The 55,358-nt window shown below is 71.2% G+C and carries 57 protein-coding genes and 5 pseudogenes (1 of these 62 running past the window's edge); 38 read left to right on the forward strand and 24 right to left on the reverse strand.

The features are described 5' to 3' along the window. A pseudogene (locus tag ACFOW4_RS04855) lies at positions 1–233 on the reverse strand (hypothetical protein); the annotation flags it as partial. Positions 234–1,144: 911 nt separating this feature from the next. Between ACFOW4_RS04855 and ACFOW4_RS04860 the strand changes: the two are divergent. The 5 genes and pseudogenes from ACFOW4_RS04860 to mshC all read left to right on the forward strand — a co-directional run bounded on the left by ACFOW4_RS04860 (position 1,145) and on the right by mshC (position 4,714). Next, positions 1,145–1,861, forward strand: a complete 717-nt coding sequence (locus tag ACFOW4_RS04860) for a histidine phosphatase family protein (RefSeq protein WP_377524907.1) — start codon at positions 1,145–1,147, stop codon at positions 1,859–1,861. 154 nt (positions 1,862–2,015) lie between these two features. After that, positions 2,016–2,594: a DUF3090 domain-containing protein gene (locus ACFOW4_RS04865; RefSeq protein ID WP_377524908.1), complete on the forward strand. Its 579-nt coding sequence runs from the start codon at positions 2,016–2,018 to the stop codon at positions 2,592–2,594. After that, on the forward strand, positions 2,591–3,409 hold the full coding sequence (locus tag ACFOW4_RS04870) for an SCO1664 family protein (protein ID WP_377524910.1): 819 nt from the start codon (positions 2,591–2,593) through the stop codon (positions 3,407–3,409). Before ACFOW4_RS04865 ends, ACFOW4_RS04870 begins: the two co-directional genes overlap by 4 nt. After that, positions 3,391–3,435: pseudogene (locus ACFOW4_RS04875) on the forward strand (hypothetical protein); the annotation flags it as partial. The gene ACFOW4_RS04870 and the pseudogene ACFOW4_RS04875, both read left to right, overlap by 19 nt. Positions 3,436–3,475: 40 nt before the next feature. Beyond that, positions 3,476–4,714, forward strand: coding sequence for a cysteine--1-D-myo-inosityl 2-amino-2-deoxy-alpha-D-glucopyranoside ligase (gene mshC / locus ACFOW4_RS04880; protein WP_377524911.1), 1,239 nt, complete (start codon positions 3,476–3,478; stop codon positions 4,712–4,714). A 76-nt stretch (positions 4,715–4,790) separates the two neighbouring features. On the opposite strand, the gene ACFOW4_RS04885 is transcribed toward mshC, so the two are convergent. After that, on the reverse strand, positions 4,791–5,582 hold the full coding sequence (locus ACFOW4_RS04885; protein ID WP_377525206.1) for a GntR family transcriptional regulator: 792 nt from the start codon (positions 5,580–5,582) through the stop codon (positions 4,791–4,793). Between the two features lie 154 nt (positions 5,583–5,736). After that, entirely contained in the window at positions 5,737–6,606 is an 870-nt protein-coding gene (locus tag ACFOW4_RS04890) for a PAC2 family protein (protein WP_377524914.1), read from the reverse strand. A 260-nt stretch (positions 6,607–6,866) separates the two neighbouring features. On the opposite strand from ACFOW4_RS04890, the gene metH reads away from it, so the two are divergent. Further along, the gene (gene metH / locus ACFOW4_RS04895; protein WP_377524915.1) at positions 6,867–10,382 is read left to right on the forward strand and encodes a methionine synthase; all 3,516 of its coding nucleotides are present in this window, start codon (positions 6,867–6,869) and stop codon (positions 10,380–10,382) included. A 26-nt stretch (positions 10,383–10,408) separates the two neighbouring features. Here the strand turns inward: metH and ACFOW4_RS04900 are convergent, their stop codons facing one another. Next, positions 10,409–10,825, reverse strand: coding sequence for an HD domain-containing protein (locus ACFOW4_RS04900; RefSeq protein ID WP_377524917.1), 417 nt, complete (start codon positions 10,823–10,825; stop codon positions 10,409–10,411). A gap of 143 nt (positions 10,826–10,968) precedes the next feature. Then, a complete protein-coding gene (locus ACFOW4_RS04905) occupies positions 10,969–12,237 on the reverse strand; it encodes a low temperature requirement protein A (protein WP_377524919.1) in 1,269 nt (422 codons plus the stop codon). 1,181 nt (positions 12,238–13,418) lie between these two features. On the opposite strand from ACFOW4_RS04905, the gene ACFOW4_RS04910 reads away from it, so the two are divergent. After that, complete coding sequence (locus tag ACFOW4_RS04910) at positions 13,419–13,655, forward strand: hypothetical protein (protein ID WP_377524921.1); 237 nt, start codon at positions 13,419–13,421, stop codon at positions 13,653–13,655. Between the two features lie 96 nt (positions 13,656–13,751). Here the strand turns inward: ACFOW4_RS04910 and ACFOW4_RS04915 are convergent. From ACFOW4_RS04915 to ACFOW4_RS04925, 3 genes and pseudogenes are all read right to left on the reverse strand, one after another. Continuing rightward, a pseudogene (locus ACFOW4_RS04915) lies at positions 13,752–14,604 on the reverse strand (IS5 family transposase). Positions 14,605–14,671: 67 nt separating this feature from the next. Then, positions 14,672–14,749 (reverse strand): annotated as a pseudogene (locus ACFOW4_RS04920) (transposase family protein); the annotation flags it as partial. Between the two features lie 132 nt (positions 14,750–14,881). Further along, positions 14,882–15,160, reverse strand: coding sequence for a hypothetical protein (locus ACFOW4_RS04925; protein WP_377524922.1), 279 nt, complete (start codon positions 15,158–15,160; stop codon positions 14,882–14,884). Positions 15,161–15,573: 413 nt separating this feature from the next. Here ACFOW4_RS04925 and ACFOW4_RS04930 point away from each other — a divergent pair, with 413 nt between their 5' ends. After that, on the forward strand, positions 15,574–15,729 hold the full coding sequence (locus ACFOW4_RS04930; RefSeq protein ID WP_377524924.1) for a hypothetical protein: 156 nt from the start codon (positions 15,574–15,576) through the stop codon (positions 15,727–15,729). A gap of 285 nt (positions 15,730–16,014) precedes the next feature. On the opposite strand, the gene ACFOW4_RS04935 is transcribed toward ACFOW4_RS04930, so the two are convergent. Continuing rightward, complete coding sequence (locus ACFOW4_RS04935) at positions 16,015–16,512, reverse strand: hypothetical protein (RefSeq protein WP_377524926.1); 498 nt, start codon at positions 16,510–16,512, stop codon at positions 16,015–16,017. 150 nt (positions 16,513–16,662) lie between these two features. Here ACFOW4_RS04935 and ACFOW4_RS04940 point away from each other — a divergent pair, with 150 nt between their 5' ends. The 3 genes from ACFOW4_RS04940 (at position 16,663) to ACFOW4_RS04950 (ending at position 19,610) form a co-directional block, all read left to right on the forward strand. Continuing rightward, complete coding sequence (locus tag ACFOW4_RS04940; protein ID WP_377524927.1) at positions 16,663–17,007, forward strand: hypothetical protein; 345 nt, start codon at positions 16,663–16,665, stop codon at positions 17,005–17,007. Between the two features lie 1,069 nt (positions 17,008–18,076). Next, positions 18,077–18,418 carry a four-helix bundle copper-binding protein gene (locus ACFOW4_RS04945; protein ID WP_377524929.1) on the forward strand — a complete coding sequence of 114 codons (342 nt, stop codon included), beginning with the start codon at positions 18,077–18,079 and terminating at the stop codon, positions 18,416–18,418. 193 nt (positions 18,419–18,611) lie between these two features. Continuing rightward, positions 18,612–19,610 (forward strand): hypothetical protein, encoded by a 999-nt coding sequence (locus ACFOW4_RS04950; protein ID WP_377524930.1) that lies wholly within the window; start codon positions 18,612–18,614, stop codon positions 19,608–19,610. A gap of 79 nt (positions 19,611–19,689) precedes the next feature. Here ACFOW4_RS04950 and ACFOW4_RS04955 read toward each other — a convergent pair whose 3' ends face one another. Further along, positions 19,690–20,082, reverse strand: a complete 393-nt coding sequence (locus ACFOW4_RS04955) for a hypothetical protein (protein WP_377524932.1) — start codon at positions 20,080–20,082, stop codon at positions 19,690–19,692. 190 nt (positions 20,083–20,272) lie between these two features. On the opposite strand from ACFOW4_RS04955, the gene ACFOW4_RS04960 reads away from it, so the two are divergent. Beyond that, a complete protein-coding gene (locus tag ACFOW4_RS04960) occupies positions 20,273–20,857 on the forward strand; it encodes a hypothetical protein (RefSeq protein ID WP_377524933.1) in 585 nt (194 codons plus the stop codon). A 53-nt stretch (positions 20,858–20,910) separates the two neighbouring features. After that, positions 20,911–21,384, forward strand: a complete 474-nt coding sequence (locus ACFOW4_RS04965; protein ID WP_377524935.1) for a GNAT family N-acetyltransferase — start codon at positions 20,911–20,913, stop codon at positions 21,382–21,384. A 73-nt stretch (positions 21,385–21,457) separates the two neighbouring features. On the opposite strand, the gene ACFOW4_RS04970 is transcribed toward ACFOW4_RS04965, so the two are convergent. After that, on the reverse strand, positions 21,458–22,201 hold the full coding sequence (locus tag ACFOW4_RS04970) for an SAM-dependent methyltransferase (protein ID WP_377524936.1): 744 nt from the start codon (positions 22,199–22,201) through the stop codon (positions 21,458–21,460). 33 nt (positions 22,202–22,234) lie between these two features. Beyond that, the gene (locus ACFOW4_RS04975) at positions 22,235–22,567 is read right to left on the reverse strand and encodes a hypothetical protein (RefSeq protein ID WP_377524938.1); all 333 of its coding nucleotides are present in this window, start codon (positions 22,565–22,567) and stop codon (positions 22,235–22,237) included. A 106-nt stretch (positions 22,568–22,673) separates the two neighbouring features. Here ACFOW4_RS04975 and ACFOW4_RS04980 point away from each other — a divergent pair, with 106 nt between their 5' ends. From ACFOW4_RS04980 to ACFOW4_RS04990, 3 genes are all read left to right on the forward strand, one after another. Further along, positions 22,674–23,114 carry a VOC family protein gene (locus ACFOW4_RS04980; RefSeq protein ID WP_377524939.1) on the forward strand — a complete coding sequence of 147 codons (441 nt, stop codon included), beginning with the start codon at positions 22,674–22,676 and terminating at the stop codon, positions 23,112–23,114. Positions 23,115–23,199: 85 nt separating this feature from the next. Next, the gene (mug, locus tag ACFOW4_RS04985) at positions 23,200–23,778 is read left to right on the forward strand and encodes a G/U mismatch-specific DNA glycosylase (protein WP_377524941.1); all 579 of its coding nucleotides are present in this window, start codon (positions 23,200–23,202) and stop codon (positions 23,776–23,778) included. Between the two features lie 214 nt (positions 23,779–23,992). Further along, complete coding sequence (locus ACFOW4_RS04990; RefSeq protein ID WP_377525208.1) at positions 23,993–24,685, forward strand: DUF1062 domain-containing protein; 693 nt, start codon at positions 23,993–23,995, stop codon at positions 24,683–24,685. Here the strand turns inward: ACFOW4_RS04990 and ACFOW4_RS04995 are convergent. Further along, positions 24,576–25,091: an SRPBCC family protein gene (locus tag ACFOW4_RS04995; protein WP_377524942.1), complete on the reverse strand. Its 516-nt coding sequence runs from the start codon at positions 25,089–25,091 to the stop codon at positions 24,576–24,578. The two genes, ACFOW4_RS04990 and ACFOW4_RS04995, sit on opposite strands and share 110 nt — an antisense overlap. 184 nt (positions 25,092–25,275) lie before the next feature. Then, on the reverse strand, positions 25,276–25,908 hold the full coding sequence (locus ACFOW4_RS05000) for a class I SAM-dependent DNA methyltransferase (RefSeq protein ID WP_377524944.1): 633 nt from the start codon (positions 25,906–25,908) through the stop codon (positions 25,276–25,278). Positions 25,909–26,026: 118 nt separating this feature from the next. Here ACFOW4_RS05000 and ACFOW4_RS05005 point away from each other — a divergent pair, with 118 nt between their 5' ends. After that, positions 26,027–27,127, forward strand: a complete 1,101-nt coding sequence (locus ACFOW4_RS05005) for a calcium:proton antiporter (protein WP_377524945.1) — start codon at positions 26,027–26,029, stop codon at positions 27,125–27,127. A 43-nt stretch (positions 27,128–27,170) separates the two neighbouring features. Here the strand turns inward: ACFOW4_RS05005 and ACFOW4_RS05010 are convergent. After that, a pseudogene (locus ACFOW4_RS05010) lies at positions 27,171–28,438 on the reverse strand (RNA polymerase sigma factor). Between the two features lie 3 nt (positions 28,439–28,441). Next, entirely contained in the window at positions 28,442–28,834 is a 393-nt protein-coding gene (locus tag ACFOW4_RS05015) for a YciI family protein (protein WP_377525210.1), read from the reverse strand. A gap of 150 nt (positions 28,835–28,984) precedes the next feature. Here ACFOW4_RS05015 and ACFOW4_RS05020 point away from each other — a divergent pair, with 150 nt between their 5' ends. The 3 genes from ACFOW4_RS05020 to ACFOW4_RS05030 all read left to right on the forward strand — a co-directional run bounded on the left by ACFOW4_RS05020 (position 28,985) and on the right by ACFOW4_RS05030 (position 30,906). Further along, on the forward strand, positions 28,985–29,197 hold the full coding sequence (locus ACFOW4_RS05020) for a hypothetical protein (RefSeq protein ID WP_377524947.1): 213 nt from the start codon (positions 28,985–28,987) through the stop codon (positions 29,195–29,197). 166 nt (positions 29,198–29,363) lie between these two features. Continuing rightward, the gene (locus ACFOW4_RS05025; protein WP_377524948.1) at positions 29,364–30,122 is read left to right on the forward strand and encodes a neutral zinc metallopeptidase; all 759 of its coding nucleotides are present in this window, start codon (positions 29,364–29,366) and stop codon (positions 30,120–30,122) included. A 115-nt stretch (positions 30,123–30,237) separates the two neighbouring features. Continuing rightward, positions 30,238–30,906: an HAD family hydrolase gene (locus ACFOW4_RS05030; RefSeq protein ID WP_377525212.1), complete on the forward strand. Its 669-nt coding sequence runs from the start codon at positions 30,238–30,240 to the stop codon at positions 30,904–30,906. Positions 30,907–30,986: 80 nt separating this feature from the next. On the opposite strand, the gene ACFOW4_RS05035 is transcribed toward ACFOW4_RS05030, so the two are convergent. The 4 genes from ACFOW4_RS05035 to ACFOW4_RS05050 all read right to left on the reverse strand — a co-directional run bounded on the left by ACFOW4_RS05035 (position 30,987) and on the right by ACFOW4_RS05050 (position 36,455). Next, positions 30,987–33,542 (reverse strand): ABC transporter permease, encoded by a 2,556-nt coding sequence (locus ACFOW4_RS05035; RefSeq protein ID WP_377524950.1) that lies wholly within the window; start codon positions 33,540–33,542, stop codon positions 30,987–30,989. Continuing rightward, positions 33,542–34,309, reverse strand: a complete 768-nt coding sequence (locus ACFOW4_RS05040) for an ABC transporter ATP-binding protein (RefSeq protein ID WP_377524951.1) — start codon at positions 34,307–34,309, stop codon at positions 33,542–33,544. Before ACFOW4_RS05040 ends, ACFOW4_RS05035 begins: the two co-directional genes overlap by 1 nt. A gap of 353 nt (positions 34,310–34,662) precedes the next feature. Then, positions 34,663–35,349, reverse strand: coding sequence for a response regulator (locus ACFOW4_RS05045; protein ID WP_377524953.1), 687 nt, complete (start codon positions 35,347–35,349; stop codon positions 34,663–34,665). A gap of 191 nt (positions 35,350–35,540) precedes the next feature. After that, positions 35,541–36,455, reverse strand: coding sequence for a RecB family exonuclease (locus ACFOW4_RS05050; protein ID WP_377524954.1), 915 nt, complete (start codon positions 36,453–36,455; stop codon positions 35,541–35,543). Positions 36,456–36,622: 167 nt separating this feature from the next. Here ACFOW4_RS05050 and ACFOW4_RS05055 point away from each other — a divergent pair, with 167 nt between their 5' ends. From ACFOW4_RS05055 to ACFOW4_RS05065, 3 genes are all read left to right on the forward strand, one after another. Continuing rightward, entirely contained in the window at positions 36,623–37,714 is a 1,092-nt protein-coding gene (locus tag ACFOW4_RS05055) for a M50 family metallopeptidase (protein ID WP_377525213.1), read from the forward strand. Beyond that, on the forward strand, positions 37,711–38,712 hold the full coding sequence (locus tag ACFOW4_RS05060; RefSeq protein WP_377524956.1) for a tRNA (adenine-N1)-methyltransferase: 1,002 nt from the start codon (positions 37,711–37,713) through the stop codon (positions 38,710–38,712). The genes ACFOW4_RS05055 and ACFOW4_RS05060 overlap by 4 nt, the downstream gene beginning before the upstream one ends. 132 nt (positions 38,713–38,844) lie before the next feature. Beyond that, positions 38,845–39,417 (forward strand): hypothetical protein, encoded by a 573-nt coding sequence (locus ACFOW4_RS05065; protein WP_377524957.1) that lies wholly within the window; start codon positions 38,845–38,847, stop codon positions 39,415–39,417. A gap of 85 nt (positions 39,418–39,502) precedes the next feature. Here the strand turns inward: ACFOW4_RS05065 and ACFOW4_RS05070 are convergent, their stop codons facing one another. After that, positions 39,503–39,793 carry a ferredoxin gene (locus ACFOW4_RS05070; protein ID WP_377525215.1) on the reverse strand — a complete coding sequence of 97 codons (291 nt, stop codon included), beginning with the start codon at positions 39,791–39,793 and terminating at the stop codon, positions 39,503–39,505. A 177-nt stretch (positions 39,794–39,970) separates the two neighbouring features. Between ACFOW4_RS05070 and arc the strand changes: the two genes are divergently transcribed. The 6 genes from arc to prcA all read left to right on the forward strand — a co-directional run bounded on the left by arc (position 39,971) and on the right by prcA (position 46,251). Then, entirely contained in the window at positions 39,971–41,752 is a 1,782-nt protein-coding gene (gene arc, locus ACFOW4_RS05075; RefSeq protein WP_377524959.1) for a proteasome ATPase, read from the forward strand. Positions 41,753–42,051: 299 nt separating this feature from the next. After that, positions 42,052–43,569, forward strand: coding sequence for a depupylase/deamidase Dop (gene dop, locus ACFOW4_RS05080; protein ID WP_377524960.1), 1,518 nt, complete (start codon positions 42,052–42,054; stop codon positions 43,567–43,569). A gap of 104 nt (positions 43,570–43,673) precedes the next feature. Continuing rightward, positions 43,674–43,889 (forward strand): ubiquitin-like protein Pup, encoded by a 216-nt coding sequence (locus ACFOW4_RS05085; RefSeq protein WP_377524962.1) that lies wholly within the window; start codon positions 43,674–43,676, stop codon positions 43,887–43,889. A 22-nt stretch (positions 43,890–43,911) separates the two neighbouring features. Further along, on the forward strand, positions 43,912–44,598 hold the full coding sequence (locus ACFOW4_RS05090) for an endonuclease VII domain-containing protein (protein ID WP_377524964.1): 687 nt from the start codon (positions 43,912–43,914) through the stop codon (positions 44,596–44,598). Beyond that, entirely contained in the window at positions 44,517–45,356 is an 840-nt protein-coding gene (gene prcB, locus ACFOW4_RS05095) for a proteasome subunit beta (protein ID WP_377524966.1), read from the forward strand. The genes ACFOW4_RS05090 and prcB overlap by 82 nt, the downstream gene beginning before the upstream one ends. A 58-nt stretch (positions 45,357–45,414) precedes the next feature. Then, positions 45,415–46,251, forward strand: coding sequence for a proteasome subunit alpha (prcA, locus tag ACFOW4_RS05100; protein WP_377524968.1), 837 nt, complete (start codon positions 45,415–45,417; stop codon positions 46,249–46,251). A 157-nt stretch (positions 46,252–46,408) separates the two neighbouring features. Here the strand turns inward: prcA and rfbB are convergent, their stop codons facing one another. Next, positions 46,409–47,410, reverse strand: coding sequence for a dTDP-glucose 4,6-dehydratase (rfbB, locus tag ACFOW4_RS05105; protein WP_377524970.1), 1,002 nt, complete (start codon positions 47,408–47,410; stop codon positions 46,409–46,411). A 142-nt stretch (positions 47,411–47,552) separates the two neighbouring features. On the opposite strand from rfbB, the gene pafA reads away from it, so the two are divergent. The 4 genes from pafA (at position 47,553) to ACFOW4_RS05125 (ending at position 49,769) form a co-directional block, all read left to right on the forward strand. Further along, positions 47,553–48,911, forward strand: coding sequence for a Pup--protein ligase (gene pafA / locus ACFOW4_RS05110; protein WP_377524971.1), 1,359 nt, complete (start codon positions 47,553–47,555; stop codon positions 48,909–48,911). Between the two features lie 69 nt (positions 48,912–48,980). Beyond that, a complete protein-coding gene (locus tag ACFOW4_RS05115) occupies positions 48,981–49,175 on the forward strand; it encodes a hypothetical protein (protein WP_377524973.1) in 195 nt (64 codons plus the stop codon). A 138-nt stretch (positions 49,176–49,313) separates the two neighbouring features. Beyond that, the gene (locus ACFOW4_RS05120) at positions 49,314–49,610 is read left to right on the forward strand and encodes a VOC family protein (RefSeq protein ID WP_377524974.1); all 297 of its coding nucleotides are present in this window, start codon (positions 49,314–49,316) and stop codon (positions 49,608–49,610) included. Between the two features lie 18 nt (positions 49,611–49,628). Continuing rightward, positions 49,629–49,769 carry a hypothetical protein gene (locus tag ACFOW4_RS05125; RefSeq protein WP_377524977.1) on the forward strand — a complete coding sequence of 47 codons (141 nt, stop codon included), beginning with the start codon at positions 49,629–49,631 and terminating at the stop codon, positions 49,767–49,769. Between the two features lie 28 nt (positions 49,770–49,797). Here ACFOW4_RS05125 and ACFOW4_RS05130 read toward each other — a convergent pair whose 3' ends face one another. Both ACFOW4_RS05130 and ACFOW4_RS05135 read right to left on the reverse strand, forming a co-directional pair. Further along, positions 49,798–50,883 (reverse strand): DUF3866 family protein, encoded by a 1,086-nt coding sequence (locus tag ACFOW4_RS05130; protein ID WP_377524978.1) that lies wholly within the window; start codon positions 50,881–50,883, stop codon positions 49,798–49,800. A gap of 145 nt (positions 50,884–51,028) precedes the next feature. Continuing rightward, entirely contained in the window at positions 51,029–52,030 is a 1,002-nt protein-coding gene (locus tag ACFOW4_RS05135; protein ID WP_377524980.1) for a cation diffusion facilitator family transporter, read from the reverse strand. A 140-nt stretch (positions 52,031–52,170) separates the two neighbouring features. Between ACFOW4_RS05135 and ACFOW4_RS05140 the strand changes: the two genes are divergently transcribed. The 5 genes from ACFOW4_RS05140 to tatC all read left to right on the forward strand — a co-directional run. Further along, positions 52,171–53,169: a helix-turn-helix transcriptional regulator gene (locus ACFOW4_RS05140; RefSeq protein ID WP_377524981.1), complete on the forward strand. Its 999-nt coding sequence runs from the start codon at positions 52,171–52,173 to the stop codon at positions 53,167–53,169. Next, entirely contained in the window at positions 53,166–54,236 is a 1,071-nt protein-coding gene (locus ACFOW4_RS05145; protein WP_377524983.1) for a helix-turn-helix transcriptional regulator, read from the forward strand. The genes ACFOW4_RS05140 and ACFOW4_RS05145 overlap by 4 nt, the downstream gene beginning before the upstream one ends. 10 nt (positions 54,237–54,246) lie before the next feature. Next, a complete protein-coding gene (locus tag ACFOW4_RS05150) occupies positions 54,247–54,495 on the forward strand; it encodes a hypothetical protein (protein ID WP_377524984.1) in 249 nt (82 codons plus the stop codon). Positions 54,496–54,701: 206 nt separating this feature from the next. Continuing rightward, positions 54,702–54,995, forward strand: a complete 294-nt coding sequence (tatA, locus tag ACFOW4_RS05155; protein ID WP_377524986.1) for a Sec-independent protein translocase subunit TatA — start codon at positions 54,702–54,704, stop codon at positions 54,993–54,995. 18 nt (positions 54,996–55,013) lie between these two features. After that, on the forward strand, positions 55,014–55,358 hold the 5' end (the start) of the coding sequence (tatC, locus tag ACFOW4_RS05160) for a twin-arginine translocase subunit TatC (RefSeq protein WP_377524987.1). It continues 609 nt past the right edge of the window; 345 of the gene's 954 nt are visible here — the first part of the coding sequence; its start codon is at positions 55,014–55,016; the stop codon falls past the right edge of the window.

A 55,358-nucleotide genomic window follows, 5' to 3' on the forward strand; every position in this document is an offset into this window, starting at 1 on the left:
ATGATCGCCTTGACATTGGCCGTCTGCTCGTCGTTGAGGTCGATGTGCGACTGCTTGCCCTGGGTGCCGTGCGGGATCAGCTTCGTGTCGCTCTTGTCGGCCTGCACCACCGCGACCGCCTTGGCGTCCACCACCGGGGTGGTGGCGTGGGCGGCGACGGGGCCGGCGAAGATGCCACCGGCGAAGGCGAGACCGGCAACGGACAGCATGCTCTTACGGATGATCGTGTTCATGGGGGTAGCTCCTTCGGGGGTAGGAAACACCCACAGCCATTCGGGGGAACGGCTCGTGGTGTCAGCACCTCGTCGGGCGCCTCGCACAAAGTTCACGGGGGAAAGTCTGTGACCTGCGGGCCACGGGCCGGGGGCCTCTCGTGGCGCCGGGTCTGTATGTAACGACCGCCGGGCCGGAGTCATTCCGGGGGCGGGCCCATCCGCGAACACCCCAGTGAAGCGGGTGCTGGTGCGGTCGTTCAGAGATCTGTAACCACGGTCGGGCCGGGGTCATTCCGGGGGGCGGGCCCATCCGCGAACACCCGGTGAGGCGGGTGCTGGTGCGGTCGTTCAGAGATCTGTAACCACGGTCGGGCCGGGGTCATTCCGGCCGGGGGCCGGGTGCGGCGGGCCGGCTGAGGGGCCGGCGGTGCTGCGATCGTCAGGGTATGTAACGACGGCGGGCCGGCCCCGATTCCGCCACGGGGATGCCGCCGGTCACAGGTCAGACCACCCCAAATCCGACAACGGTCACCACACCGGGGTGCGCCGCGAGGCGTCAGTCGGCCGCGAACCGGATGATCCACTCGACATCGCCGATATCGGGGTATCCGCGCGCCCGGGACACCCCGACATCACCGATACCGAGTGGATCACCCGAACTTCACGGGGCCTGGGACGCCACAGCGACGGCTTTTCCGCGCGTTCCGGGCGGCGCTCAGCCACCGGCAGGGGTGGGGCCCGCCGTGCCCGGCGCAGGGATCAAGCCTGACCGCCCGGAGCCGGGCACGGCGGGCCCCACCCCACCCACGACGCACCGCAACCATCCGGCACCCAGCATCTGCCACCGCAGCGAGCGTCCCCCGACATGACGGAAGCCCGGGTGCCACAGGAGGGCCGGGGCGGGTCAGGGTGCGAAGGGAGGCCCTAGGGTGGTCAGCGTGGCGACCCTTCTACTTCTGCGACACGGCCGGACGACGGCGAACGCCGACGGCGGCCTGGCTGGCCGGCAACCGGTCGAGCTGGACGACACCGGGCGCGCCCAGGCCGCCGCGGTGGGTGAACGGCTGCGTGCCCTGCCGCTGGCCGCGGTCGTGACCAGTCCGCTGGTGCGCTGCCGACAGACCCTGGAGCTGGCGCTGCCGCAGGCCGCCCCGATGGTCGAGGACGGGCTGATCGAGTGCGGTTACGGCAGCTGGGAGGGCCAGCCGCTGAAGAAACTCGCCAAGGAGCCCCTCTGGCCGGTGGTGCAGCAGCATCCGAGTGCCGCGGTCTTTCCCGAGGGGGAGTCTATGGCGGCCATGGCGGCGCGGGCGGTCGCGGCGGTGCGCTCCTGGGACGCCCGGGTGAGCGCGGAACACGGGCCCGAGACGGTCTGGCTGGCCTGTAGCCACGGCGATGTGATCAAGGCCATCGTGGCGGACGCGCTCGGCGTACACCTTGATCTTTTTCAGCGGATCGTGGCCGACCCGGCGTCGGTGACGGCGATCCGGTACACGCCGCTGCGGCCGTTCCTGCTCCGGCTCAACGACACCGGCGGCGACCTGGCCACGCTGGTGCCCCCGCCGCGCAAGCGTCGGCGCCGGGCCACCAGCCGCGTGGCCGACTCCGACGCCGCGGTCGGCGGCGGCGCGGGCGCGTCCCGGTGACCGCCGGCAGGCCCCGGCGAGCCGAGCGGTCCGGGAGCGGTCGGCCGCCCGCCACGCCCGGCTGTGGCGGGCGTTACGCCGGGCGCGCCGCCCCGGCGGCGATTCGGGTCGGTGGGGTGCGCGATGCCATGGCGGGCCGGATAGGGTCGTGGGTATGACCCACCAGGTGCACGCCTTCGAGCCGCCGGAGCGGTTCGTCGCCGGGACCGTCGGACCGCCGGGGGAGCGCACGTTCTTCCTGCAGGCCCGCGGTGGCGGCCGGCTGGTCAGCGTCGCGCTGGAAAAGGTCCAGGTGTCCCTTCTCGCCGAGAAGCTCGAGGAGCTGCTCACCGAGGCGCAGCGGCGCTTCGGTGTGGACCTGCCCGAGGTGCCGGCGCTGCTGGGCGACAACGAGCCGCTGGACACCCCGGTCGACGAGGAGTTCCGGGTCGGGACCCTCGGGCTGGCCTTCGACGTGGACACCGCGACCGTGGTGATCGAGGCGATCGCCGCCGGTGAGGCGGAGGCCGAGGTCGAGCTGGGCGACGAGGACGACGACGAGGACGACGAGGACGAGGAGCCGGACGAGGACCTCGACCGGCTGCGGGTCCGACTCACCCCGCAGGCCACCCGCCAGTTCATCGAGCGGGCCCGGCGGGTGGTGAACGCGGGCCGGCCACCCTGCCCCCTCTGCGGTCAGCCGTTGGACCCGGCCGGGCATCTCTGCCCGCGCCACAACGGTTACCACCGGTGACCTCGTCCGGCCTCCAGCCCCGCCAGGACGGTGATGCCGCGCTGCGGTTGTTGCGCGACGGTCAGCTCGAGCTGGAGGGGCGGCTGGTCGACGCCTCCAACACCACCCTGCGTGGCATCCTCACCCTCGAGGATGTCTCCGCCCGGTGCGTGTACAAGCCGGTTCGCGGCGAACGCCCGCTCTGGGACTTTCCCGACGGCACCCTCGCGGGCCGGGAGGTCTCCGCGTACCTGGTGTCCCGGGCCACCGGCTGGGACCTGGTGCCGCCCACCGTGCTGCGTGACGGGCCGCTCGGCCCCGGGTCCTGCCAGCTCTGGATCGACGAGCCGGAGGACGCCGAGCCACTGGTCGGGTTCGTGCCCGCGGAGTCCCTGCCGCCGCGCTGGTTCCCGATCGCGGCGGCCCGCGACGACGACGGCACCGCGTACGCGCTGGCGCACGCCGACGACCCGCGACTGGCCCGGCTCGCGGTGCTGGACGCGGTGATCAACAACGCCGACCGTAAGGGCGGCCACGTGCTCGTGGGCGCGGACGACCGGATCTACGGCGTGGATCACGGCGTGAGCTTCCACGTCGAGGGCAAGCTGCGCACGGTGCTCTGGGGCTGGGCCGGCCGGCGGCTGCCGCAGGACGCGGTGGTGATGCTCGACGGGCTGGCCGGGCAGGTCGCCGGGCCGCTCGGCGCGGAGTTGGCCGACCACCTGACGATCAGTGAGATCGCGGAGCTGGCCGCCCGGATCGACGAGCTGCGGCGGACCGGCCGGTTCCCGCAGCCGTCGGAGGACTGGCCGGCGGTGCCCTGGCCGCCCATGTGATCAACTGTCATCTTGATCACCCGTAGGGCCGCCCGAGGCCGTCGGCGGGCTGGCTAGGCTGAGTCCATGGAGTCTTGGGCGGGACACGAGGTGCCACGGCTGCCGGGCAGGGGCAAGGCGCTGGCGTTGTACGACTCGGCGCGGCAGGGTGTGCACCCGAGTGAGCCGGCCGACGCGGCGAGCATGTACGTCTGTGGCATCACCCCGTACGACGCCACCCACCTCGGCCACGCCGCCACCATGATCACCTTCGACCTGGTGCAGCGGGTGTGGCGCGACGCCGGCCGCCCGGTGCGCTACGTGCAGAACGTCACCGACATCGACGACCCGCTGCTGGAGCGGGCCGCCCGCGACGGCGAGGACTGGGTGGTCCTGGCCATGCGCGAGACGGCGCTGTTCCGGGAGGACATGGAGGCGCTGCGGATCATCCCGCCGGCGCACTACGTGGGCGCCGTCGAGTCGATCCCGGACATCGCCGACAAGGTCGAGGTGCTGCTCAAGGACGGCGCCGCGTACCAGCTCGACGACGGCACCGGCGACGTCTACTTCGACGTCTCCGCCGCGCCGCGGTTCGGCTACGAGTCCAACCTGACCCGTGAGCAGATGCTGGAGATCTTCCCGGAGCGCGGCGGCGACCCGGACCGGGCCGGCAAGCGCGACCCGCTCGACCCGCTGCTGTGGCGCGGTGCCCGTGAGGGCGAGCCGTCCTGGCCTGGCGGGAAGCTGGGCGCGGGCCGTCCGGGCTGGCACATCGAGTGCGCGGTGATCGCGCTGAACCTGCTCGGCGATCGGATCGACGTGCAGGGCGGCGGCAACGACCTGCTCTTCCCGCACCACGAGGCGTCCGCGGCGCACGCCGAGCGGCTGACCGGCCAGGCACCGTTCGCCGAGCACTACGTGCACGCCGGCATGATCGGCCTGGACGGCGAGAAGATGTCCAAGTCCCGCGGCAACCTGGTCTTCGTGTCCCGGCTGCGCGCCGACAAGGTCGACCCGATGGCGATCCGGCTGGCGCTGATCTCCGGGCACTACCGCAGCGACCGCACCTGGACCGACGAGCTGCTCACCACCGCCCAGGAGCGCCTGGCCCGCTGGCGGCGCGCCGCGGCCGCGCCCGCCGGGCCGTCCGGGGCCGAGCTGCTGGCCGGGGTACGCGAGCGCCTCGCCGACGACCTCGACTCGCCCGGCGCCCTGGCCGTGGCCGACCGTTGGGCGGACGCGACCCTCGCCGGCGCGGCCGACGACCCCGCCGCGCCCGCCCTCTTCGCCGACACGGTCGACGCCCTCCTCGGCATCCGCCTGTAAGGAAGGGCCCCCTGTTAACGCCTCCGGTAGAGCAGGGGCCCCTTCTTAACGATCGCGTCGCAGCGATCGGGGGCCGTCAGCCGAGCACCAGGCCGGGGTCGGGCTCCGGGTCGGGGACAGGCCCGGGGATGGCGTACTCCTCGGTGAGTGTGGTCATCGGGCCGGGCCAGGTGGCCTGGGCGACCTCGATGGGCTTGCGGTGGCCGTCGTAGGCGACGTGCAGCAGGTGCAGCACCGGGGTGTCGGGGCGGATCTGCAACGTCTCGGCCTCCTCCCGGCTGGGTTGGCGGGCGCTGATCGTGTCGGTCGCCGAGACGTACCGTCGGCCGGTGGCCTCCTCGGCCTCCTGGTAGAGCGGCCGGCCGAAGGCCTCAGCGCGCTCCAGGGAGGTGCCGGCGGTGTCGGTCGGCAGGAACCAGGAGGCACCCACCTCGACCGGTGAGTCGTCGGTGCGCACCAGGTGCCGGCGGCAGAGCAGGTCGGTGCCGTCGGGTACGCCGAACGCGTCGGCGACCTCGGCGGGGGCGGGGGCGCGGCCGACCGAGACGAGCTGCTGGCGGTACCGGGCGGCCAGGTCGGTGTGGTAGCCGCGGAATCCGCCGTACCGGCCGCGGGAGAGCCGGTTGAGTCGGCGCCGGGTGCCCCGGACGTACGTGCCGGAGCCGGGCTTGGTGATCAGGATGCCCTCGACCCGCAGCTGGTCGACGGCGCGTTGCACGGTCTGCTTGGCCACGCCGAACATCTCGGCGATGGCCGGGATGGACGGCAGCCGCTCGCCCGGCCCCCAGTCGCCGCGGCGCACCTGCGCCTTGAGCTGGGCGGCGATCTGCCGATGCGGGAACTCAGCGGCCCCGGGATTGATCTGCACACCCGCCTCCTCGATCACAGCTAGGTTCCTAGGATGCCTTAGCGGGTGTGACGGCGCCACCCCGGACACGCGGACGACACCGACCAGGAACAGCCGGTACGCGAACGGGCCCCGGACACGAGGTCCGGGGCCCGGGCGATGCGGGGGAGGGGCGTTACCAGGAACCGGCGGTCGGGCCGGCCGAGCCGCCCCGGCGGCGCAGGTACTTCTCGAACTCCTGGGCGATCTCGTCACCGGTCAGCGGGGTGATGCCCTCGTCGCCGACCCGCTCCTCCAGCTCGCGGACGTACTCGCCGAGTTCGGCGTCCTGCTCGGCGGCGCTGCGCACCCGCTGCTCCCACTCGGCGGACTCCTCGGCCAGGTCGGCCATCGGCACCGGCAGGTCGAGCACTTCCTCGACCCGGTGCAGCAGCGCGACCGTCGCCTTGGGGCAGGGCGGGTTGTTGGCGTAGTGCGGTACGTGCACCCAGAAGGAGACGGCGTCGACCTCGGCCTTGCTGCAGGCGTCGTGCAGCACCCCGACGATGCCGGTCGGGCCGTCGTAGCGGGTCGGGGTGAGTTGGTAGCGCTGCGCGGCTTCGGCGTCCGAGGCGCTGCCGCTGATCGGCAGCGGGCGGGTGTAGGGCACGTCGGCCAGCAACGCGCCGAGCAGCACCACCCGGTTGACCTCCAGGCTGTGGCAGATCTCCAGCACCTGCTCACAGAAGGTGCGCCAGCGCATGCTCGGCTCGATGCCCCGGATGAGGACGACGTCCCGTTCGGTGCCCTCCGGGCTCGCGACCATGAAGCGGGTCGTCGGCCACTCCACCCGTCGGGTCTCGCCGTCGGCCATGGTGATGGTCGGACGGCTCACCTGGAAGTCGTAGAAATCCTCCGGGTCCAGCTCCGTGACCTGTCGGGCCTGCCAGACCTGCTCCAGGTGCTCGACCGCGGCGGTCGAGGCGTCCGCGGCGTCGTTCCAGCCCTCGAAAGCGGCGATGGCCACCGGAGACCGCAGCACCGGCAGCCCGTCGAACTCGGTCATGCCGTCACCTCACCCTGCTCGTGGCGGCCCGCGCCGGGACCGCGCCCGGTCGTGCGGCCGTGGGGCACGGTGGCGTCCCTGTTGTCCTTCACGTCCGTCAGCCTACGTGCCGGGCTCGGACGCGGCCCGTCGGCCGCGCCGGTCGAGGCACCGACGACCGGTCAAACGGCACCCAACCGGACAGGGTGATCCCGCTGACACAATATGGGAACGGGCGCGGGCGGCGATCGGTGCGCCGCGTGTCGCACTAACCTGAATCCGTGCGGACTTCGTTGCTCGATGTGCTGACCGACCGGATCCTCATCGCCGACGGCGCGATGGGCACCATGCTGCAGGCCGCGGACCTCACCCTCGACGACTTCGACGGTCTCGAGGGGTGCAACGAGATCCTCAACGTCACGCGGCCGGACGTGGTGCGCGGGGTGCACGACGCCTACCTGGCGGCCGGAGCGGACTGCGTGGAGACCAACACGTTCGGCGCCAACCTGGCCAACCTCGCCGAGTACGACATCCCCCACCGGATCCGGGAGCTGTCCGAGGCGGGGGCCCGGATCGCCCGGGAGGCCGCCGACGCGGCGAGCACCCCGCAGCGGCCCCGGTTCGTGCTCGGCTCCATCGGCCCCGGCACCAAGCTGCCCACCCTCGGGCACGCCCCCTACGCGTCATTGCGCGACGCATACCAGGAGAACGCCGCCGGCCTGATCGCCGGCGGCGCGGACGCGCTGATCGTCGAGACCTGCCAGGACCTGCTCCAGGTCAAGGCGGCCGTGGTCGGGTGCAAGCGGGCGATGGCCGAGCTCGACCGCACCGTGCCGATCATCTGCCACGTCGCCGTGGAGACCACCGGCACCATGCTGGTGGGCAGCGAGATCGGCGCGGCTCTCGCGGCCATCGAGCCGCTGGGCGTGGACCTGATCGGGCTCAACTGCTCCACCGGCCCGGCCGAGATGAGTGAGCACCTGCGCTACCTGTCCCAGCACTCCCGCATCCCGCTGTCGGTGATGCCGAACGCCGGCCTGCCGGTGCTGACCGCCGACGGGGCGTACTTCCCGCTGACGCCGGTGGAGTTGGCCGACGCGCTGGAGCGGTTCGTCACCGAGTACGGCGTGTCGCTGATCGGCGGCTGCTGCGGCACCACCCCGGAGCACATCCGGGTGCTCTCCGAGCGGCTGCACGGCGCGTCTGCCGCCGCGCGCGAGCCCCGCCACGAGGCCGGCGTCTCGTCGGTCTACCACCCGGTGCCGTTCGCGCAGGACGCCTCGGTGCTGATGGTGGGGGAGCGGACCAACGCCAACGGTTCCAAGGCGTTCCGGGAGGCCATGCTCGCCGGCGACTGGCGGGCCTGCGTGGAGATCGCCCGCAGCCAGGCCCGCGACGGCTCGCACCTGCTGGACCTCTGCGTGGACTACGTCGGCCGTGACGGCACGCAGGACATGCGCGAGCTCGCCGGCCGGTTCGCCACGGCCTCCACCCTGCCGATCATGCTGGACTCCACCGAGCCGGCGGTGGTCGAGGCGGGCCTGGAGATGCTGGGCGGCCGCTGCGTGGTCAACTCGGTGAACTTCGAGGACGGTGACGGGCCCGACTCCCGGTACGCGAGGGTGATGCCGGTGGTCCGCGAGCACGGCGCGGCCGTGGTGGCGTTGCTCATCGACGAGGAGGGGCAGGCGCGTACCCGGGAGTGGAAGGTCCGGGTGGCGGCGCGGCTCATCGACGACCTGACCGGCCGTTGGGGCATGGACCGCGCGGACATCCTGATCGACGCATTGACCTTCCCGATCGCCACAGGGCAGGAGGAGACCCGCCGCGACGGGCTGGAGACGATCGAGGCGATCCGGGAAATCGCCCGGCGCTACCCGGGGGTCAACTTCACCCTCGGCATCTCGAACATCTCCTTCGGGCTCAACCCGGCGGCCCGGCAGGTGCTCAACTCGGTGTTCCTGCACGAGTGCGTGCAGGCCGGTCTGACCTCGGCGATCGTGCACGCCAGCAAGATCCTGCCGATGTCGAAGATCCCCGACGAGCAGCGCGAGGTCGCACTGGACCTGGTCTACGACCGGCGCCGCCCGGGGTACGACCCGGTGCAGCGCTTCCTTGAGCTGTTCGAGGGCGTCGACGTGACCAGCGCGCGGGCCAGCCGGGCCCAGGAGCTGGCGGCGCTGCCGCTGGACGAGCGGCTCAAGCGGCGGATCATCGACGGCGAGCGCACCGGCCTGGAGGACGACCTGGACGCCGCGATGGCCGGCGGCCGGTCCCCGCTGTCGATCATCAACGACATCCTGTTGGACGGGATGAAGGTGGTCGGTGAGCTGTTCGGCTCCGGGCAGATGCAGCTGCCGTTCGTCCTGCAGTCCGCCGAGGTGATGAAGACCGCGGTGGCGTACCTGGAGCCGCACATGGAGACCACCGAGGACGGCGGCAAGGGCCGCATCGTCCTTGCCACGGTCCGCGGCGACGTGCACGACATCGGCAAGAACCTGGTCGACATCATCCTGTCCAACAACGGCTACGAGGTCGTGAACATCGGCATCAAGCAGCCGATCAGCGCCATCCTCGACGCCGCCGAGCAGCACCGCGCCGACGCGATCGGGATGTCCGGGCTGCTAGTCAAGAGCACCGTCATCATGAAGGAGAACCTCGCCGAGATGGCTTCGCGCGGGGTCGCGGAGCGCTGGCCGGTCCTGCTGGGGGGTGCGGCGCTGACCCGCGCGTACGTCGAGGACGACCTGCGGTCGATGTTCCCCGGGCAGGTGCACTACGCCCGCGACGCGTTCGAGGGTCTGTCGCTGATGGACCGGGTGATGACCGCGAAGCGCGGCGGCGCCCCCGTGGTCGACCCGGAGCGGGAGGCGGCCCTGGCGGCCCGGCGGGCGCGCCGGGAACGGCAGCGCGCGGTGGTCACCGACTCACTGCCGGAGCTGCACGACTCCTCGGTGCGCTCCGACGTGGCCGCCGACGTGGCGGTGCCGACCCCGCCGTTCCTGGGTACGCGGGTGGTCAAGGGCGTGCCGCTGGCCGACTACGCGGCGCTGCTCGACGAGCGGGCCACCTTCCTCGGGCAGTGGGGGCTGCGCGGCGCCCGTGGTGGCGGAGGCCCGTCCTACGAGGAACTGGTGGAGACCGAGGGCCGGCCCCGGCTGCGCTACTGGCTGGACCGGCTGATCGCCGACCAGGTGCTGGAAGCCGCGGTGGTGTACGGCTACTTCCCGGCGTACTCCGAGGGCAACGACCTGGTGGTGCTCGACGAGAACGGGCACGCCGAGCGGGCCCGGTTCTCGTTCCCCCGCCAGCGCCAGGAGCGGCGCCTCTGCCTGGCCGACTTCTTCCGCCCGAAGGGCGACCAGCTCGACGTGGTCGCGTTGCAGTTGGTCACCGTGGGCCAGCCAGTCAGCGAGTACGCGGCGAAGCTGTTCGCCCGCAACGAGTACCGCGACTACCTGGAGGTGCACGGGCTGTCCGTGCAGCTCACCGAGGCCCTCGCGGAGTACTGGCACCGGCGCATCCGTACCGAACTGACCCTGCCCGGCGACCGTACGCTCGCCGACGACGACCCGGCCGACCTGGCCGGCCTGCTGCGCACCGACTACCGGGGCTGCCGCTACGCGTTCGGCTACCCGGCCTGTCCGGACCTGGAGGACCGGGCGAAGATCGTGGAGCTGCTCGGCTCGGAGCGGATCGGGGTGCAGCTGTCCGAGGAGTTCCAGTTGATGCCGGAGCAGGCCACCGACGCCATCGTGGTCCACCACCCGGAGGCGAGCTACTTCAACGCCAAGTAGCCGGCACAGGTGCCCTGACCTGCACCTCAGGTCGGCCGGAGAGCCGTTGAACCAATGTCCGAGCAGCACAGAGCGTCGGTCACCGCGGTTTCCTCCCGAGGGAACTCGGCAGCCAGTACCTCGCCAAGCCCGCGCTCCTCGGCTTCCTGCCAAGCGCAAGAGTGATGAGCCACCAGGGCGGCAATCCGCGCGTTGAAGCGCTGACGGCGCAGCCAGCGGCCACCATCCAACGAGTGGAAGCCGGTATCCACCAGGTCGGGGCTGTAGCCCATATCGTGTAGCCACGCCGACGCTACAAGTACCTCGCGATCCTCGGCCGGAACGGCGGCGCTGATCCTGTCCGCCTTGGCGGCGACCGCCTGGACGTGACTCCATCGACGGGGCAACGGCGTCTCCAACAGGTGTCGCGCAACTTCCCGAGCAGTGTCGACGAGGGCGGCCATGTCGCCAGGGTACGGAGCGAACCAGCCTGCTCGCCATCCCGTGGACAGTGGGCCGACTGGGCGAGGGCGGCCGGGCTGCCGGCGATGCCGGGTCTCAAGACGTCCGTGACAGATCGGTCTCGGGACGTGGGTGACACTTCCGGCTAGCCGGGTCGTGACGGCAGCTCGCGTGGGTGTCGTCGTGCGCGCATCGCGTCAGCTACGGCGACTCCTGCCAGGACGACGACGGCGGCGGTGGCGACGCCTAGCGGCGGCACCAGGATCATCACTGGGGAGATGACGACGAGGACGAGGACCCCGATCGGCCGATCCCAGGACACACGGCGGAACACCGCATACTCGAAGAGGGCACGTCCGGCGAGGAACAGTGCGGGCCCGCCGAGGATCACGGCGATCCAGGTCGGCTGTGTGTGTCCGAACGGGTGCACGATGACAAGCTCGTCGCCGACGGCGATCGCCACGATGCCGGCGATCATGGCGAGGTGGGAGTACACCCCCGGGGTGCCCACGCGGAGTGGGTCAGGGGCGGCTGCCAGGGCCATGTGATACAGTTCACCCGCGCGGTAGATGTAGATCCGCCACAGCAGCACGATCGTGGCGAACGCCACTACGACCGCAGCGCTCCGGTCGGTCTCGAAACCGCCGTTGCCGAAGGCCAGCCCCGTCGCCAGGATCAACTCGCCGAGCGCGATGATGAAGAACTGCCGGTAGCGCTCTCCCAGGTGCTCGCCGGAGATCGCGAACTCCGCTGCACGGACGCGGCCAAACCACGGTGTGGGGTAGCGCAGTGCGATCGCCGTGTACTCCACGGCCAGCGCGAGCGTCCATAGCACGGCACGCGCCGTACCGTGCGCGGCGGCTCCCGCGATCCACGGCACGGCAGATACGCCGAACCAGAAGAGCAGCCGCAGGTAGAAGGGGCGTACCTCGTCGTCACGCACGACGGCCACGATGAACACACTGCGGCCGACCTGAATGGCGACGTATGCACCTGCGAAGAACAGGCCTCGCTCGTGGAACGCCTCCGGGGCGGCGGCGGCCAGCAACAGAGTGCCGAACATCGCCGCGATGACCAGCAGCTGTATCGGCGCTCGTCGCGGGTCGAGTATGTCTGCTGCCCCCGTGGTATGGACCCAGACCCACCAGAGGGCGAGCAGCAACACCAGCGTCTGGAAGGCGCCGCTCCAGGTCAAATGCTCCAGCAGCCCCTGCGAGACCCGGAAGAGCGCGAGGACGAAAACCAGGTCGAAGAACAGTTCCAGGAACGTCGCTCGCTGTGGATCCTCGGGTCTCCGCCGCAGCCCCACTGCACCACCCGTCATCGGCTCGCCCGCTTCTGCCGTTTCTGCCTGTCTTTGACGCAGTCGTACCACGACGCGGACTTCGCCGACGTGGATGTGCCGCGATGGCATTGGCTGAGGTTCGGCAGGCCCTGCTAACTCATGCGCCAGCGGATAGGGGCGTGACGTCCCGCCGGCCGTCGCCGCCGGTTCGCATCTGTTCGTCAACGTGGGGCCCAGGCGCGGGACCGGTGCTACAGGCGGCGGAATGTCACTCAGGTCCTGATACCGATCTGTCACGCAGGACCCGAGACCGGGTTGCCGGGCTGCCGGACTGCCGGCGAAGTGGTTCAAAGTTTCTGTACGTCTTCAAGGCGGCCCGAAACGGGCCGCTCACGCCGCCGCCTGGGCGCGTGCCCGGGCCGTCGCTGTCGCTTTGGCCCGGGACACGCAGGCAGCCCGTCGGCTGGCGTGCAACAGCGGAGTCGGGCCGCGCGGGGACCACAGGGTGGGGGAGTGTTGGGGTGAGGTGGATATGGCCAGGCAGCCGACCGGCACGGCCTGGGCGACGCGGCCGAGCTGCCCGCGTCGGCCCTAGCGCGCGGAGGGGTCGGAGGTTGGTTGCGGTTACTGCGCCTCCGGCGGGGGCTCTCCGGCTCCGGGATGGCCGCGCATCCGCCACCTCGCCCCGGGCAAGCCGAGCAGACCACGCCGACGCCCGCCAGCTTGGGTGCCTAGCGTCAAGGCCGTCTTGACGTGGCGGGCGCCGGCGCGGCCCGCTCCCACGATGGGCGGGTCGAGGGTGACGGGATGGCTTGAAGAGCAGCGCCATGCGCGGTGGTGTCAAATCATGGACACGGTACATCTGATCGGCGTACTTAGATATAGCATGAATAGGTACTTCATCAATCACGCATACCGTGCCGGGTCATTGATCCCTGTGGCCCTTTAATCGATAAGAGCGTGTCCAAGATCTCCGACTTCGCGGCTCGCGTCCCGGACCGGTACTTCACAGCCAGTGCCCTGGTGATCGCCTTGCGGTTGCCAACGTCAACTCCATCCATCAACGTGGCCCCCGAACCTTTGGCCACCAGCAACGACACGCGCAGCCAGGCGGACCTTATAGGTGAGTCAACGCGGGGTCTCGACAATTGCTCGCGAAGAGGCCAACTTGCGGATGGCGGCCTACACTCTTCCGACTCGTAGTAGGAGGAACGGCTATGGCTTGTGGAGTTCAGCAAACAATCACACAGACGTATTGGACGGTCTGCTGGAAGTATATTTTCCCCTATCCCTGCAAGAAGACACGCAAGGTGACCCGCTATCAGTACGACTTCCGCCCCTGGCGTACGAGATTTAGCTGGTCGCCCTTCCGCCGCTCCTTTGAGGGCTGCTGTGGCGGCCAGCTCTTCGCCTGGTCGTACTGGACATGGTCGCCTTTTGGTACGGGCAATGGCCCCTGGGTCGATACCTTGTGGACCTATTTCTCCGATGGCGTGATTGCCTCGAACGAGAAATGCCCATTCCAGGGCGGCGGCGTCCTGGAATGAGGCGACGCCCCTCCCTGGACCCCCGGACGACCCGCATGCAGGCAGGCCGTCCCACCGTTCGCCACCCTCGCGGTCCTAGGCCGTGTCTTCAAAGGTTCATAACCATTGGAGTAGCGCGGCGATGGTGACGGTGGCCTGGTACGAGGTCGCGGTCTTGTCGTAGCGGGTCGCGACGCTGCAGCACTGCTTGAGCCGGTTGAAGCAGCGTTCGACGACGTTGCGCCGCTTGTAGAGCTGCTTGTCGAACACCGGTGGCCGGCCGCCTCGGCTGCCGCGCCGGCGGCGGTTGGCCTGCTGGTCCGCGCGTTCGGGAATCGTGTGCCCGATGCCGCGTCGGCGTAGGTCGGCCCGGATGGCCTTGGAGCTGTAGCCCTTGTCGGCGATGACGTGGTCCGGGCGGACCCGAGGCCGGCCGGGACCGTGACGTTCTATGCGGATGGCGGGGCCATGAGGTGGGTGAAGCGGGTGCAGTCGTTGACGTTGCCGCCGGAGAGCACGAACGCCAGGGTCCGGCCCAGGCCGTCGCAGGCGAGGTGAATCTTGGTGGTCAGTCCACCTCGAGATCGTCAGAGGGCGTGATCTTGTGGTTCGTCCGTTTCTCGGTGCCCCCTTTAGCGCCAGCAGCGTGCTGGTGGGCTCGCACGATGGTCGAGTCGACCGAGACCAGCCAGTCGATGTCCCCGGCCGCGTCCGCGTCGGCCTGCACCCCGGCCAGCATCCGCGCGAACGTCCCGTCCAAGGCCCACCTGCGGAAACGCGTGTAGATCGACTGCCAGGACCCGTAGCGGGCCGGCACGTCCCGCCACGCCGCCCCGGCTCGGATCTTCCACACGATCCCGTTGAGCACCCGCCGATCGTCCGACCGCGGCCTGCCACCGGTCACCGCCGACGGCAAGTACCGCGACAGCGCTTCCCACTCGACGTCAGACAACTCATAGCGACGACCCACGAGCTACATCATCCGACACCAAGATCCTTTGAAGACACCGCCTAGCGCGGCACCGTTCACATCCCCCAGTGCTCACGCTGATCTCGAAACCGTACGCCAGGCGGGCGTTGGTGTCGCCGTTGCGCAGATGGGCCAGGGCGAGCATGGGTGTCTAATTGAGTGACAACCGACATCGACGCCGACGGACGTCTGTGGACGTCGACGGACCGTTTGTACAGCTCAGCGCAGGTAGGAGCGCAAGTCAACCCGCCATGATCGTTCCTTGGGGACGAAGCAGTCACTCGACGAACGTGCCATCCGGATACATGATCTGGTCTCGCACCAGCGGTACGAACGCCAGCCAGGTCCCGTCATCCACGGCCACCGACATGCGGATACGCCCATCGCCGTCATCAAGGGCGTAGCTGACCACGCTGTACCGCTTGCCGTCCTTGCCGACGACCTGGCGTACATCCTTGTCATCGAGCATCGCGCGCCACTCGTCATAGCCGATGCGTTGCCATTCAACCAGGCGCGCATCGGCAAGCCCTGCCGCTATCTCCTTGTCCAGCCCCACGCGCTCAGCCTCTCACCCGGACGACGGTGGCCTCGATCGCGTGCCCGATGCGTGCCCGATGCAGAGGTCAACACTGGCCAAGGCCGGCTGCCCCGAGCGCTAACCTGGACGCTCCGTGTTCCTCAACCGGACGATGCGGTTACCCAGGGTGTAGATCAATCCGATTCCCAAGCTGACAGTCGACACCTTCCAAACTGACGGTCCGTGGCCCATCCTCGGCGAGGCCGAAGGGACGTATGGCCCATCCCTCTGAGCTATGATCTGATCTTCGTGCCCCGAAGCGACGGCCCGCCGTGTGGCTGATGGTCGGCGGCGGGGGGCGCCGGGCGGGCGCGACGGCGGACTCCGGATTGTCGGCCATGATCTACAGGTGCATCATCAACTGGTGCGGGCCGGTACTAGCAAGGAGAGTCGTGACAAACAGGGACAGCCTTATCGCCGGGATCGGTATCGGACTGCTTGCCGCAGCGTTCACGATCAAGGTCTTCGGTCTCTCCTGGCTGGTGGTGAGTGCCGGGGTGTTGCTGGCCATTCTGGGCGGAACCGGCATTCTCTCCAAAAGGTCGTAACTCATCTTCTGGGCGGGGCGGCCGAGAGGCGGGCCGCTTGCTTGGCTTCATCCGCACAACTCATCCGACCATCGGCTTCGGCTGCCTGCGCCAGACGCCTGAGAGCGGCGGTCGGGTGACTAACTGAGTGACGATGAGGACGCACGGCAGCGGACGTGTACGGACGTCAGTGGAGCCCTCCCGCAGCTTATCGACCTTGAATGCGTAGGTCGGCGGACCACGTTCGTTGCCTGGGGGTCAAGGAGTCGGCCTCGCACTGGGGCGCACCGGGCACAATGGATTCGCTCACCAACGCGGATCGACGACAACGACCTCGGCGTCCAGCAAATCGGCTGAGTCCTCGATGATGGCCGCAAACTCGTCCGGCGGGATTCTGGCGACGAAGACCTTGCCCAGATCCTCGAGGAAGGGATGGCTTGCCCGCCAGAACGCGAAGAGGATCACCAGGTCGTCTTCGAGGTAGGCGTACGTGGACACGTTGTCGACGGTTTCGCCCCACTGCATGAACCAGAACTGCTCCCGAAACCCTGTCTCGTCGGCTTGAAGCAGCCGGAAGATCTCCTCCGGAGCGTGGCCGGGGAACGGACAGGGCTTGACGTCACGTCGGCGCACCTGCGCCGCGCTCGACCGCATGGCGCGAGAGAAGAACGGGACAAGGGCTGAGTTGTCATCGGTGGTCAGCCTTTTCCCAGCCATCCACAGGTCGACAACGCGAAGTGAGGGCGGCTGGATCTCGCCCACCTCCACTGCGAAGGTGACCCGGTCGCCGAAGCAGCGTGTCATCAGCCCCGAGGCTAGCAGCGGCACGCCGCCGTACCAGCGACAGGATTACAGCGGGGGTGGCTTCGACAGCAACGGCGACAGCAACCGGGCGGGACGAGGAGGGCCGGCAGCGGGGCAGACGACCGTGTCGGCTTGGGCGAGGATCGCTCCATGGCTGACGCTTCTCATGCTAGACAGTGCTCGATTCAGCACCGCTGGGGAAGCGGCGAGGTCGCCTCGTCGATCGACCAGCTCGCGGATCTGTTGGACGAGCTGGAGGCCGACGACCCCGAGCATCCTGATGTATGGATCAGCGACAACGAGGCTGGGTACGACGTGGCCGCGTTCGCGGGAAGCCGAGGACTTGTGACCTGGGAGGATCACGACGAAGTCCGCGGCCCGCTGCACATGGAAGGCTTCTCGCGGAGAGAGATGCTGGACCTGTTCACGATGGTCTTGCAGGGGCGGACGTCCGAGGTTGATTCCCTGCCCTGGGTGCCGGGATATGGGGCCTAACCGCGACTGCCCTGTTGCCGCCGCCGACAGCAACGTTGACAGCAACGCCGTTGGACGGCAGCACGCTGACGAGCACAGTCACGGACGAAGCTCCGAGCGTGCAGCCGTTGCCGGACGCCTGCGGACGGGATGCACAGAGCTTACAAGCGAGAGGTCTACTCGCGCCCGGGCCGACGAGATGCCGTTGCGGCGGGTCACCACAGCTCATCGAGGGCCGCGATCTGTTTGCGGAGGGTTCGGGCGTCCTGCGGCGGAAGGACAGCAACGGCGACGTCCAGGATCCAGCGCAACTCGGGCGGGTTAGGACAACACTCCATCACCCCACAGCCGGCCGTCGGGTCCCACAAGCGATGCCAGGGGTGGCGCACGAACCATGACCAGGCCCGCAGTGCATCAGACACGGCCTGGTTCCAGAGGCGGGTGCGTTCGAGGTAGGCGATGGCTTTCAAGCCGCGGGCCGAGAGCCCGGGGATGACGGAGGTCGACTCGTCAAGCGGTCGCGGGTAGATGGAGTCGGCACGCAGTTGTGCGGGGCGCCTACGCGGCATTGCCCTTTCGTGGAGTCGACATGCCGATCATCGTTGCACACCCGCGTTCGGCTCATCTTCCGGGACAACTACGCGCGAGCCCTCAAGATCAGGCCGTCTCCAGGCCGTCTGAGGTGAACCAGCGGTGCCCACCGATGACCCTCGATGACGCGTCCCGGCCCAGGTCACAGGACGTCTCGTCCGGTTTGATCGACTACGCCTGGGCCCGCGATCAATACAACGCCAAGTGACAATCTCAGGTGCCCTGACCTGCGCCTGAAGTCGTCCGGAGTGCCGCTCGGCAACTTTGCCGTGGGTCACCCGCACGGGCGGCACCCAGCGGACCTTGGCCGAGGCTGTGACGACCGGAACGAGTGGGATGCCGCGTTGGCGGCACAGCCTGACGAGAGCTGCCTCCGGCGGGACGAGCTGTGACTCGCGCTGGCGTCTTCGGTCCCGGTTAGCCGAAGCCGTGGCGGGTACCCCGCAGCGTCGACGAGACGTCTGTGGGGGAGGTCGGTTTCGGGATGGCTGCGCACGGCATGGCCAAGGACGTGATGGACCGGGCGATCACCGACGCGTTGGAATGTTCGCGGATCTGTGAAGAGACTCTGGCTTATTGCCTGCATCAAGGCGGCCGGCACGTCGAGGCCGAGCACCTCAAGCTGATGGTGGACTGCGCGGAGATATGCCGGACGGCGGCGGCGTTCATGGCGCGCGGGTCGCGGTTCAACGCGGAGATATCCCGTATCTGTGCTCAGATCTGCCAGGCGTGCGCGGTCGACTGCGCGCAGTTCAGCGGAGACGAGCAGATGATGCGCTGCGCCGAGCAGTGCCGCCGGTGCGCCGACTCGTGCACCCAGATGGCCGCCGTCGCCGTCTGACAGTTCCAGCTGCGACATTCGCAGCAACCCGCTCTCCAACCTGGCCTCCGAGGCACGAGCCAGCCGGTCGCGGTTGTGACGGCGACGGTGGCTATTCTGCTGCGATGCTGACGCAGCGCCTGGCCGGTATCCGGTGACGACGTACCGACGTCGCGGGCATTGGCGTACACGTTCGGGTGGCACCCGGCACTGGGTGAACACCCACCACGTGACCCGCTCGTCCGCCAGGTCCTCCACGTCGTTTCGGCAGAGCTACGCGAAACCATCCTCAACGGCGGCGGCGTCCAGCAGTGCGGCGGGGTGGATCAGCCCGAATGCCATCTGCCCCGTCTGCGGCGCGTCGGTCTACTTCTACGCCAATCAGCACGGCAGCCGCGTCTTCTTCGATGATCTGGGACCGCCGTGGCCGAAGCATCCGTGCGTCGACAACCCCGTGCGGTACGTGACCACGGTGGGTGGTCGCCAGACACCGAGCCTCCGTGACTTCAGCGTCGAGCGGCGCCCGAGCAAACTGCGCGATCGCCGATGGAAGTCGTACGCGGTCAACGACATCACGATCGAGGACGGCCAGTCGCGGATCGTTCTTCGGTCGCTCAATGGGTCTGTGCGGGGGCCCAACTGGACCGTCTCGAGGCCGTTGCCCCTGCGGGTGGGCGACATTGTCTTCGTGAGAGCACAGCAGATGTCCTATTTCGACATTGACGCGTGCGAACCGGCGGTCGCCGAGGATGCCAAACGAGCCGCGGAGATCGCCCGGAAGCTGATCACCGAACGGGACAAGCAGCACGTCCTGGCGACACTCGCCGCGCGAGTCGCCGCAGGCGAGATGACGCCCGACGACATGCCGGACGTGACGGTCGCCGTCCAGGCCGCTCGTACCCGCGGCGAGCTCGCCGACGCACTCAAGATCAGAGTCACGGACCTGAAGGTCGCGCCGCCGCGTCCCGGCGACCTGTGGTTGCTCGCGATCGCGTTCGTACTCATGGTCGGGGCGACCAGCGCCGCCGAAGGCGGACGTTCCTTCCTGATGATGCTTCCCGGATTGCTGCTCATGGCGACGGCCGTCTACCGTCTCAACCCGGATATGGAGCGCGGCCCCAGGGTCGCCTTCGCCGTGATGACAGCCCTGGTGGCGATCTGTCCCGCCGGCGTGCTCGGCGGTGCGATCCAGGTCGAGATCCTCCATCACTGACCGGGGTACAGGAACGACGCCTCATGCGTCCGGGCGGACATCCAAGACCTGGGCGCTGACTGCCGAACGAAGGCTTCGGTCATGGACGGATCGGGCATCCGCCTGCCCCACCGCACCGGACACCGGCTGCGGGATGCCGGCGCCACTCCTGGCCGGGCGCATCGAACTGAAGGCCGTTCTCGTCCAGGGCGTTGTAGATCGTCAGCTGCCCGTCGGTGAAGGTGAAACCGAGAGCGAGACTTCCGTCTGCCACGGTTCCCCCGACCCATTCGAGCAGTTCGGCGTGGTCAAGCTGTTGGCCGCAAAGCGCAGCCAGCCCTGGTAGCGGCTCTGCCCGCCAGGCGAGCGAGAAGCCGTCGGAGGTCGGCCAGACAACGGGCTGAGCGGGATCGACGCGATTGTAGGTGACGGAAAGGTCGTCAAACTTCTGGTGGTTGGCCTCCACCTGCTCATCGTCGAAGACGAGCAGCACGGGACAGTCGGAGAAGCACTGATCAGCGTCAGGCGCGGGGCATCAGCGCTTCCACCTCTAGAGCAGAAGACATCTCCTCCCGAGCGTGGAACGCTGGCAACCTGGTTGTGCCGATCGCGAGTGGGTGCCGGACGGCCCGCACGCTGCTGGTCGGCGAGTTCGCAAGTGACCACCATGGACGGGGACGAGGATGCCTGAGCCGCGCGCCTTCTGGCTGGACGAGCAGTTCGACCGTGAGCGCGGCGCCGACGGGCGCGGCCGGTACGAGGTCGAGGTACTCAGCCGGATCGACGAGTTCGTCGACACGTGGGGCGACATCGCTCCGGTGAGCTTCGCGGCGACGGCGTGGCGGCTGGCCACCGACCTGTCGCCCGGCTTCGTCCGGTGGAACCGGCGGATCCTGTCGGCGACCTGCACGCGCAGCCCGTGGGACGGCAGCATGGTCTGCGCGGCGACGGTGATCAGCCGGTGGCCGGCCGAGCTCAACTGGACGAAGCAGTGGCAGCGCGACCGTGGTTGGCACGATTGGCCACGGTTGTTCGGTCAGTACACGGCACCGACGGAGCAGGATCGGACGCGCAGACCGTACCTGCGTGCGACGCTCCAGGTGGAGGCGCCGGTCCCGCTTGGTGATCTGCCGCCGGCTCCGGACGGTCCGGACGATTCCGTGGCCTCCACGGCGCGCCGAGCGGTCGCGGTGTTGACGCGGGAACTCAACGACCTCCTCGCCCCGATGATCGGTCAATTGGACGCAGGGGTGCCGGCGGACTCCTGAACGCACGGTATTCCGGCGAGCGCGGACGCGACGCTCCGACTAACCTGCCTGCCATGTCAGCGCCGCCACAGCTTCAGAAGATCACCCCGGACAACGTGGAGGCCGCCTGCGGCCTCGCGGTACGAGCCGATCAGGAGCGCTTCGTGTCACCGGTGTCCTGGTCGCTGGCGGAGGCGTACGCGCAACCCGAGGTCGCCTGGCCGCGCCTGATCGTTGCCGGTGACGAGATCGTCGGCTTCCTCATGGGGTTCTTCGACATCGTCTGGGACCCGGACCGTCCGGACGACCGGCGGTCGGGCCTGTGGCGGCTGAACATCGCCGCCGACCACCAGGGCAAGGGCTACGGCCGGTTCGCCGTCGAGGCCGTCTGCGCCGAGGTACGCCGGCGTGGCCAGGACCGCGCGGTGACGACCTGGGAGCCCGGCGCGGACGGGCCGGAGCGGTTCTATCTGCGGCTCGGGTTCCGCCCCACGGGGGAGACCAGCGGCGGCCAGACCGTCGGCGCGCGTCTGCTCGCCGACGCCTGAGCCGTCGAGCCGCGCGACCAGCCACCCGGTCCGGTACGTGGGCTCGGAGTCCCGCCTGTCTCGGGGCCGTTGGTCAGTGACCGAGGACCAGGTAGGCGAGTCCGAGAGTCCCGCGGTAGTCGCTGACGTACTGACGCAGCCGGGCGTCGAGTTCCTCGCGGACCTCGTCGGCGCGGGGGTCCTCCGGGTGCTCCAGCAGCCACTCCTGCCGGCCGGCGAGCCAGGTGGATTCGAAGTCGTCCCACTCCCGCTGGTCGGCGGTGCTCAAGTGCAGGACCCGCCAGCCTGCCTCGCGGGCGTGCTCGACGAGATCCGGCAGGGGCAGGACGTCGGACCCGAAGATCTGTTCGGCTTCGGCCGTGGGCGGGCGCTCCCAGTACGCCTCGCCGAGCAGCAGCCGGCCGCCGGGCCGGACCACCCCGGCGAGAGCCTTCAGGGCCGCGCCGGTGCCGCCGAAGGCGTGGGTGGCGCCCACGCACAGGACCCGGTCCGCCGGCTCCTGCCAGGCCGCCACGTCGCCCATCACGAAGGCCACCTGCTTGTGCAGTGACCGTTCGGTGGCGAGCTTGCGTCCCCGCGCGAGTGCGGCGTCGTCGGTGTCGACTCCGACGCCCCTGGTCGCCACGATGCCGCCCGTCCCGCCCGCGGCGACGGCCCGCAGCAGCAGTTCACCCCAGCCGCAGCCCAGGTCGAGCACCCGCGCGCCGGGACGGACGTCGAGACGGTCCAGCAGCAGCGCGGCGTGCTCCTCGGACAGGGGTGTGTTCCAGCGCATCCGCGCGTAGCGGCGAATCGCGAGGTCGTCGGTCGGCTGCATCCGTGGCGGGTCCAAGTCGTGGTCGGGGGAGGCTCAGACCGGGTAGTCGGTCCGATGGCCATAGGTGAGTTGGCTCGGTGTGATGTCCCAGCTGGCGAGCAGCTGGTCGAGCTGGGATTCGTTGGTGGCCTGCGTCGCACGGACCTCGGCCATGCCGTCATCCGGTCCGATGCAGCGTCCTCGTTCGATGTGGTCGGTGTCGAACTCGCGGTGGAACAGGTTGAACGCCTGCTCGGCGCTGGCCGTCCGCACCGGGTGGATCGCCACCCAGGCGCGGTGGCCGGGCCGCGACGCGGGCACCTCGGCGACCAGTTGCTGTCCGCGACGCAGTGCGGTGCGGAGCGCTGTGGGCCAGCCGTCGGTCATGACCATGATTGAACCACCGTGGCCCTGGCCAGTCGGAGATCGGAGTCGGACCTGAGCCCTTCGCCGCGGATGCGCGATGGGGAGCACGGCCCCTATCCTCGGGGACGTGGCGATTCAGCGCATGGACAACGTCGGCATCGTCGTCGACGACCTCGACGCCGCCGTCGCCTTCTTCACCGAGCTCGGCATGGAGATGGAAGGCAGGATGCCGATCGAAGGAAGCTGGGCGGGAAACGTCGTCGGGCTCGACGACATGCGAAGCGAGATCGCGATGATGCGGATCCCGGGCTCCCCGGGCCGGCTCGAACTGGCGACGTACCACAGCCCGAAGGCGATCACCCCCGAGCCGGAGATCACCCCGGCGAACACGCTGGGCCTGCACCGCGTCATGTTCACCGTCGACGACATCGAGGACACCCTCGCCCGCCTCCGCCCGCACGGCGCCGAACTCGTCGGCGAGGTGACGCGCTACGAGGACAGCTACCTGCTCTGCTATCTCCGCGGGCCGAGCGGAATCATCCTCGCGCTGGCCGAGCAGCTGAGCTGAGGCACGCAGGGGCTCCAGGATCTGCTCGGCGGACCTGGACCTCAGGCGAGGACACGAGCGGCCGTCGTACGGCAGGATCGGTGGGGTGGAGGGGGACGGCCCGGCGGTGGCCGGAGGGTTCCGACGGCCGACCCGGGCGGAGGTGGCCGCGGCGGCCGGCCGGGGTCTGGTGGACGTGATCGGGCCCGACCTGCGGGTGCTGTTCTGCGGGTTCAACCCGGGGCTCTACTCGGCCGCCGTCGGTGAGCACTTCGCCCGCCGGGGCAGCCGCTTCTGGCCGGCCCTGCACCGCTCCGGGTTCACCGACCGGGAGCTGCGGCCGTGGGAGCGCGACGAGATGCTGCGCCAGGGCATCGGCATCACCAGCCTGAGCAACCGGGCCACCGCCCGCGCCGACGAGCTGACATCGGCCGAACTGGTGGCCGGCGTGGTGCGGCTGGCGGACAAGGCCCAGCGGTACGCGCCGCGGTTCGTCGCCATCCTGGGCGTGACCGCATACCGGATCGCCTTCGCACGACCCCGGGGGGTGCTCGGCCCGCAGCCGGACGGGTTGGGCCCGGCGCGGGTGTGGGTGTTGCCCAATCCGAGCGGGCTCAACGCGCACTTCCCGCTGCCGGCGCTGACCGCCGAGTTCGCCGCCCTGCGCGCGGCGGTGGGGGAGTAGCACACCACCGTCACCGCTCGAAAACCGGTGGAGCACCGCCGCTGTGCGGCGTTACCGTGCTGCCGAACCACGTCGTCTAGTCAAGGACGTGCCGATGTACACCCTGTGAGACCTCCCGAGCGCTGATCTGTCGCGCGGCCGCGCAGGTGCGCCGCGCTCCTTCTTGCTGCGGACTTCTCACTGAAACCGGTGTACTTCTGTGCTCAACAACTGGATGGTCGTGCCCACCCGCCTGCCGCTCGTTCGCCGCCGTTGCCACGCGTGCGCGTCCGAGCGCTTCCGGGCCAGCGGCAAATTTCGCGTCAACGCCAACCACAAGCTCATCGACGCCTGGCTCCTCGCGCTCTGTACCGTCTGCGGGGAGACGGCGAAGCTCACGGTCCTGGAACGGATGACTGTGCGCTCCGTACGACCTGAGCTGCTGGACCGGCTGCATCACAACGACCCTGGCCTGACAGCCGAACTGCTCCAGGACCCGGCGGTGCGGCGCCGTAACCGCATCGCGCTCGACTGGGACAACGCCTGGCGACTCGACACCGGCCGATCCGATCACCTGGACCGCGAGGTGGTCGACGTCTCGGTCCGTCTGACGGCGCGGATCCCGGTCCGGCCGGCGCGGCTGATCGCCGAAGGCTGCGGTCTGCCGCGGGCCGAGGTCGAGAGACTGATAACGGAGGGAAGAATCGTTTCGGCCGTCGCGCTGAGTGGCAGGCTCTCCAGCAACTTCGCCTTCACGCTGAAGCGCTCGGCCCTCCCGAGGACCACGGGCCTGCCCGGCATGGTCCGCCGGACAGGCCCTAGCCCCGACCCGCGTCGTCCCCGATGGACAGTGCCTCGAAGTAGGGGGCCATCGCCGGGTAGTAGTCGTCGAAGTTGGGCCGGGGCGAGCCGTCGCGGGCGGCGGTGAACAGGTCGAGGTAGTACTCCCACCCGGGGCCGACCGCACCGATGCCCTCGGTGCTGGTCAGGTGCTGGACGAGCCGCAACTCGGTCCCGGCGTCGACGCTGGCGAGCAGGAACTCGAGGTGCCAGGCCCCGGCCTCGTCGACCGTCGACACCGCCAGGCGGCGCGGCGGCTCGCACGCGTCGACGCGTACGTCGAACCAGGGCTCCTGGTCCTCGAAGGCCATCTGCACCCGGATCGTCCGGCCGGGGGCGGCGTCGCCCTCCCAGGGGCCGAACCAGCGGGCGGTGCGGTCCGGTTCGGTGAGGCTGGCCCAGACGTCGTCGGCCGGCGCGCGCAGGGTGCGGGTGAGGACGAGGTCGGTGCCGGTCGCGGTGCGGAAGAGTCGACCGGTGGGTGAGCTGGTCATGCGGTGTGCTCCCTTCGTTGGTCCGCCGGGCCGCTGCTGCGGCGTGCCCGGCGGGTCCGGTGGACCTCGGTCTCGAGGGCGTCGAGGTGGCGCTCGCACCCGGCCGGCTCGACCAGCCCGGTGAGCCATTCGATCAGCTCCGTGAGCCGGTCGGGGGCGAGCTGGTAGAGCCGTAACCTACGAGTTACGGTTTGCGCGCCAGCAGGAACCCCTGGGCCGACTTCTCGTAGGCGGTGGCCGCGCGCACCAGTCTGGCCTGCTCCACCAGCCCCGCCCGGGCGACCAGGTCGGCGACCAGATCCATCGGCACCCAGTAGACGTCGAGCGACACGTCGTGCCCGTAGGCGTGGGTCAGCTCCCGCCGCTCATCGCCGACCTTGAAGGCGATAAGCAGGTGACCACCGGGCGCGAGGACGCGGGCGAACTCGGCGAACGCCGCCGGAAGCTGCTCGGGCGGCGTGTGCACCAGCGAGTACCAGGAGACGACCCCGCCCAGCTCCCCGTCGGCCACGTCGAGGTCGGTCATCGTGCCGACCTCGAAGCGCAGCTGCGGGTGCGCGCGGCGGGCCACCTCGACCATGGCGGGGGACAGGTCGACGCCGAACGTGCTCAGGCCCCGCTCGGCCAGGTGGGCGGTGACCCGGCCCGGCCCGCACCCGACGTCGGCCACCGTGCCGCTCACCACCTCGGCGTACGCGGCGAGCACGGCCCGGTCCCAGGGCCGGGCCGCCAGCTCGTCGCGCAGCAGGTTGGCATAGTCGGCGGCGACGATGTCGTAGGAGGCGCGGGTGGCGTCGAGACGGCTCTCGGAGATCATGACGCTCGACCGTACTCCAACCGGTGGCACCGGTTGCCCCGCCAAACCTGGTCGAGCGGTGGGCAGAAACTCCGTTCAGCGGTGGTCACATGATCAGATCTCCTGGCAGGGTTGGTGCATGGCCGCGCTGCTCCGCTCCCGACTGACCGACTGGACCGTCGTCGTACCGCTGCTGGCGGTGCTGGTCCTGCTCGGCAGCTGGGGCCGGGAACTGCCCGGGGCGCTCGTCGTGGTCGTGGCGGTCTTCCTGGCCGGGGCGGTGCTGGCGGCCGTGCACCAAGCCGAGGTGGTGGCCCACCGGGTCGGTGAGCCGTACGGCTCGCTGGTGCTCGCGGTCGCCGTCACGGTCATCGAGGTCGCCCTGATCGTCACGCTGATGATCAGCGGACCGGAGAAGACGCAGTCGCTCGCCCGGGACACCGTCTTCGCCGCCGTCATGATCACCTGTAACGGCATCCTCGGCCTGTCCCTGCTGCTCACCGCGTTGCGCCGGCGGGTGGCGGTGTTCAATCCGGAGGGCACCGGCGGTGCGCTGGCCACCGTGGTCACCCTGGCCACCCTCAGCCTGGTCATTCCGAGCTTCACCACCAGCCGGCCCGGTCCGCAGTTCAGCCCGGCCCAACTGGCCTTCGCCGCCTTCGCGTCGCTGGCGCTCTACGGGCTGTTCGTGCTGGTGCAGACCGGCCGGCACCGTGACTACTTCCTGCCGATGACCAGCGACGGGCGGGTGATCGACGCCGAGGAACACGCCTTCCCCCCGTCGAATCGGACGGCGCTGACCAGCCTCGGCCTGCTGATGGTGGCGCTGGTCGCGGTGGTCGGCCTCGCCAAGACGGTCTCGCCGGCCATCGAGGCCGGTGTCGAGGCGGCGAACCTGCCCCCGAGCTTCGTCGGGGTGGTCATCGCGCTGCTGGTGCTGCTGCCGGAGACCCTGGCCGCGGCCCGCGCCGCCCGCCGGGACCGGGTGCAGATCAGCCTGAACCTCGCGCTCGGCTCGGCGATGGCCAGCATCGGCCTGACCATCCCGGCGATCGCGCTCGCGTCCATCTGGTTGGACGGGCCGCTGCTGCTCGGTCTCGGCGGCACCCAGCTCGCGCTGCTCGCCCTCACCGCGGTGACCGGGGTGCTCACCGTGGTGCCGGGCCGGGCCACCCTGTTGCAGGGCGGCGTGCACCTGGTGCTGCTGGCCGCCTTCGTCTTCCTGGCCGCCAGCCCCTGACCCGCCCCCGCCCCCTCGCCCTCCGCCGCGCGCCACGCCGGCTTCACCGCTCCCGCGGTGCGCCGGCCCAGTCGTCGAGGCGGGCCGCGCGGGCGTACAGGTAGCGCTGCTGGGCCAGGTTCGTCGAGCGTCCGGCGGCCATCCGGTACGCCTCCCGCGCGGCGCTCCGCTCGCCGATGAGCTCCCACAGGTGCGCCCGGGCCGCCGGCAGCCGAGGATCGTCGGCCAACCGGGCGTCGCCGTCCAGCGTGTCCAGCAGCGCCAGCCCGGCCGGCGCGCCCCGGCTCATCGCCACCGCCACCGCGTGGTTCAGCGCCACGACCGGGTTGTCGGAGATCCCCAGCAGCACCTCGTACAGGGCGGTGATCTGCGCCCAGTCGGTGGCCTCGGCGCTCGGTGCCTCGTCGTGCACGGCCGCGATCGCCGCCTGGAGCTGGTACGGCCCGACCAGCCCGCGCGGCAGCGCGCGCTGATCAGCGCCACTCCCTCGGCGATCTGGTCGGCCCGCCACCGCGTGCGGTCCTGCTCGGCCATCGGCACCAGCTCGCCGTGCGGGCCGATCCGCCCGGGGGCGCGCGCGTCGGTGAGCAGCATCAGCGCGAGCAGGCCGGTGACCTCCGGATCGTCGGGCAGCAGCCGGTGCACCAGGCGGGTCAGCCGGATCGCCTCGGCGGTCAGGTCGCCGCGCAGCAGGCCGGGCCCGGCGGTGGTCGCGTACCCCTCGGTGAAGATCAGGTAGAGCACGTGCAGCACCGCGGCCAGGCGGTCGGCGCGGTCCGCGCCGGTGGGCGGGGCGAACGGCAGCCCGCTGTCGCGGATCCTCTGCTTGCCGCGACTGATCCGGCGGGTCATCGTGGCCTCCGGCACCAGGAACGCCCGGGCCACCTCGGCCGTGCTCAGCCCGCCCACCGCGCGCAGGGTGAGCGCGATCTGCGACGCCGGCGACAGCGCCGGATGGCAGCAGAGGAAGAGCAGAATGAGTGAGTCGTCGGCGTCGGCCGGCGGCCGGTCGGCAGCGGGGGAGCGCCACTGCTCGGGCAGCACCGACCGGGCGGCGGCGTCCTCCCGGCGGGTGCGGGCCTGTTCGCGGCGGAGCAGGTCGGTCAGCCGGCGCGACGCCACGGTGATCAGCCAACCCCGGGGACTGTCCGGTACGCCGTCGCGCGGCCAGCCGCGGGCGGCGGCGATCAGCGCCTCCTGGACGGCGTCCTCGGCGGTGTCGAAATGCCCGTAGCGGCGCACCAGCGCCCCGAGGACCTGCGGCGCCAGCTCGCGCAGCAGGACCTCGACGCGGTCACCCTCGACCGGCACCGGTCAGCCGGCCAGGTCCTCGACGCCGTCCAGGACCGGGCGTACGTCGACGTATCCGCCGGGCGCGTCCGGGTCGACCAGGCCGGCGGCGATCTCGGTGGCCCGGTCGAAGCTGACGCAGTCCACGATCGTGTAGCCGGCCAGCACCTCCTGCGTCTCGGCGTACGGGCCGTCGGTGACCACCGGCGCGCCCCCGCGCACCCGCACCCGCCGGGCGTGCACGGGCGCGGCCAGCCCACGGGCGTCGACGAGTTCCCCGGACTCCGCGAGGGCCTTGTGGAACGTCTCCATGTGCTCGTGCATCGCCGCGACCTGCTCGGCCGACATGGCCGGCTGGTCGGCGGCCGCACCGGAAAGCACGTCGTAGTCCCGCTGCGAGCCGTAGAGCAGAATCATGTACTTCACGCTGTCTCTCCTCCTACCGTCGGCGCCGGTGCGGCGCCGCTCACCCGAGACGTCGATGCCGCCCACCCGTTCCGGACACGCTACGGCGGCGGGTCGTACGACGGGGTCGATCGGCTGGCGCGCCGGGGCTACGGTCGGCGCATGACGACACTGTGGGTGGTGGTGGGGGCCTTCGTGGTGCTCGGGATCGCTTCGTTCGGCTACGTCGCCTGGCGGGACCGGCGCCGGCAGAGCTCCGCCGACGACAGCACCGCCGCCCGGGACGCCCGGTCGGTGCAGGAGCGGTACGCCGCCGAGCGCCACGCCCAGCAGGGCGACACCTGGCTGCGCGGCCGGGACGGCACCTCCGGCTGAACCGACCGGCTCGTCCGCCGGCGGCGATTCTCGGCGTGCGCGGGGCACCGCACCGCCGTGCGGCTGAACCGACGCGGCGCCGCCGCCGTGGATGGTGACGGCGGGGCATGGTGAACCCGCCCTCGGGGTACTGCCGCCAGCAGCACCGACGCCTGGGGAGGACACAGTGGGGGCACAGTCACGACGGCACGCCCGGTGGTCGCTCGCCGGCCTGCTGATCGCCGCGCTGGTGTCGGTCGGCTGCGCGGTCGGCGGGGTGTCCGAGCCGGAGGGTCAGGAGCCGGGGGACAACGCTCCGGCGGGCAGCCGGCCGGCGGCCTCGCCCGGGCCGAGCACCACCCGGGCTGACGGCACCACCAGCGTCGCCGAGTTCCAGCAGGATGTCGCCGACGCCCAGGACATCGCCGAGGCGTACTGGGCGGCGCAGTTCAAGGCCTCCGGGCAGCGGTTCCAGCCGGTCCGGCGGATCACCCCGTACCAGCGCGAGGGTGAGGTGTCCTGCGGCGGTCAGCCGCTGCCGCGCAACAACGCCGTCTACTGCTCCCAGGGCGACTTCATCGCCTACGACGTGAACTGGTCGGTGGCCGCGTTCCGCCAGGTCGGCGACGCGTTCGTGTTCTACCTGCTCGGCCACGAGTACGCCCACGGCATCCAGGTCCGTCTCGGCATCCGGTACAACTTCACCATCCAGCAGGAACTCCAGGCCGACTGCATGGCCGGGGCGTACCTCGGCGACTCGGTGCGCTCCAAGGCCCTGACCCTCGCCGAGGGTGACCTGGACGAGTTCCGGGAGGGGCTGGCCGCGGTCGGCGACGACCCGAACCAACCTTGGTTCGCGGAGGGTTCGCACGGCACCGCCGAACAGCGCACCGAGTCGTTCTTCCGCGGCTACGAGCGCTCGCTGGACGCCTGCGACCTCGGCTGACCGGGTTGCCCCCGTCACCTGAGCGGGCACCGCGGGCACCGGTCGCGGCGGGCCCTGAGAGGATCGCCGGGTGCCGACCCTGGAAGATCCGCTGAGCAGCCACCATCCCGCCGCCGTGCTCTTCGACATGGACGGCACCCTGGTCGACAGCGAGAAGCTGTGGGACATCGCGTTGCAGGAACTCGCCAAGGAGTACGGGGGCACGCTCTCCGACGCCGCCCGCCGGGCCATCATCGGCACCAGCATGGCCGAGTCCATGTGCATCCTGCACGACGACCTGGGCCAGCCCGAGCGGGACCCCGAGGTCAGCGCGGCGTGGATCAACACCCGCATCCTGGAGCTGTTCCGCACCGGGCTGCGCTGGCGCCCCGGTGCGCTCGCCCTGCTGAGCGCGGTTCGCGCGGCCGGGATCCCCACCGCCCTGGTCACCTCCAGCGGCCGGCCGCTGGTCGAGATCGCCCTGGAGACCCTGGGCCGGGACAGCTTCGACGCGGTGGTCTGCGGCGACGAGGTGACCGCCGCCAAGCCGCACCCGGAGCCGTACCTGACCGCCGCGCGGCTGCTGGGGGTGCCGATCGAGCGGTGCGTGGCGATCGAGGACTCGGCGACCGGGGTGGCCAGCGCGCTGGCCTCCGGCGCGGCGGTGCTGGCCGTACCCGCGGAGGTGCCGCTGCCCGCCACCGACGGCGTACACCAGTTGGAGAGCCTGACCGGTGCGGACCTGGAACTGCTCTCCGCGCTGCTGGCACGCCGCGCCGACGCCGGCCGCCGCGTCGCCGGCTGAGCCGCCCCCGGCGCGAGCCAAGCGTTAAAAGGGGCCCCCTGCTATGCACCAGGCGTTAGCAGGGGGCCCCTCCTTACCGCTCAGTCGTGGGCGATCGCGCCCAGGACGTTGATCCGGGCCGCCCGGATCGCCGGCAGCACCGCGGCCACCACCCCGATGATCGCGGCGAGACCCAGGAAGATCCCCATCTGCCCCCAGGGCAGGATCAGGTCGGTGATCCCCTCGTCCTTGAGCGCCTCGACCACCGCGGCGCCGAGACCGCTGCCCACCACCACGCCGAGCAGCGCGCCGAACACCGAGATCACCACCGCCTCCACGGTGATCATGCGCATGGTCTGCGCCCGGCGCAGGCCGATCGCTCGCAGCAGACCCAGCTCCCGGGTCCGCTCCAGCACCGACAGCGCCAGCGTGTTGATGATGCCCAGTACGGCGATCACGATGGCCAGCGCCAGCAGGATCTGGATCATCGTCAGCAGTCCGTCGAGCTGACTGGTCTGCTGCTTGATGAACGCGCCCCGGTCGGCCACCGACACCTCGGGGCTGTCCGCGAGCAGCGTCTCCACCCGCGGCTGCACGTCGGCGACCCGGGCACCCGGGGCCAACTGGATGAAGCCCTGGATGGGCTGCGGGATGGCGAAGTCCTTCGCCGCCGAGGCCGGCAGCGTCACCGGGTTGGTGAGCTGCGACGACTCGTAGATGCCGCTGACCGTGTAGGTGCGGGCCTCGCCCCGGGTCAGCTGCACCTTGACCGGCGAGCCCACCGACAGGTTGCGGGACGTGGCGGTGTCCGAGCTGACCAGCATCTGGTCCGGGCCGAGCCGGTCGATGTCACCGGCGGTGGGTTTCGCGCCGAAGATCTGCCGCAGCGACGCCACGTCGCTGCTCGCCGCCACCCAGGTGCTCTGGCCGTCGAGCTTGGCCATGTCGCCGTACTCGCCGTCGACCATCCGCACGCCCGGCAGGGCCTTGGCCTTCTCCAGCACCTCCGGGTCGAAGCTCGGCGGACGCGGCCCGCCCTGCACGCCGGAGATCACCAGCTCGGCCTTGATGGTGTCCTCGGCGAGGGCGCTGATGCTGCCCTTGGCCGAGTCGAGGATCACCGTGACGCCGGTGACCAGCGCGATGCCGACCATCAGGGCGGCGGCGGTGATCGCGGTGCGGCGCGGGTTGCGCCCGGAGTTCAATCGGCCCAGCTTGCCCGGCACCGACCAGGCGAAGATCGCGCCGAGCAGGCTGACCACCGGCCGGCTGATCAGCGGGGTCAGCAGCGCCACCCCGATGAAGGCGAACAGCACCCCGCCGAGGATGGTGGCCAGGGTCTGACCACCGGCGTTGCCGCTCAGCCCCAGGAAGAGCAGCACGGCGCCGACGGCGGTGACCAGCGACCCGGCCACGCTGACCTTGGTCAACGGCCGGTCCGGCGTGGCCACGTCCTGCATCGCCGCGATCGGCGGGATCCGGGAGGCCCGCAGCGCCGGCAGCAGCGCCGCCACCACGGTGATGACCAGACCGACAGCGAACGAGCCGATCACCGCCGACGCCGGTACGCCGATCCCGGCCAGGGTGAGACCACCGGCCAGCTTGCCGAACAGGAACGCCAGCAGCGCACCCACCCCGATGCCGGCGGCCAGGCCCAGCACCGACGCGATCAGCCCGACCGCGATCGCCTCCAGCACCACCGAACCGATGATCTGCCGGCCGCTGGCCCCGATGGCGCGCATCAGCGCCAGCTCCCGGGTCCGCTGCGCCACGATGATCGAGAACGTGTTGAGGATCAGGAAGGTGCCCACCAGCAGCGCCACCGCGGCGAAGCCGAGCAGGATCTTGTTGAAGAAGGACAAGCCCTCCTTCAGGCTCGCCGAGGCGTCCGCGGCCACCTGCTCGCCGGTCTTCACCTCGTACTCCGCGCCGAGGGTGCGGGCCACGTCGTCGCGCAGCTTCTCGTCGGAGACGCCACCGGCGGCGCGTACGGTGATGCTGCTGAACGCGTCCGGCGCACCCAGCATCAGCTTCTGCGCCACCGGCGTGGTGAAGAAGGTCTCGTTGACCCCGCCGATGGAGTCCCGGTCGCCGCTGTAGCCGACGACGCCGACCAGCGTGAACTCGCGCTTCTTCGACTCGAACGCGGTGAGCACACCGACCTTCTGCCCGACCTGCACCTTCGCGGCCGTGGCGAGCGCCTTGTTGATGACGATCTCGTCCTCGGCCTGCGGCGCGCGTCCCTCCCGCAGTCGCAGCAGATCGCTCTCCCCGGTCCAGTTCTCGCCGAGCTGCGGCGGACCGAACGAGGTGACCACCTTGCCGTTGCTGCCGATCACGCGGGCGCCGTCGGCGTTGACCACACCGGTCGCCGACGCCACCCCAGGCACCTGCTTCACCCGCTCCACCACGGCGGCGGGCACCGGTGCGGCGGTCTGCTCGCCCTCCAACTCGTCGAGCTCGACCTTCGGCTTCGCCGCGACGTTCACGTCGATCTCGGAGAAGCCGTCGGCGAAGACCGAGTCGAAGGAGCGGCCCAGCGTGTCGGTGAGCACGAAGGCGCCCGACACGAACATCACCCCGAGCACCACCGCCAACCCGGACAGGATCAGCCGGACCTTGCGGGCCAGCAGACTCTTCAGTGTCGCCCGGAACATCAGTTGCCCACCTCGGCCGAGGTGTCCAGCTTCTTCATGGTGTCCAGCACCGTGTCGGCGGTCGGCTCGATCAGCTCCGAGACGATCTGCCCGTCGGCGAGGAAGACCACCCGGTCGGCGTACGCGGCGGCGGTCGGGTCGTGGGTGACCATCACGATGGTCTGGCCGTGCTCCCGCACGGAGTTGCGCAGGAAGTTGAGCACCTCGGCGCCGGAGCGGGAGTCCAGATTACCCGTCGGCTCGTCCGCGAAGATCACCTCGGGACGGGACACCAGCGCCCGGGCGCACGCCACCCGCTGCTGCTGGCCACCGGAGAGCTGCGCCGGCCGGTGGTCCAGCCGGTCCCGCAGGCCGACCGTGTCGATCACCGTGTCGTACCAGGCCGGGTCGGGCTTGCGCCCGGCGATGGACAGCGGCAGCAGGATGTTCTCCTTGGCGGTCAGCGTGGGCAGCAGGTTGAACTGCTGGAAGATGAAGCCGACCTTGTCCCGGCGCAGCTTGGTCAACCCCGCGTCGCCGAGCCCGGTCACCGTGGTCTCGCCGATCGCCACCGTCCCGCGGGTGACCGAGTCCAGGCCGGCCAGGCAGTGCATCAGCGTCGACTTGCCCGAACCCGACGGGCCCATGATGGCGGTGAACCGGCCTCGCTCGAACTCCGCGCTGACCCCCCGCAGCGCGATGACCTGCGCCTCGCCGCTGCCGTACACCTTCCACACGTCGTTCGCCCGGGCCGCGGCCTGCGCCTGCCGGCCTACCGTCGCGGTCACGTTCATCTACCTCTTCCGTCTGTCCGAGTCACGCCGCCCCCGCTGGTCCGGCGCGTCATCCCATCATCGGCGCTGTCCGCGCCCGGCCCGTCCGCCCACGGGGGGATCCGATGCGGATTTCCCGCTGCGGGTGCACCCCCATGCCGGCTCAGGGTTGCCCCTGACCCACCGCCGGTCGACTGGTTTCCCGATCGGCGAAACGTGTGCCCGGGCCCGACGCTAGAAGCTGACGCCACGTGAGAGTCAACCGCGCCGAACCGTCTCCGGTCACGGTAGGTGACGACGACAACCCGGCCGTCCCCCCACGGAGGGATCTTCGGGTACGCCGGGTGGGGTAGCCGGTCGGGCGAGCGCTACGCCCCGGGACGGACCAGCCCCGACTCGTACGCCACCACCACGGCCTGCACCCGGTCGCGCAGCCCCAGCTTGGTGAGCACGTGCCCGACGTGCGTCTTGATCGTGGTCTCACTCACCGACAGGGCCCCCGCGATCTCGGCGTTGCACAACCCCCGGGCCACCTGCACCAGCACCTCACGCTCCCGCTCGGTGAGCGCGCTGAGCGCCTTCGGTGGCGTCGCCGCCGGGTCCGGCAGCAGGTCGGCGAAGCGGTCCAGCAGGCGTCGCAGGATCCGCGGCGCGACCACGGCGTCCCCGCCGGCCACCGTGCGGATCGCCGCCACCAGATCCTCCGCCGGTACGTCCTTGGCGAGGAAGCCGCTGGCGCCGGCGCGCAGCGCACCCACCACGTACTCGTCCAGGTCGAAGGTGGTGAGCATCAGCACCCGCACCGGGAGCCGGGCGTCGACGATCGCCCGGGTCGCCGCCACCCCGTCCATCCGCGGCATGCGGATGTCCATCAGCACCACGTCGGGCAGCAGCCGGCGCGACAGCTCCAGCGCCTCCACCCCGTCGCCGGCCTCGGCCACCACGTCCAGGTCACCGGCAGCGCCGAGCACCATCCGGAAGCCGGTACGCAGCAGCGGCTGGTCGTCGGCGAGCAGGATCCGCACCGGCCGCCCCGGGGCCACCCGATCGGTCATCTCGCCTCCCGTCCCGCCGCCGACGCCGTGCCGCCGCACCGGACATCCTCGCGCACACCGGGTCGCCGTCGACGCCCCTGCGCCGGTGCGTCGCGGACCACCGTAGAGGGCGCGGTGTCACCGCGTCCCGACCGTCGCGGGACCGGCGCCGTCGGGTCGGCGCGGAAGCCGGTGTGGTGCGGCCCGCCGATCTACTCGTCGGCGCCCGGGGCGGCCGGATTGGAACGGGCGTCGCGCAACGGGTCGCCGCCACCCGCCGTTACCGGGAACGGCGGCGGGGTGCCGCCGAACGTCGGGCACAGCGCCTGGTGACTGCACCAGTCGCAGAGCCGGCTCGGGCGGGGCCGGAAATCCTGCCGGGCGGTGGCCTGCTCGATGGCCCGCCACAGCGCCACCACCGTGCGCTCGAAGCGGACCAGCTCGTCGGCGTCCGGCGTGTAGTCCAACACCTCGGCGTCGCGCAGGTAGAGCAGCCGCAGCACCCGCGGCACCACCCCCCGGGTGCGCCACAGCACCAGCGCGTAGAACTTCAGCTGGAACAGCGCCCGCGCCTCGAACGCCTCGCGCGGCGCACCGCCGGTCTTGTAGTCGACCACCCGCAGCGCACCGTCCGGCGCGACGTCGAGCCGGTCGAGGTAGCCCCGGATGAGCAGCTCGTCGTCGACCACCGCCGAGATCAGGCTCTCTCGTTCGGCCGGCTCCAGCCGGGTCGGGTCCTCCACCGCGAAGTAGCCCTCTAGCAGCCCGGCGGCGGACCGGAGGAACTCCACCGGACCGGCCGGCTCGGCGCCGTCGAAGAGCCCGGCCAGCTCGGGCTGCTCGGTGACCAGCCGGTCCCACTGCGGTGCCACCAGGTCGCCGGCCGCGGTCGGTGTGCGGCCCTCGGCGGGCAGGTCGAACAGCCGCTCCAGCACCGCGTGCACCAGCGTGCCCCGGGCCTGCTCGACGGTGGGCCGCTCGGGCAGCCGGTCGATGCTGCGGAACCGGTAGAGCAGGGGGCAGGTCTTGAAATCCGCCGCCCGCGACGGGGACAGCGAGGCCCGCACCGTCGGCGGCACCTGCGCCGGGGGGGATGGCTGCTGGGTCGTCACCGGTTCCGCCGTCATGTCCGGAAGGTTAGGACACCGGTGTGACACCGCCCGCGCGGCGGGCACCCCGCGCGTCGGACGCCGTGCCGGCGTTGCGCCGCGCGGTCCGTAGCATCGTCGAGGTGGAGCAGACACCCCGGCCGGCGCGCCGGCCCGCCCGGCGCACCGCCCTCACCGTGGGCCGGGTGTTCGGGGTGCCGCTGCACCTCAACGGCTCGATGGTCCTGCTGACCGTGCTGGTGACCGTCCTGTACGCCGAGTTCGCCCGCCGGCAGCTCGACCTGTCGCAGGTCGCCGGCTACCTGATCGGCTTCGGCTTCGTGGTGTCGCTGCTCGGCTCGGTGCTGCTGCACGAGCTGGGCCACGCGCTGACCGCCCGCCGCTACGGCATCGGTGTGCGCGGGATCACGCTGGAACTGCTCGGCGGGTACACCGAGATGGACCGCGACGCCCCCACCCCCCGCGTCGACCTGCTGGTGTCGCTGGCCGGGCCGGCGGTCTCCGCGGTGCTCGGCGCGCTCGCGGTGGCCGCGACGCTGGCCCTGCCCGACGGCACCGTGGCCAACCAGTTGGCCTTCCAGCTCGCGGTGAGCAACGTCATCGTCGCGTTGTTCAACATCCTGCCCGGGCTGCCGCTGGACGGCGGCCGGGCGTTGCGGGCGGTGGTCTGGGGGCTGACCCGCGACCGGCACCGGGGCACCGAGGTCGCCGGCTGGGTCGGCCGGGCCGTCGCCGTGGGCACCGCCGCGCTGGTCCTGCTGCTCACCGTGGCCGACCTCCTGGCGCCGCTGGCGCTGCCGCTGATGCTCCTGGTCGCCGTGACGCTGTGGCGCGGAGCCGGGCAGTCCATCCGGGTCGCCCGGCTCAGCCGCCGCTTCCCGCTGATCGACCTGACCCGGCTGGCCCGCCCGGTCTGGCCGGTGACGACCGGCACCCCGCTGTCCGAGGCGCAGCGCCGGCGCGCCGAGAGCGGCCAGCCCGCCGCCGCGCTGCTGGTCACCGACTCCGCCGGCCGGCCGGTCGCGCTGGTCGACCCGGCCGCCGCCGAGGCGGTGCCGGTCGAGCGCCGGCCCTGGCTGGCCGTGGACGCGGTCGCCCGGTCACTGGCCACGCTCCCCGCGCTGCCGGTCGGGCTCGACGGGGAACGGGTGATGGAGGCCGTGCAGACCCACCCGGGCGCGCAGTACGTGGTGACCGCAGGCGAAGATGTCGTCGGCATTCTGCACATCGCCGATCTGGCGCAGCTCCTCGAACCCAAACGGAAGATGAACACGTGACCGCGACTCCCTCCGCCGCCCCGGCCGACACCGCCAACCCGGCCCTGACACCTGTGCACCGCGGGCCGTTCCGGCCCGGCGACCGGGTGCAGCTGACCGATCCCAAGGGGCGGATGCACACGGTCACCCTGGAGCCCGGCAAGGAGTTCCACACCCACCGCGGCATCCTCAAGCACGACGACCTGATCGGGCTGCCCGACGGCAGCGTGGTCACCACCTCCGGCGGCGGCACCGCGTTCCTCGCCCTGCGACCGCTGCTGTCGGACTACGTGCTCTCCATGCCGCGCGGCGCGCAGGTGATCTACCCGAAGGACTCGGCGCAGATCGTCGCGATGGGCGACATCTTCCCCGGCGCGAAGGTCCTGGAGGCCGGCGCCGGCTCCGGCGCGCTCAGCTGCTCGCTGCTGCGCGCCGTCGGCACCGAGGGCGAGCTGCACTCCTTCGAGCTGCGCGACGACTTCGCCCAGATCGCCAAGCGCAACGTCGAGGCGTTCTTCAACGGGCCCCACCCGGCGTGGAACCTGCACGTCGGTGACGTCGCCGCGTGCGAGGAGACCGGCTTCGACCGGATCATCCTGGACATGCTTACCCCCTGGGAGACCCTCGACATGGTCGAACGGGCGCTGGTGCCCGGCGGGGTCTTCATCGGCTACGTGGCCACCACACCGCAGCTGTCCGAGCTGGTGGAGGCGCTGCGCGAACGCGGCGGCTGGACCGAGCCGCGGGCCTGGGAGTCGCTGGTGCGCGACTGGCACGCCGAGGGGCTCGCCGTCCGCCCGGACCACCGGATGATCGCGCACACCGCGTTCCTGGTCTCCGCCCGCAAGCTCGCCCCCGGCGTCACCGCGCCGCCGCGGCGGCGCAAGCCGAGCAAGGGCACCGAGGCGTACGCGCAGCGTCGGCAGGTACTGCGCGAGGCGGAAGCGGCCCGGCAGGCGGCCGCGGCGCAGGCCGCAGATGCGGAATCCGACACGACGGGGGAGATGGACAGGCCGTGACCAACGAGCTGGACCCCGCAGCCGTGAACCGAGGGCGGCTCCGGTGAGCGGGCGGGCCGGCGTGGGCGCGCGGGTCGACACGGGCGGCACGCGCCCGGTCGGCGGCGCCGCCGACCGGGGGAGGGCGGCGGGATGAGCCAACCGGGCTACGGCGGCGGCGACCTGCCCGCCGTCTTTCCGGACTGGTCCCCGTACCAGGACCTGGAGTCGGCCGCGCGGGCCTACCTGCGCGACCCGGACGTCGCCCTGGACGCGCTCGGCGGGGTGCTGCGCGGCGCGTCGGTGCTCGGCTTCACCCTGGAACGCTTCGTCAACGAGGTGAACGGGGTGTGGCAGGAGGTCGTCGTCTGCGACGGCAGCCGGCTCATCCTCTGGCACGGTGAGGACGTGCCGCCGGGCGAGGGCCCGCCCGGCTCGATGACGTCCTCGCTGCGGGTGGTGCCGGTCTCCACGGTCACCGAGGTCGGTTGCCGGCGCCGGCTCACCCGCTCCGACAGCGGGGAGATCCGGGTCGACAGCATCGACGTCTACCTGCTGCTCTCCTCACTGGACGAGGCGCCGCCGAGCGAGGAGATGGCCGGCGCGCCGCGGCACGACGCGCTGCGTTTCGGCAAGACCCTGGACGACGGCGGCGCGGGGCAGATCGCCCGGCTGGAGGAGTTCGCCCGACTGGTCGCCTCGGTGGTCGGCCGTCCGATGCTCTGAGCCGTACCCCGGCTCGCCGCCCGTGGTCGGCGCCGGGGCGCTCAGCGCGCGGCGCCCGGCGTCGCGGTCGGGTCGGCGGCGGCGCTCAGTCCTCCGCCTCCGGGCCGGCCACCTCGACGCCGTCGCCGCGCACCACGTGGATGCACTCGCCGGGGCACTCCTTCGCGGAGTCGATCACCTCGAGCCGCAGGTGCTCGGGCACGTCGACCCGGCTGCCCGGCGCCATCCGCAGCTCACCGTCGGCGGCCTTGACGTACGCCAGCCCGTCGACGTCGAACTCGAACACCTCCGGCGCGTACTGCACGCAGAGCCCGTCACCCGTGCAGAGATCCTGGTCCACCCAGACCTGCAGCTGGTCGGTCGCGACCTCGGCCACCGGTGCACCCCCCATGTTCTCCCGTCCCACGCTCCGACGGTACCTGAACGCCGGTACCGGCCCGCCGGCCCACCCTTGGCGATCAAGGTTCGGTGACGAGGGTGTTGCGTGGGACCGAATCGGCCTCATAGCGGCTAGTGTTAGGGCAGAACGTTCAAGCCCCCGGGGAGGTGGGACGTGGCACGCAGCGACGACGCGGACTCGCGCGCCGCACGGTGGGAGAAGGAGGCCCACGATCTCTCCACGCAGGTCGCGTTCCTTCAAGAGGAACTCGCTCTGGTGCGGCGCAAGTTGACCGAAAGCCCCCGACACGTCCGGCAGCTCGAAGAGCGGCTGGCGGCCACCCAGGCACAGTTGGCGCGGCTGACCGAGAACAACGACCGGCTGGTGAGCACCCTCAAGGAGGCTCGCACGCAGATCGTGACGCTCAAGGAGGAGATCGACCGCCTCGCGCAACCGCCGAGTGGCTACGGCGTCTTTCTCGCGCGACACGACGACGGGACGGTGGACGTCTTCACCGGTGGCCGCAAGCTCCGGGTCGCCGTCTCGCCCTCGCTGGACGTGGAGGAGCTACGCCGCGGCCAGGAGGTCCTGCTCAACGACGCCCTCAACATCGTCGACGCGTTCGGCTACGAGCGGGTCGGCGAGGTCGTGATGCTCAAGGAGATCCTGGAAGGGCCGGGCGGAGCGCCGGGTGACCGCGCACTGGTGGTCTCCCACTCCGACGAGGAGCGCATCGTGCACCTCGCCGAGACGCTCATCGGTTCGGCGATCCGGGCCGGCGACTCGCTCATGATCGAGCCACGCTCGGCGTACGCCTACGAGCGGATCCCCAAGAGCGAGGTCGAGGAGCTGGTCCTGGAGGAGGTGCCCGACGTCGACTACACCGACATCGGTGGCCTCCAGGCGCAGATCGAGCAGATCCGCGACGCGGTGGAGCTGCCCTTCCTGCACGCGGACCTGTTCCGCGAGCACCAGCTCCGCCCACCCAAGGGCATCCTGCTCTACGGCCCGCCCGGCTGCGGCAAGACCCTGATCGCCAAGGCGGTGGCCAACTCGCTGGCCAAGAAGATCGCCGAGCGGCAGGGCAAGGAGAAGCACACCAGCTTCTTCCTCAACATCAAGGGCCCGGAGCTGCTCAACAAGTACGTCGGCGAGACCGAGCGGCACATCCGGCTGATCTTCCAGCGGGCTCGGGAGAAGGCCGGCGAGGGCACCCCGGTGATCGTGTTCTTCGACGAGATGGACTCGATCTTCCGGACCCGTGGTTCGGGCGTGTCCTCCGATGTGGAGAACACGATCGTCCCTCAGCTGCTCAGCGAGATCGACGGCGTGGAGGGTCTGGAGAACGTCATCGTCATCGGCGCCTCCAACCGGGAAGACATGATCGACCCGGCGATCCTGCGCCCCGGTCGGCTCGACGTGAAGATCAAGATCGAGCGTCCGGACGCCGAGGCGGCCAAGGACATCTTCTCCAAGTACATCCTCTCCGGGCTGCCCCTGCACCCGGACGACCTGGCCGAGCACGGCGGCGACCCCCAGGCCACCGTCGCGGCCATGATCGACGCCGTGGTGCTGCGGATGTACTCCGAGACCGAGGAGAACCGCTTCCTCGAGGTCACCTACGCCAACGGCGACAAGGAAGTCCTCTACTTCAAGGACTTCAACTCCGGCGCGATGATCCAGAACATCGTCGACCGGAGCAAGAAGATGGCCATCAAGGAGTTCCTCACCTCCGGTCGCAAGGGGCTGCGCCTGCAGCACCTGCTCGACGCCTGCGTCGACGAGTTCCGCGAGAACGAGGACCTGCCCAACACCACCAACCCCGACGACTGGGCCCGCATCTCCGGCAAGAAGGGCGAGCGGATCGTCTACATCCGCACACTCGTCTCCGGTGGCAAGGGCGCCGAGGCCGGCCGGTCCATCGAGACCGCCAGCAACACCGGCCAGTACCTCTGAGCCGACGGTAGGACCAACCGGAGCCCGGGACGCGCGACGCGTCCCGGGCTCCGCCCGTCCACGCCCCTGGCCGGCCCCTCGCTCACCCATCGACCGTCGCCCCGCCAGGACCCCGCAGCCACGCCCCTGGTCACCACCGTCGCGATGCTCGTCGCGCACCGACCCGCACCGACCGGCGTCGTCCCCGGCCACGGCGACGACACGTGACCCGGCTGCACCGCCAAGCCCCCGTGTCGCAGGAGGCGGACTACGCTCGACGTGACGGGGGACCGGGTCGGGCGAGCGAAGCGGGTAGGTCGATGAGCGTAAGACGGATCATGGGCACCGAGGTCGAGTACGGCATCTCCGTGCCCGGCCAGGCCGGGGCCAACCCGATGGTCACCTCGTCGCAGGTGGTCAATGCCTACGGTGCCCGTCCCGAGCTCAACCGGGGCGGTCGGGCGCGCTGGGACTACGAGGAGGAGTCGCCGCTGCGCGACGCCCGCGGCTTCACCTACTCCGGGGCCGCGTACGACCCCGCCGAGGCGCTGGCCGACGAGGACCTCGGGCTGGCCAACGTGATACTCACCAACGGCGCCCGGCTCTACGTCGACCACGCCCACCCCGAGTACTCCACACCCGAGGTGACCACCCCCCGCGACATCGTGCGCTGGGACAAGGCCGGCGAGCGGGTGATGGCCGAGGCGTCCCGCCGGGCCGCCACCATCCCCGGCAGCCAGCCGATCCACCTCTACAAGAACAACACCGACAACAAGGGCGCCAGCTACGGCGCCCACGAGAACTACCTGATGCGCCGCCAGACCCCGTTCGCCGACATCGTGGCGTACCTGACCCCGTTCTTCGTCACCCGGCAGATCTTCTGCGGGGCCGGCCGCGTCGGCATCGGCCAGGACGGCGGCCAGAGCGGCTTCCAGATCTCCCAGCGCGCCGACTTCTTCGAGGTCGAGGTGGGGCTGGAGACGACGCTCAAGCGCCCGATCATCAATACCCGCGACGAGCCGCACGCCGACGCCGACAAGTACCGCCGGCTGCACGTCATCATCGGCGACGCCAACCTCTCCGAGATCTCCACCTACCTCAAGGTCGGCACCACCGCCCTGATCCTCACCATGATCGAGGAGAAGGCGCTCGGCGCGGACCTGGGCATCGCCGACCCGGTCAGCGAGCTGCGCGCGGTCAGCCACGACCCGTCGCTCACCCACCGCATGCGGCTGCGCGACGGCCGCCGCCTCACCGCGCTGGACGTGCAGTGGGCGTACCTGGAGCGGGTGCGGTCCTTTGTCGACGACCGGTACGGCGCCGACGTCGACGAGCAGACCGCCGACGTGCTGGACCGCTGGGAGAGCGTGCTGGACCGGCTCGGCCGCGACCCGATGCTCTGCGCCGACGAGCTGGACTGGGTGGCCAAGCTGCGGCTGCTGGAGGGCTACCGGGAGCGGGAGAAGCTCGGCTGGGGCTCGCACAAGCTGCAACTGGTCGACCTGCAGTACTCCGACGTCCGGCCGGAGAAGGGCCTCTACCACCGGCTGGTCTCCCGGGGGTCGATGAAGACGCTGCTGACCGACGAGGAGACCCGCAGCGCGATGACCGAGCCGCCGGAGGACACCCGGGCCTACTTCCGGGGCCGCTGCCTCGCGCAGTACGCCTCCGAGGTGGTCGCCGCGAGCTGGGACTCCGTGATCTTCGACGTGGGCCGGGAGTCGCTGGTCCGGGTGCCGATGATGGAGCCGGAGCGGGGCACCCGCAAGCACGTCGGGGCGCTGTTCGACCGCTGCGCCAGTGCCAAGGACCTGCTGGAGACGTTGACCGGGGGCTGAGCCCCGGTCCAATTGCCCGCCGGGCGCCGCGAGCCGGCGCGCGGCGGGCTTTTCGTCGCTCCCGCGAGGTAAGTTCATCGCAGACGATCGTGGAGGAGGCAGCAATGGCCACTCGTGACAGCGGCGGTCAGTCGCAGTCCGGCAAGTCCCGGCAGGGCGAGGAGATCGAGGACGTCACCACCGAGGTCGACCCGGAGGTAGCCGAGCGGCACGCTGAGATCACCGAGGACGTCGACGACCTGCTCGACGAGATCGACTCCGTCCTGGAGGAGAACGCAGAGGAGTTCGTGAGGGGTTACGTGCAAAAAGGGGGAGAGTAGGGCATAGCTGGGCAAATCGGATATGCCTCGACCCCTGGATGACCGGGATGGCCACCGCCGCTGCCGCGACTGCGGCGAGTGGCTGCCTCTTGAGCAGTTCTGTGCCAGCAGCAAGCAGCCGGACGGTCGCGGCAGCTACTGCAAACCGTGCTTCAACGAGCGGTCGAAGGCCAGCTACGCGAAGCGCGTGAGGGAGCAACACGGCCGCGAGGTCCGGAAGGCGCGCGAGGTCCAGGAGGGACATCGGTTCTGCGCGGACTGCGAGTCGGCCAAGGCCCTGGCTGACTTCCCCCGTAACCGCTCGGACAGCACCGGCTACGGCACATACTGCAAGCCGTGCCACAACCTCCGGACCCGGAAGACCCAGCAGCGGCTCTACGGCGGCACGCGCGAGTACCACCTGAGACGGCGCTACGGCGTGGGGCACAAGGAGTTTGACGAGCTCCTGGCCGAGCAGGGCGGGGTCTGCGCGATCTGCGGCGGGGAAGATCCGCAACACCTGGACCACGATCATCGCACCGGATGGGTGCGCGGGATACTCTGCTTCAACTGCAACGGTGGTCTTGGCCAGTTCCGTGACAGTCCCACGAGGCTGGCCAGGGCGATCACGTACCTGAGAGGAACCACGTGGCAGCGGGTTTTGATCCATCCGGGCGTCTACCAGATGTGTTCACCAACGCGGGGACGTCCTCCTTCACCTCGTTCCTGAGCCGGGTGGCCCCCGAGATGCTGCCGGGCCGCCGGCCGCTGCCGCCGGGCATGGCCGCCGACCTCGCGCCGCACGCCACCACCATCGTGGCCATCTCGGCCGCCGGCGGCGTGGTGCTGGCGGGCGACCGGCGGGCCACCATGGGCAACCTGATCGCCCAGCGCGACATCGAGAAGGTGCACCCGGCCGACGCGTACTCGCTGGTCGGCATCGCCGGCACTGCGGGCATCGGCATCGAGCTGATGCGACTGTTCCAGGTGGAGCTGGAGCACTACGAGAAGATCGAGGGCGCGATGCTCTCGCTCGACGGCAAGGCTAACCGGCTGGCGTCGATGATCCGGGGCAACCTGGGCGCGGCCATGCAGGGGCTGGCGGTGGTCCCGCTCTTCGCCGGCTTCGACCTGGCGGCCAGCGACCCGGCGAAGGCCGGCCGGATCTTCAGCTTCGACGTGACCGGCGGCCCGTACGAGGAGACCGGTTACGACGCGATCGGCTCCGGGTCGCTCTTCGCCAAGTCCGCGCTGAAGAAGCGGTACCGGGCCGGCCTGTCCGTCGAGGACGCCACCCGGCTCGCGGTCGAGGCGCTCTACGACGCGGCCGACGACGACACCGCGACCGGCGGACCGGACCTGACCCGCCGGATCTACCCGGTGGTGATGACCGCGACCGCCGAGGGCACCCGCCGGCTCACCGACACCGAGACGGCGGCGATCGCCGAGGGCGTGGTCGCCGGCCGGATGGAGAACCCGGGCGGTTGAGCCGCGTTCACCCCCACCAGTCAGTCGTCAGCACAGCGCCGTAAGGAGAACCGCCGCCGTGGCAATGCAGTTCTACGCCTCGCCCGAACAGATCATGCGCGACCGCTCCGAGCTGGCCCGCAAGGGCATCGCCCGGGGGCGCAGCGCCGTGGTCCTGAGTTACTCCGGCGGGGTGCTCTTCGTCGCGGAGAACCTCTCCAGCGCCCTGCACAAGGTCAGCGAGATTTACGACCGGATCGGGTTCGCCGCCGTCGGCCGGTACAACGAGTTCGAGAACCTGCGCCGGGCCGGTGTGCGGATGGCGGACCTCAACGGGCTCAGCTACGACCGCCGTGACGTGACCGGTCGGGCGTTGGCGAACGCGTTCGCGCAGACGCTGGGCGCGATCTTCACCGAGCAGTCGAAGCCGTTCGAGGTGGAGATCTGCGTGGCGCAGGTGGGGGCGACCGCGGACGACGACGAGCTGTACCGGCTGACCTACGACGGTTCGGTGAACGACGAGCCGGGGCGGATGGCGATGGGCGGGCAGGCCGAGGCGATCACCGGCGTGCTGAAGTCCAACCACCGGCCGGACATGTCGCTCGGCGAGGCGGTGAAGGTGGCCGTCCAGGCGTTGAGCACCGTCGGCGGGGAGGGCGGTGCGGCCCGCACGATCGCCGCGAATCAGCTCGAGGTGGCGGTGCTGGACCGCCAGCGGGTCGGTCGCTCGTTCCGGCGGATCACCGGTGCCGCCCTGACGGCGCTGCTCGACGGCGACAGCGGCGCCGGTGACCGGCCGGCGGAACAGGCGGGCGGCCCGGGCACGGCGACGGTGCCGACCGAGCCGGCGCACAAGCCGACCAGTTCCGCTGGCTCCGCCGACCTGGAGGACCGGCCGGGCGAGGCCGACCGCTGAGAGTTCGTCACGGCTGCGCCGGGGGCACCGGGATCCGGTACCCCCGGCGCAGTGCCGTCAGCGGCGCCGGGGGAGCGGTACGGGAGGTCCGGGGTAGCCCGCGGCGAGGGCGGTGACCACGCTCCGGCCCGGCATGCCGCCGGTGCCGGTGGGCGGGTCATCCGGCCGGGTCGGCCTTCAGCGGCTCCCACCAGGCCCGGTTCTCCCGGTACCAGCGCACGGTCTCGGCGAGGCCGTGGTCCAGGTCGATACTCGGGGCGTACCCCAGCTCCTCGCGGATCCTGGTGGTGTCCAGCGAGTAGCGGCGGTCGTGGCCCTTGCGGTCGGCGACCGGCACGACGCGGTCCCAGCCGGCGTCGCACGCCTCCAGCAGCCGGCCGGTGAGTTCCCTGTTGGTCAGCTCGGTGCCGCCGGCGATGTGGTACACCTCGCCGGCACGGCCGTCCCGCTGCACCAGTGCGATGCCCCGGCAGTGGTCGTGCACGTGCAGCCAGTCGCGGACGTTGCCGCCGTCGCCGTAGAGCGGCACCGTACCGCCGTCGAGCAGGTTGGTGACGAACAGCGGGATGACCTTCTCCGGGAACTGGTACGGCCCGTAGGTGTTGGAGCCTCGGGTGACCACCACGTCCATGCCGTGGGTGCGGTGGTAGGCCAGGGCGAGCAGGTCCGAGCCGGCCTTGGAGGCCGAGTACGGCGAGCTGGGCGCCAGCGGCCGGTCCTCGGTCCAGGAGCCCTCGTCGATCGAGCCGTACACCTCGTCGGTGGAGACGTGTACGAAACGGCCGGTGCCGTGGCGCAGGGCGGCGTCCAGCAGCGTCTGGGTGCCCAGCACGTTGGTGGTCACGAACGGCGCGGCGCCGGTGATGGAGCGGTCCACGTGTGACTCGGCGGCGAAGTGCACGATCACGTCGTGGTCGGCGACGACCTGGTCGACCAGCTCGGGGTCGCAGATGTCGCCCCGCACGAACCGCAGCCGCGGGTCGTGGCGTACCGGATCGAGGTTGGCCGGGTTGCCCGAGTAGGTCAGCTTGTCGAGCACGGTCACGGTGGCCGGTTCGAGCGCGGGCACGCCCGCGGCGGCGCCCAGGGGCCTGCCGAGCAGCAGGCGGACGTACTCCGAGCCGATGAACCCGGCTCCGCCGGTGACGAGGACCCTCACGTGTCCGGAAGCGTACGCGACAGGGGCGGTGCTGCGGTCGGCCGGACGGAATGTCGCGCTCGGCCGGTATGTGACCGCCCCCGGAGTACGAGCTGTGGTGTGACAGTGACAAACGGGGCCTCCGGGCGGCTAATGTCACACCATGGAGCGGCGAATCTTCGGCCTCGAGACCGAGTACGGCGTCACCTGCACCTACCGCGGGCAGCGGCGGCTGTCGCCGGACGAGGTCGCGCGGTACCTCTTCCGTCGCGTGGTGTCCTGGGGGCGGTCCAGCAACGTTTTCCTGCGCAACGGGGCCCGGCTCTACCTGGATGTCGGGTCGCACCCTGAGTACGCCACCCCGGAGTGCGACTCGGTCACCGACCTGGTGGCCCACGACCGTGCCGGCGAGCGGATCCTGGAGGGCCTGCTCGTCGACGCGGAGAAGCGGCTGCACGATGAGGGCATCGCGGGTGAGATCTACCTGTTCAAGAACAACACCGATTCGGCCGGCAACTCCTACGGCTGTCACGAGAACTACCTCGTCTCCCGGCACGGCGAGTTCGGCCGGCTGGCCGACGTGCTCATTCCGTTCCTGGTCACCCGGCAGCTGATCTGTGGCGCCGGCAAGGTGCTGCAGACCCCGCGCGGCGCCGTCTACTGCCTGTCGCAGCGCGCCGAGCACATCTGGGAGGGCGTCTCCTCGGCGACGACCCGCAGCCGACCGATCATCAACACCCGCGACGAGCCGCACGCCGACGCCGAGCGCTACCGGCGGCTGCACGTGATCGTCGGCGACTCCAACATGAACGAGGTCACCACGCTGCTCAAGGTCGGCACCGCCGACATCGTGCTGCGGATGATTGAGGCCGGTGTGGTGATGCGTGACCTGTCGCTGGAGAACCCGATCCGGGCGATCCGCGAGGTGTCGCACGACATCACCGGCCGGCGTAAGGTGCGGCTGGCCTCCGGCAAGGAGGTCAGCGCCCTGGAGATCCAGCAGGAGTACCTGTCCAAGGCGACCGAGTTCGTGGAGCGCCGCGGCGGCGACCAGGCCGCCAAGCGGGTCGTCGAGCTGTGGGGCCGGGTGCTGAGCGCGGTGGAGACCGGCGACCTGGAGCCGGTGTCCCGGGAGATCGACTGGGTCAGCAAGTTGCGGCTGATCGAGCGCTACCAGCGCAAGCACGACCTGCCGCTGTCGCATCCCCGGGTTGCGCAGATGGACCTGGCCTACCACGACGTGCGGCGCGGCCGTGGCCTCTACGGGCTGCTGGAGCGCCGCGGTGAGGTGGACCGGGTGGCCACCGACCCGGAGATCTTCGAGGCCAAGGAGACGCCCCCGCAGACCACCCGGGCGCGGCTGCGCGGTGAGTTCATCCGGCACGCCCAGGAGAAGCGGCGCGACTTCACCGTCGACTGGGTGCACCTGAAGCTCAACGACCAGGCGCAGCGCACCGTGCTCTGCAAGGACCCGTTCCGGGCGTACGACGAGCGGGTGGAGCGGTTGATCGCCAGCATGTGACCTCCCCGGGTCGGCTCCGGCGGTGCTGTCCGCCGCCGGGGTCGACCGGCCCGGTAGGCTGGGCGCGCCATGACGACATCCGGACCTTCCGACCGCTCCGAGCGCGGCGCCGAGCGGCAGAACTGGGTAGAGCGCCGCAGGGAAAAGATTCGCTCCGAGATCGAGCGAAACCGGCGCGGCGAGTACACCGTGCCGACCTGGGTGCTGGCCGTCGCGCTGCTGCTCATCGTCGGCGGCTGGCTCGCGCTGATCTTCCTCGCCTGAGCCCCGCAGGCTCATCCTTCCCCACCCGCCGGCCGCCTGCCGTCGGGTCTCGCCCGCTGCTCCGATCGTCGGCGTTGATGCCCTCGCCGAGCGTAGGTTGGATCGCAGCGCAGCGCCGGAGGAGGGGAGGCGGGAGCCATGCCCGACCCCGTGCTGCGCGGCATCCATCACCTGAAGCTGCCGGTGTCCGACCTCGAGGCGAGCCTGGCGTGGTGGCAGCGGGCGGTCGACGCCGAGCGCCTCGACGCCCTCGACCACCGGGACGTCGACGGTGAGCTGTTCGCGGTCGAGTTGCGCATCCCGGGCGTCGACGTGCAGGTGGAGCTGCGGCTGAACCCCGAGCGTGCGCCGGATCTGCGCAACTTCGACCCGATCACGTTCCTGATCGGCTCACAACAGGACGCGGCGGATCTCGCGCGCCGGTTGGACCGGTAGGGGATCGCCAACTCCGGGGTGCTGCGCGGGATCGGCGGCTGGCTGGTCGTGGCGCACACCCCCGACAAGCTGTCGGTGCGCTTCTACACCACCGAGACGCACGAGTGGGACATGGCAGGTGTCTCCACGAGTTCCTGGCTGAGCACCGACCGGAGCTGACCGCACCGGTATGTCGGGGTGACGGCGGTCAGCCAGCCAGGGCTGCCGCGTGCCGGCCGGCGGCGGCCGCCGCCAGGAAGTAGGCGTGGTCGCCGTCGAGTGGCCGTCCCATCGTCGACAGCGGGACCGGACTGCCGCGCAGCGCGGCGTCCAGCCGGTCGACCGGCACGGTGACGATCCGGTGTCGCCGTGCCACCGGGGCGAGCGCCGCGTCCACCTCGGTGGCCAGCGCCGGGTCCAGACCGTCGGGCACCACCAGGTCCGCCGGGGCCAGCGCCACCCGGCCGTACGCGGTGAGGCTGTGGTGTGACACGCCGCGATGGCGGGGGCGGGGTTCGGCGTCGGAGATGCGCAGCGAGCCGACAGGCCGACCGCCGAGCGTGGCGATCGCGTTGACCGCCTCGCCGACGGCCACGCCGGAGAAGCCCCAGCGGGTGCCGGTGCCGAGGTTGCCTGGCCCCTGGGCGACGACGGCCACGTCCGCGCCGAGCACGTGCCGGGCGGCGAGCAGCCCACTGTGCAGGGTGCTGGCCTCCAGGTCGCCGCCGAACGCCTGCCCGACGCTGATCGTGCCGACGAGTCGGTCGGCGAGTCCGGCGAGGGTGCGGGAGAACCAGGCGGGCAGCGCCCCGCCGTCGGTGAGCAGGTACGCCACCCGGGCCTGCGGGGCGTCGGCGTGGATCCCGGCGAGGATCGCCGGCAGGGCGGAGTGCAGGTCGGCGGTGACCACCGGCATGCCGTCCAGGCTCTCCGCGCCGGCGAGCAGTTCGTGGTGCGGGGAGGCCTCCTCGTCGACGCCGAGCAGGATCGGCTGCAACGGGGTGTAGCGGGCCTTCACCAGGTGCCCGGCGTCGCGGGTGTCGAGGGCGGCGGGCGGGTCCGGTGGCAGTCGGTCCGGCAGCGCCACCACCAGGGCGTACCCGCCGGTGCCCAGCCCCATCAGCAGCGCGCCAGCGTTGAGCAGCACCCGGTCGCCGGGCTCGGGCGTGCCGACCAGCTCGGGGTAGGCCAGCGCCCGCATGCTCGTCCCGTCGGGAAGGTCGACGTCGAGCTCCACCGCCCCGGTCCACTGCCGTCGCAGCGCCGCCACCGTTCCCGCCCGCCATCGCACCATGACGGGCACGCTAGCGGCGCGGGCCCGCACCGCCGCGCCCGGGTGGTCGGCCGTGACCCGGCCCGCGCCCGGTGGTCCGGCGCGCGCGACCCGGTACGCGCCGCTTCGCCGTCAGGACACCGTCCGCCGCTGCTCGCGATGCGGCTCAGGACCCGGTGGGGTCGCCGCCCGCGTCGGGGCTCGGGGCGGCCTGGGTGTCCCGGGCGTGACCACTGGCGCCGGGCATCGAGCGGGTGGGGTCGAGGAAGAGGTAGCGGATCTCCGGGTACCGCCCGGTGAGCCGCCGCTCGGCCTCGTCGGCGGTGGCCTCGATGGCCGCGCCGGTGGCCTGGTCGCGGAAGTCGACCTTGGCGGCGACCAGGATGTCGTCCGGGCCGAGCTGCATGGTCAGCAGTGTGTCGATCCGCTCCACCTCGGGCAGCCCGGCCAGGTCCCGCTCGATCTCGCGGCGCAGCCGCTCTGGGATCGCCCGGCCGACCAGCAGCGACAGGTTGGTGGCGGCGAGGATCCCGGCGACCACCAGCAGCAGGACGCCGATCAGGATCGACGCGACGCCGTCCCACACCTCGTCGCCGGTGGCCTGGGACAGGCCGACACCGAGCGCCGCCAGCAGCAGACCGGTCAGGGCCGCGCTGTCCTCCAGGAAGACCGCCTTCACGGTGGTGTCGGCGGTGAACCGCAGGAACCGCCGGGGCGTGGTCCTCCAGCGCCGGGACTCGCCGCGGACCTGCCGGATGACCCGGGCCAGCGAGACCGACTCGATGGCGAAGGACACCGCCAGCACGATGTACGAGACCAGGTAGTTGCCGCGGTGCTCGTGCACCAGGATGGTCGTGACGCCGTGGGTGATGGCGAAACCGGCGCCGGCGACGAAGGTGAACAGGGCGGCGAAGAACGCCCAGACGTAGCTCTCCTTGCCGTACCCGAACGGGTGCCGGGTGTCCGCGGGCCGGGCGCCCCGCCGCAGCGCCATGTAGAGCAGTACCTCGGTGGTGGTGTCGGCGACCGAGTGCGCCGCCTCGGAGAGCATGGCGGCCGACCCGGAGATCAGCCCGGCCACCAGCTTGGCCGCGGCGATGGCGAGGTTGGCGGCGCCGGCCACAACGACGGTGCCGACGCTCTCGGTCTTGACCTCCGGCTGCGCCATGAGGATCACCCTATGGCGACCCCTCGGTGACGCGCCCGGCGAGCGGTGCGGACCTGCCGGGCCCGGCGCGAATCCGAACAGGTGTGCGGCACGCCCGCGTGGGTGCACGTCCCGGGCGCGCCGGCTGCTAGCGTCTACCCGTGTCGCGGACCCGCACCGAACGCCTGGTCAACCTGGTGATCTGCCTGCTGTCCACGCGACGGTTCCTGACCGCCGCGCAGATCGCCGCGACCGTGCCCGGCTATGAGCACGATCCGGACGACGCGAAGGACCACGAGGCGTTCCAGCGCAAGTTCGAGCGGGACAAGGCCGAGCTGCGTGAGCTGGGCGTGCCGCTGGAGACGGGCACGGCCAGCGTCTTCGACGCCGAGCCCGGCTACCGGATCGCGCACCGTGAGTACGCGCTGCCCGACATTCCCCTCGAGCCGGACGAGGCCGCCGCCGTCGGCATCGCGGCCCGGCTGTGGCAGCACGCCGGCCTGGCCGCCGCCGCTTCCTCGGGGCTGGCCAAGCTGCGCGCCGCCGGTGTGGACGTGGACCCGCAGGCAACCCTGGGTCTGGAGCCGATGGTCACGGTCGACCCGGCGTTCGCGCCGCTGACCGCCGCCGCCCGGGACCGCCGCGAGGTTGGTTTCGACTACCGGGTACCCGACCGGGACGCGCCCAGCCGGCGACGGCTGCAGCCGTGGGGTGTCGTGTGCTGGCGCGGCCGGTGGTACGTGGTCGGCCACGACCTGGACCGCGACGCCACCCGCTGCTTCCGGCTGTCCCGAGTGGTCGGCCAGGTCCGGGTGACCGGCGAGTCGGGTGCCTACGAACCGCCGGCCGGCGTCGACCTGATCAGCCACGTGGCCCGCTGGTCCGGCCCGGTGGAGCGCACCGGCCGGGCCACCGTGCTGGCCGCCCCCGGGCGGGCCGCCGGACTGCGCCGCTGGGCGGTGCAGGTCACCGCCGGCTCCGACGGCGACCGGCTGGTCCTGCCGTACGCCGACCCGGACAGCTTCGCCGGGCACCTCGTCGGGTACGGCCCAGACGTGCGGGTGCTCGACCCACCGGAGGTCCGCGAGGCGGTCATCCAACGGCTCAAGGAGATCGCCACCCGGCACGATGAGCTGGCCGGCGCCGGAGGTGCCCGGTGACCCGCCCGGCCGCCCGGGGCGGCTCACGTACCTCCGCCGACCGCCTGGCGCGGCTGCTCAACCTGGTGCCGTACCTGCTGGCCCGCCCGGGAATCGAGATCGCCGAGGCCGCCGGCGACCTGGGTGTCACCGAGCGGCAGCTACGCGAGGACCTGGAGCTGCTCTGGGTGTGCGGGCTGCCCGGTTACGGCCCCGGTGACCTGATCGACATGGCCTTCGACGGCGACCGCGTGACGATCACCTACGACGCCGGCATCGACCGGCCACTGCGGCTCACCCCCGACGAGGCCCTGGCCCTGGTGGTGGCGCTGCGGATGCTCGCGGAGACGCCCGGGGTGGCCAACCGCGAGGCCGTGGAACGGGCCCTGGCCAAGATCGAGGACGCGGCCGGTGATCTGGTGGGCGCTCCGGTGGCGGTCCGGCTGCCGGGGGACACCAGGCAGGTGGAGGCGCTGCGCGCCGCCGTCGAGGGCGGTCGTGCGCTGCGGATCACCTACTACACCGCGGCCCGGGACGAGACCACCGAGCGGACGATCGACCCGCTGCGGATGCTGATGGTGGGCGGCCGGGCGTACGTGGAGGCGTGGTGCCGCCGCGCCGAGGCGGTCCGGTTGTTCCGGGCCGACCGGATCGACGCCGTCGCCGAGCTGGACGAGCCGGCTGTGGTGCCGCCGCAGGCGCGCCCGCACGACCTCACTGAGGGCGTGTTCCGGCCGTCGGCCGACCTGCCGCTGATCACGCTGCGGATCGGTCGGGGCGAGCGGTGGATCACCGAGTACTACCCCTGTGAGCGGGTGGAGGCCGGCGACGGCGACCAGTGGCTGGTCTCGCTGCGGGTCACCGACCTGGGCTGGGCCCGCCGCTTCGTGCTCGGCCTCGGCCCGGAGGTCAGCGTGGTGTCCCCGGTCGAGCTGGCCGAGCAGGTCCGGGCGACGGCCGCCGCGGCGCTGGAGGCGTACGCCGTGCCGGCCCCGACCGTGGCGTCCGACCCGATCGGGTCAGACGGCGCGGAACCGCCCACCGGGGCACCGTCGGCCGACCCGGCGGTGGCCGGGCAACCCCGGTAGGCTGACCGCCGTGGTGAAGTGGATCGTGCTCGCGGTGGTGCTGCTCCCGCTCGTCGCCCTGGCGCTGGCCGTCCGGCCGGTGGTGGCCCGGCTGCCCCGGCTGCGCCGTGCCGCCCTGGCGTTGCAGCGGCGGGCGGTCGAGGCCGAGGCCCTGCGGGAGACCGCCGAGGCGTTGCAGGAGCGCGCCGAGGGGTTGCAGCAGCAACTCGACACCACCCAGCAGCGGCTGGCCTTGATCAAGGTCCGCCGCGGCGACTGATCGACACCCGTGCTGCCGCCGGTCCGCACCAGTTCGGCGAGGCGCGGCAAGGATCAGGGTTCGGCGGTTGACGGGACATCCCGGATTGGTCAAGACTTCACCGGCCGGGCCGGACCACCACCACCCGGCGGGTGGCAATGCGCCGATCCGCACGTACGATGGGCTGCATACCAACCCCCGGACACACAGAGCGACTGGAGCTTCCCATGGGTGCCCTCAAGCCGTGGCACATCGCCGTTCTCGTGGTTGTGCTGATCCTGCTCTTCGGCGCGAAGCGGCTTCCCGACGCTGCCCGCTCGCTGGGCCGTTCGCTGCGGATCATCAAGGCGGAGACCAAGAGCCTGCAGGACGACGACCGCGACCTGGCCGAGAAGGCCGACGCGCAGGCCGGCTACCAGCCGCTGCCGCCGTACGCCGGCCAGCAGCCGCAGCAGGCGCCGTACCAGGCCCCGCCGCAGCAGCCGGTCGCCGACCCGGTGCACCGCGTCCGCGACAACTGACCGAAGGGCCCGAGCACCGTGGCCTTCGCACTGCGTAAGCGCGGCCCGAGCACCTTCGAACGGGCCGCCGACGGCTCGATGACGCTCATCGAGCACATCCGTGAGCTGCGCAACCGCCTGTTCCGCGCCTCGTTGGCGATTGTCGGCGGGCTGATCGTCGGGTTCCTGCTCGCCGACCCGGTCTTCCTGCTGCTGAAACAGCCGTACTGCCGGCTGCCCGACACGACGAACGCGTTGGGGCAGTGCCAGGATCTGCTGGCCTTGGCGCCGACGACTGGTTTCGTGCTCAAGCTGAAGCTGGCGCTATGGCTCGGTCTGATCATCGGCGGGCCAGTCTGGCTGTACCAGCTCTGGGCCTTCATC

It is taken from the genome of Micromonospora sp. GCM10011542 (genome assembly GCF_042650685.1).
Classification (GTDB): domain Bacteria; phylum Actinomycetota; class Actinomycetes; order Mycobacteriales; family Micromonosporaceae; genus Micromonospora.

Coding starts and splice junctions, on each gene's coding strand:
- ACFOW4_RS04865 (WP_377524908.1), top strand. CDS start 2,016: ATGACCCACCAGGTGCACGCCTTCGAGCCGCCGGAGCGGTTCGTCGCC.
- mshC (WP_377524911.1), top strand. CDS start 3,476: ATGGAGTCTTGGGCGGGACACGAGGTGCCACGGCTGCCGGGCAGGGGC.
- ACFOW4_RS04890 (WP_377524914.1), bottom strand. CDS start 6,606: ATGACCGAGTTCGACGGGCTGCCGGTGCTGCGGTCTCCGGTGGCCATC.
- ACFOW4_RS04900 (WP_377524917.1), bottom strand. CDS start 10,825: ATGGCCGCCCTCGTCGACACTGCTCGGGAAGTTGCGCGACACCTGTTG.
- ACFOW4_RS04905 (WP_377524919.1), bottom strand. CDS start 12,237: ATGCCATCGCGGCACATCCACGTCGGCGAAGTCCGCGTCGTGGTACGA.
- ACFOW4_RS04935 (WP_377524926.1), bottom strand. CDS start 16,512: ATGACACGCTGCTTCGGCGACCGGGTCACCTTCGCAGTGGAGGTGGGC.
- ACFOW4_RS04940 (WP_377524927.1), top strand. CDS start 16,663: ATGGCTGACGCTTCTCATGCTAGACAGTGCTCGATTCAGCACCGCTGG.
- ACFOW4_RS04945 (WP_377524929.1), top strand. CDS start 18,077: ATGGCCAAGGACGTGATGGACCGGGCGATCACCGACGCGTTGGAATGT.
- ACFOW4_RS04960 (WP_377524933.1), top strand. CDS start 20,273: ATGCCTGAGCCGCGCGCCTTCTGGCTGGACGAGCAGTTCGACCGTGAG.
- ACFOW4_RS04965 (WP_377524935.1), top strand. CDS start 20,911: ATGTCAGCGCCGCCACAGCTTCAGAAGATCACCCCGGACAACGTGGAG.
- ACFOW4_RS04970 (WP_377524936.1), bottom strand. CDS start 22,201: ATGCAGCCGACCGACGACCTCGCGATTCGCCGCTACGCGCGGATGCGC.
- ACFOW4_RS04975 (WP_377524938.1), bottom strand. CDS start 22,567: ATGACCGACGGCTGGCCCACAGCGCTCCGCACCGCACTGCGTCGCGGA.
- ACFOW4_RS04990 (WP_377525208.1), top strand. CDS start 23,993: ATGGTCGTGCCCACCCGCCTGCCGCTCGTTCGCCGCCGTTGCCACGCG.
- ACFOW4_RS04995 (WP_377524942.1), bottom strand. CDS start 25,091: ATGACCAGCTCACCCACCGGTCGACTCTTCCGCACCGCGACCGGCACC.
- ACFOW4_RS05000 (WP_377524944.1), bottom strand. CDS start 25,908: ATGATCTCCGAGAGCCGTCTCGACGCCACCCGCGCCTCCTACGACATC.
- ACFOW4_RS05005 (WP_377524945.1), top strand. CDS start 26,027: ATGGCCGCGCTGCTCCGCTCCCGACTGACCGACTGGACCGTCGTCGTA.
- ACFOW4_RS05015 (WP_377525210.1), bottom strand. CDS start 28,834: ATGATTCTGCTCTACGGCTCGCAGCGGGACTACGACGTGCTTTCCGGT.
- ACFOW4_RS05020 (WP_377524947.1), top strand. CDS start 28,985: ATGACGACACTGTGGGTGGTGGTGGGGGCCTTCGTGGTGCTCGGGATC.
- ACFOW4_RS05035 (WP_377524950.1), bottom strand. CDS start 33,542: ATGTTCCGGGCGACACTGAAGAGTCTGCTGGCCCGCAAGGTCCGGCTG.
- ACFOW4_RS05045 (WP_377524953.1), bottom strand. CDS start 35,349: ATGACCGATCGGGTGGCCCCGGGGCGGCCGGTGCGGATCCTGCTCGCC.
- ACFOW4_RS05050 (WP_377524954.1), bottom strand. CDS start 36,455: ATGACGGCGGAACCGGTGACGACCCAGCAGCCATCCCCCCCGGCGCAG.
- ACFOW4_RS05065 (WP_377524957.1), top strand. CDS start 38,845: ATGAGCCAACCGGGCTACGGCGGCGGCGACCTGCCCGCCGTCTTTCCG.
- dop (WP_377524960.1), top strand. CDS start 42,052: ATGAGCGTAAGACGGATCATGGGCACCGAGGTCGAGTACGGCATCTCC.
- ACFOW4_RS05085 (WP_377524962.1), top strand. CDS start 43,674: ATGGCCACTCGTGACAGCGGCGGTCAGTCGCAGTCCGGCAAGTCCCGG.
- ACFOW4_RS05090 (WP_377524964.1), top strand. CDS start 43,912: ATGCCTCGACCCCTGGATGACCGGGATGGCCACCGCCGCTGCCGCGAC.
- pafA (WP_377524971.1), top strand. CDS start 47,553: ATGGAGCGGCGAATCTTCGGCCTCGAGACCGAGTACGGCGTCACCTGC.
- ACFOW4_RS05115 (WP_377524973.1), top strand. CDS start 48,981: ATGACGACATCCGGACCTTCCGACCGCTCCGAGCGCGGCGCCGAGCGG.
- ACFOW4_RS05120 (WP_377524974.1), top strand. CDS start 49,314: ATGCCCGACCCCGTGCTGCGCGGCATCCATCACCTGAAGCTGCCGGTG.
- ACFOW4_RS05130 (WP_377524978.1), bottom strand. CDS start 50,883: ATGGTGCGATGGCGGGCGGGAACGGTGGCGGCGCTGCGACGGCAGTGG.
- ACFOW4_RS05135 (WP_377524980.1), bottom strand. CDS start 52,030: ATGGCGCAGCCGGAGGTCAAGACCGAGAGCGTCGGCACCGTCGTTGTG.
- tatA (WP_377524986.1), top strand. CDS start 54,702: ATGGGTGCCCTCAAGCCGTGGCACATCGCCGTTCTCGTGGTTGTGCTG.